At 69.8% G+C, this 48,681-nt stretch carries 37 protein-coding genes, 1 tRNA gene and 1 rRNA gene (1 of these 39 cut by a window edge); 25 read left to right on the top strand and 14 right to left on the bottom strand.

Going from position 1 to position 48,681, the window contains the following annotated elements:
* Together rrf and ACFYMC_RS17390 are read left to right on the top strand one after the other, a co-directional pair.
* Positions 1–93: ribosomal RNA gene (rrf, locus tag ACFYMC_RS17395) — 5S ribosomal RNA — on the top strand; the annotation flags it as partial.
* 5 nt (positions 94–98) lie between these two features.
* Positions 99–174: transfer RNA gene (locus ACFYMC_RS17390), tRNA-Thr, on the top strand.
* 171 nt (positions 175–345) lie between these two features.
* Here ACFYMC_RS17390 and ACFYMC_RS17385 read toward each other — a convergent pair.
* Positions 346–3,012: a SpoIIE family protein phosphatase gene (locus tag ACFYMC_RS17385; RefSeq protein WP_388525430.1), complete on the bottom strand. Its 2,667-nt coding sequence runs from the start codon at positions 3,010–3,012 to the stop codon at positions 346–348.
* Between the two features lie 292 nt (positions 3,013–3,304).
* On the opposite strand from ACFYMC_RS17385, the gene ACFYMC_RS17380 reads away from it, so the two are divergent.
* From ACFYMC_RS17380 to ACFYMC_RS17340, 9 genes are all read left to right on the top strand, one after another.
* The gene (locus ACFYMC_RS17380; RefSeq protein ID WP_388525427.1) at positions 3,305–8,815 is read left to right on the top strand and encodes a HAMP domain-containing protein; all 5,511 of its coding nucleotides are present in this window, start codon (positions 3,305–3,307) and stop codon (positions 8,813–8,815) included.
* Between the two features lie 181 nt (positions 8,816–8,996).
* Positions 8,997–9,680: a two-component system response regulator gene (locus ACFYMC_RS17375; protein WP_388525424.1), complete on the top strand. Its 684-nt coding sequence runs from the start codon at positions 8,997–8,999 to the stop codon at positions 9,678–9,680.
* A 111-nt stretch (positions 9,681–9,791) separates the two neighbouring features.
* Positions 9,792–12,536: a DNA translocase FtsK gene (locus ACFYMC_RS17370; RefSeq protein ID WP_388525422.1), complete on the top strand. Its 2,745-nt coding sequence runs from the start codon at positions 9,792–9,794 to the stop codon at positions 12,534–12,536.
* Between the two features lie 187 nt (positions 12,537–12,723).
* Positions 12,724–13,575 carry a helix-turn-helix domain-containing protein gene (locus tag ACFYMC_RS17365; protein WP_388525419.1) on the top strand — a complete coding sequence of 284 codons (852 nt, stop codon included), beginning with the start codon at positions 12,724–12,726 and terminating at the stop codon, positions 13,573–13,575.
* A 114-nt stretch (positions 13,576–13,689) separates the two neighbouring features.
* Positions 13,690–15,192 carry a 30S ribosomal protein S12 methylthiotransferase RimO gene (gene rimO, locus ACFYMC_RS17360; protein WP_388525416.1) on the top strand — a complete coding sequence of 501 codons (1,503 nt, stop codon included), beginning with the start codon at positions 13,690–13,692 and terminating at the stop codon, positions 15,190–15,192.
* Positions 15,189–15,857, top strand: a complete 669-nt coding sequence (gene pgsA, locus ACFYMC_RS17355; RefSeq protein ID WP_388525413.1) for a CDP-diacylglycerol--glycerol-3-phosphate 3-phosphatidyltransferase — start codon at positions 15,189–15,191, stop codon at positions 15,855–15,857. Before rimO ends, pgsA begins: the two co-directional genes overlap by 4 nt.
* 18 nt (positions 15,858–15,875) lie before the next feature.
* Positions 15,876–16,451, top strand: a complete 576-nt coding sequence (locus ACFYMC_RS17350) for a CinA family protein (protein WP_388525411.1) — start codon at positions 15,876–15,878, stop codon at positions 16,449–16,451.
* A 109-nt stretch (positions 16,452–16,560) separates the two neighbouring features.
* On the top strand, positions 16,561–16,944 hold the full coding sequence (locus ACFYMC_RS17345; protein WP_388525408.1) for a helix-turn-helix domain-containing protein: 384 nt from the start codon (positions 16,561–16,563) through the stop codon (positions 16,942–16,944).
* A 230-nt stretch (positions 16,945–17,174) separates the two neighbouring features.
* On the top strand, positions 17,175–17,420 hold the full coding sequence (locus ACFYMC_RS17340) for a hypothetical protein (protein ID WP_388525406.1): 246 nt from the start codon (positions 17,175–17,177) through the stop codon (positions 17,418–17,420).
* 24 nt (positions 17,421–17,444) lie between these two features.
* Here ACFYMC_RS17340 and ACFYMC_RS17335 read toward each other — a convergent pair whose 3' ends face one another.
* The 3 genes from ACFYMC_RS17335 to ACFYMC_RS17325 are packed head-to-tail and all read right to left on the bottom strand — an operon-like array spanning position 17,445 to position 23,696.
* Positions 17,445–18,221, bottom strand: a complete 777-nt coding sequence (locus tag ACFYMC_RS17335; protein ID WP_388525403.1) for an SDR family NAD(P)-dependent oxidoreductase — start codon at positions 18,219–18,221, stop codon at positions 17,445–17,447.
* Positions 18,222–18,256: 35 nt separating this feature from the next.
* Positions 18,257–19,048, bottom strand: coding sequence for an Fpg/Nei family DNA glycosylase (locus tag ACFYMC_RS17330; protein WP_388525400.1), 792 nt, complete (start codon positions 19,046–19,048; stop codon positions 18,257–18,259).
* Between the two features lie 22 nt (positions 19,049–19,070).
* Positions 19,071–23,696 carry an ATP-dependent helicase gene (locus ACFYMC_RS17325; RefSeq protein WP_388525397.1) on the bottom strand — a complete coding sequence of 1,542 codons (4,626 nt, stop codon included), beginning with the start codon at positions 23,694–23,696 and terminating at the stop codon, positions 19,071–19,073.
* A gap of 103 nt (positions 23,697–23,799) precedes the next feature.
* Between ACFYMC_RS17325 and ACFYMC_RS17320 the strand changes: the two genes are divergently transcribed.
* Genes ACFYMC_RS17320 through ACFYMC_RS17310 form a run of 3 tightly spaced genes read left to right on the top strand, consistent with a single transcriptional unit; the run spans position 23,800 to position 25,754 of the window.
* A complete protein-coding gene (locus ACFYMC_RS17320; RefSeq protein WP_388525394.1) occupies positions 23,800–24,675 on the top strand; it encodes an AraC family transcriptional regulator in 876 nt (291 codons plus the stop codon).
* A gap of 9 nt (positions 24,676–24,684) precedes the next feature.
* A complete protein-coding gene (locus ACFYMC_RS17315) occupies positions 24,685–25,449 on the top strand; it encodes an AzlC family ABC transporter permease (protein WP_388525391.1) in 765 nt (254 codons plus the stop codon).
* Positions 25,446–25,754 carry an AzlD domain-containing protein gene (locus ACFYMC_RS17310; RefSeq protein ID WP_388525388.1) on the top strand — a complete coding sequence of 103 codons (309 nt, stop codon included), beginning with the start codon at positions 25,446–25,448 and terminating at the stop codon, positions 25,752–25,754. Before ACFYMC_RS17315 ends, ACFYMC_RS17310 begins: the two co-directional genes overlap by 4 nt.
* A 24-nt stretch (positions 25,755–25,778) precedes the next feature.
* Here ACFYMC_RS17310 and ACFYMC_RS17305 read toward each other — a convergent pair whose 3' ends face one another.
* Positions 25,779–26,762, bottom strand: coding sequence for a hypothetical protein (locus tag ACFYMC_RS17305; RefSeq protein WP_388525385.1), 984 nt, complete (start codon positions 26,760–26,762; stop codon positions 25,779–25,781).
* A gap of 80 nt (positions 26,763–26,842) precedes the next feature.
* Between ACFYMC_RS17305 and ACFYMC_RS17300 the strand changes: the two genes are divergently transcribed.
* The 4 genes from ACFYMC_RS17300 to recX all read left to right on the top strand — a co-directional run bounded on the left by ACFYMC_RS17300 (position 26,843) and on the right by recX (position 30,334).
* On the top strand, positions 26,843–27,037 hold the full coding sequence (locus tag ACFYMC_RS17300) for a DUF3046 domain-containing protein (RefSeq protein ID WP_388525382.1): 195 nt from the start codon (positions 26,843–26,845) through the stop codon (positions 27,035–27,037).
* Positions 27,038–27,272: 235 nt separating this feature from the next.
* Positions 27,273–28,364 (top strand): AI-2E family transporter, encoded by a 1,092-nt coding sequence (locus ACFYMC_RS17295; protein WP_388525447.1) that lies wholly within the window; start codon positions 27,273–27,275, stop codon positions 28,362–28,364.
* Positions 28,365–28,527: 163 nt separating this feature from the next.
* Positions 28,528–29,649, top strand: coding sequence for a recombinase RecA (gene recA / locus ACFYMC_RS17290; protein WP_388525378.1), 1,122 nt, complete (start codon positions 28,528–28,530; stop codon positions 29,647–29,649).
* A 31-nt stretch (positions 29,650–29,680) separates the two neighbouring features.
* On the top strand, positions 29,681–30,334 hold the full coding sequence (recX, locus tag ACFYMC_RS17285; protein WP_388525444.1) for a recombination regulator RecX: 654 nt from the start codon (positions 29,681–29,683) through the stop codon (positions 30,332–30,334).
* Between the two features lie 40 nt (positions 30,335–30,374).
* Here the strand turns inward: recX and ACFYMC_RS17280 are convergent, their stop codons facing one another.
* The 5 genes from ACFYMC_RS17280 to ACFYMC_RS17260 form a co-directional block, all read right to left on the bottom strand.
* Positions 30,375–32,039, bottom strand: a complete 1,665-nt coding sequence (locus ACFYMC_RS17280) for an FAD-dependent monooxygenase (RefSeq protein ID WP_388525375.1) — start codon at positions 32,037–32,039, stop codon at positions 30,375–30,377.
* A 214-nt stretch (positions 32,040–32,253) separates the two neighbouring features.
* Positions 32,254–33,126, bottom strand: a complete 873-nt coding sequence (locus ACFYMC_RS17275; protein WP_388525372.1) for an amino acid ABC transporter permease — start codon at positions 33,124–33,126, stop codon at positions 32,254–32,256.
* Positions 33,123–33,797 carry an amino acid ABC transporter permease gene (locus ACFYMC_RS17270; RefSeq protein WP_388525369.1) on the bottom strand — a complete coding sequence of 225 codons (675 nt, stop codon included), beginning with the start codon at positions 33,795–33,797 and terminating at the stop codon, positions 33,123–33,125. The genes ACFYMC_RS17275 and ACFYMC_RS17270 overlap by 4 nt, the downstream gene beginning before the upstream one ends.
* A gap of 77 nt (positions 33,798–33,874) precedes the next feature.
* Positions 33,875–34,708, bottom strand: a complete 834-nt coding sequence (locus ACFYMC_RS17265) for a glutamate ABC transporter substrate-binding protein (protein ID WP_388525366.1) — start codon at positions 34,706–34,708, stop codon at positions 33,875–33,877.
* Positions 34,709–34,777: 69 nt separating this feature from the next.
* Entirely contained in the window at positions 34,778–35,563 is a 786-nt protein-coding gene (locus ACFYMC_RS17260; protein WP_388525363.1) for an amino acid ABC transporter ATP-binding protein, read from the bottom strand.
* Positions 35,564–35,796: 233 nt separating this feature from the next.
* On the opposite strand from ACFYMC_RS17260, the gene ACFYMC_RS17255 reads away from it, so the two are divergent.
* Together ACFYMC_RS17255 and ACFYMC_RS17250 are read left to right on the top strand one after the other, a co-directional pair.
* Positions 35,797–36,498 (top strand): response regulator transcription factor, encoded by a 702-nt coding sequence (locus ACFYMC_RS17255; protein WP_388525360.1) that lies wholly within the window; start codon positions 35,797–35,799, stop codon positions 36,496–36,498.
* A gap of 11 nt (positions 36,499–36,509) precedes the next feature.
* On the top strand, positions 36,510–37,928 hold the full coding sequence (locus ACFYMC_RS17250; protein ID WP_388525357.1) for an ATP-binding protein: 1,419 nt from the start codon (positions 36,510–36,512) through the stop codon (positions 37,926–37,928).
* A gap of 64 nt (positions 37,929–37,992) precedes the next feature.
* Here the strand turns inward: ACFYMC_RS17250 and ACFYMC_RS17245 are convergent, their stop codons facing one another.
* Complete coding sequence (locus ACFYMC_RS17245) at positions 37,993–40,071, bottom strand: endo-beta-N-acetylglucosaminidase (protein ID WP_388525354.1); 2,079 nt, start codon at positions 40,069–40,071, stop codon at positions 37,993–37,995.
* On the bottom strand, positions 40,068–41,375 hold the full coding sequence (locus ACFYMC_RS17240; RefSeq protein ID WP_388525351.1) for a glycosyl hydrolase: 1,308 nt from the start codon (positions 41,373–41,375) through the stop codon (positions 40,068–40,070). Before ACFYMC_RS17240 ends, ACFYMC_RS17245 begins: the two co-directional genes overlap by 4 nt.
* Positions 41,376–41,921: 546 nt before the next feature.
* Here ACFYMC_RS17240 and ACFYMC_RS17235 point away from each other — a divergent pair.
* On the top strand, positions 41,922–42,989 hold the full coding sequence (locus ACFYMC_RS17235; RefSeq protein WP_388525348.1) for a LacI family DNA-binding transcriptional regulator: 1,068 nt from the start codon (positions 41,922–41,924) through the stop codon (positions 42,987–42,989).
* Positions 42,990–43,049: 60 nt separating this feature from the next.
* Entirely contained in the window at positions 43,050–44,015 is a 966-nt protein-coding gene (locus ACFYMC_RS17230; RefSeq protein ID WP_388525441.1) for an ROK family protein, read from the top strand.
* A gap of 39 nt (positions 44,016–44,054) precedes the next feature.
* Here the strand turns inward: ACFYMC_RS17230 and ACFYMC_RS17225 are convergent, their stop codons facing one another.
* Positions 44,055–45,062 carry a TAXI family TRAP transporter solute-binding subunit gene (locus tag ACFYMC_RS17225; protein ID WP_388525345.1) on the bottom strand — a complete coding sequence of 336 codons (1,008 nt, stop codon included), beginning with the start codon at positions 45,060–45,062 and terminating at the stop codon, positions 44,055–44,057.
* Between the two features lie 53 nt (positions 45,063–45,115).
* Between ACFYMC_RS17225 and miaB the strand changes: the two genes are divergently transcribed.
* Together miaB and ACFYMC_RS17215 are read left to right on the top strand one after the other, a co-directional pair.
* On the top strand, positions 45,116–46,621 hold the full coding sequence (gene miaB / locus ACFYMC_RS17220; protein WP_388525342.1) for a tRNA (N6-isopentenyl adenosine(37)-C2)-methylthiotransferase MiaB: 1,506 nt from the start codon (positions 45,116–45,118) through the stop codon (positions 46,619–46,621).
* Positions 46,622–46,842: 221 nt separating this feature from the next.
* The gene (locus ACFYMC_RS17215) at positions 46,843–47,562 is read left to right on the top strand and encodes a class III extradiol dioxygenase subunit B-like domain-containing protein (protein WP_388525339.1); all 720 of its coding nucleotides are present in this window, start codon (positions 46,843–46,845) and stop codon (positions 47,560–47,562) included.
* Positions 47,563–47,648: 86 nt separating this feature from the next.
* Here the strand turns inward: ACFYMC_RS17215 and ACFYMC_RS17210 are convergent, their stop codons facing one another.
* Positions 47,649–47,906: an antitoxin gene (locus tag ACFYMC_RS17210; protein WP_388525336.1), complete on the bottom strand. Its 258-nt coding sequence runs from the start codon at positions 47,904–47,906 to the stop codon at positions 47,649–47,651.
* Positions 47,907–48,162: 256 nt separating this feature from the next.
* Between ACFYMC_RS17210 and miaA the strand changes: the two genes are divergently transcribed.
* Positions 48,163–48,681, top strand: the 5' portion of a protein-coding gene (gene miaA / locus ACFYMC_RS17205) for a tRNA (adenosine(37)-N6)-dimethylallyltransferase MiaA (RefSeq protein WP_388525334.1). Its footprint extends 420 nt past the window's final position; 519 of the gene's 939 nt are visible here — the first part of the coding sequence; its start codon is at positions 48,163–48,165; the stop codon falls past the right edge of the window.

The raw sequence follows: 48,681 nt of genomic DNA, 5'->3' as shown, positions 1-48,681 counted from the left end.
ACGCCCGGTTACATTCCGAACCCGGAAGCTAAGCCTTTCAGCGCCGATGGTACTGCAGGGGGGACCCTGTGGGAGAGTAGGACGCCGCCGAACAACCCGCCCTTTTAGCTCAGTCGGTAGAGCGTCTCCATGGTAAGGAGAAGGTCAACGGTTCGATTCCGTTAAAGGGCTCCAGAAAAGAAAAGGCCCCCGCCTTCAGGCGGGGGCCTTTTTGCGTTCGTGGGCGTGCACGCCGATCCGCTGGGACAGCTCTGCGCGCTGCCCGCCACGTGTCCCATGACTGGTGCGGGCCACGACTGGTGCGGGAGCCCTTCGAGAGCTCCCGCACCAGCACCACGGTGGTGGTCAGTCGCTCTCGTGGGGTTCCGGAATGCGCAGCACCAGGATGGCCATATCGTCCGAGGCGGGCTCGGCTGCGAACCGTTCCACGGCGCGCAGCACCCTCGCGGCGACGGCTCCTGCGGTCAGGCCCGTGCAGCCGGTCAGCACGTCGGAGAGGCCGTCGTCCCCCAACATGCGGGTACCCTCACGGCGCTCGGTCACCCCGTCGGTGACGCACAGCAGGACGTCACCCGCGTTCAGGGTCACCGTCTGCTCGTACAGTTCCAGGTCCTCCATGACGCCCAGCAGCGGCTGTGGTTCTGCTGCTGCTTCCACCCGGCCGTCCTGGCTCAGGCGCAGAGGCAGCGGATGACCGGCGCAGACCACCTTGAGGAGGGCGCCGCCGTCCTCCTGGGGCCACAATTCGCCGTAGAGCAGCGTCAGGAAGCGACTGCGGGCGCCTTCGTCGAGGATCGCGGCGTTCAGACGCTCCAGCACGGCCGGGCCGCCCAGGCCCTCACGGGCGAGGAGGCGCAGGGCATGCCGGGCGAGGCCGGTGACGGCCGCCGCCTCCGGACCGGTGCCGCAGACGTCTCCGATCGCGAAGCCGTAACCGCCTCCCCGGAGGGGGAAGACGTCGTAGAAGTCGCCGCCGACCTCGTTGCCCTCGCCTGCGGCCCGGTAGATGACCTCGACCTCGACCCCGGGGATATGAGGGGTGTTGGGGGGCAGCAGGCTGCGCTGGAGGGCCCGACTGATCGCAGTGCGCTCGGAGTAGAGCCGGGCGTTGTCCAGAGCAAGGGCGGCCCGACGGGAGAGGTCCTCGGCGAGCTCCAGGATCTCCTGGCGGAAGTGTTCTTCGGTCGGCTTGCCCAGGGTGAGCATGCCGATCACCCGGTTCCGGGCGACCAGTGGCAGTACTACCGTCTCTCCGCCGGTGACGGCGGCCGTGGACAGTGCCGTGCCGACGCCGGGGGCGTAGCCGCCGGCGGATCCGAGACCAACGCTCCGCATGGAGCTGCGCAGTGCCGAATGGTGGGCGGCTTCGGCCGGAGCCGCCCAGATCCGGGCGCCCGGGGTGGTGACCGGCTCCGGTGGGTTGATGCGTGACAGCAGGGCCTTCAGGCCGTCGATGCGTTCCTCGTCCTCGTGGAGCACGAAGGACAGGTAGGGCTCGGAGGACTGGTCGGCGATCGTGTAGACGGCGCACCAGGTGGCTAGTGTGGGGACGGTCATCTGAGCCATGAGCGCCAGGGTCTGGTCCCGGTCGAGGGTGCCGGCCAGCAGGTCGGAGGCCTCCACCAGGAAGGACAAGGAGCCACGGCGTAGGCGTTCCAGTTCTCCCAGGCGTGCTGATTCCACGGCCAGGGCGATACGGTCCGCGGCGAACTGCAGCCGCAGGGCTTCCTCGTTGGAATAGCGCCCAGGCGTCTCGGCGGCGACGCCGAGCGAGCCCGTCAGGCGACCCTCGACCTTCAGCGGCACCGTGACCGCCGAGCGCATTCCGGTTCCGGTCAGGAGCGGAACAGCCCCGGGCGCGGTGCCGAGATCCTCGTGCACGGCGGGCATGCGGGCCGAGCCGTAGCGGCTGGTGCCGGCCTCCACGGGGACGCGGGCGAACCGCTGGCGGGTGGAGGGTAGCCCGGTGGTGGCCCGCACCTCGAGCTCGGTTTCGTCGTCGGTCGCCAGGAGTAGGAAGGCGGAGTCCGCGTCCAGCATGTCGCGGGCCCGTTCCACCGTGCGCTGGAGCAGACCGTCGAGGTCATCGGGGGCGGGGGATCCGATGAAGACCTCGAAAGGGTCGGCGGCGCGGGTATCGGTCAGTTGGCCGCCCTCGGTGGCGGCGGCGACCCGGACGGGGGTCTGGATCACGGCCCGCTCGTCGTCGCGCACCAACAGGCAGACCGTGGAGGGCTCCCCCTCGGGGTCGCGTACGCGCAGGTGGGAGGCGTAGACGGGGATGACACGGCCGTGGACGCCGCGGATGCCGTAGCTGCCTTCCCAGCGCGAGAGGGTCAGTGCCTCGACGATGCCGGTGCCGGTGCCGGGGGTGTGCGGCCAGGCGGCGATGTCGGTGAGCGGTTTACCCGCGACCTGGTCGGCCGTGTAACCGAAGAGGTGCTCGGCGTCCTCGTTCCAGGAGGTGATGGCGCCCGTCCGGTCGATCTGCACGACAGCCACGCGGACCCTCGCCTCGGCGATCGGGAGCTGCTGCACGGGAACCGCTGGGCCGGCGGAACGGGTGCCGACGGAGCGGGCGGGCAGGGCGAGCTGGAACCAGACCTGTTTGCGGGTGGGGGTGTAGTCCACGCCCCAGCGGCTGGCCATCGCCCCGCAGAGCAGAAGACCGCGGCCACCCTCGTGATCAGGCGGGGCGATGGTGGGCCCGGTCTGCTGAAGGGGGATCTCCCGCTCGGGGTAGCGGTCGGCGACCTCGATCCGGACCGCGTCCTCGGAGCGCAGGCACAGGACCTCGGCATCGGTTCCGGCGTGCACGACGGCATTGGTGACCAGCTCGCTCGTCAGGACCACGGCGTCGTCAATGAGCTCGGTGTAGCCCCAGCCCTGCAGGGTGTCACGGACGAAGGCGCGTGCGGCGGCGACGGAGCGCCCCATGGGTTCGAAGCTGGCAGCCGCGCGGGCGGTGATCACAGCACTCCTCTGTCGCGTCGCGTTGCCCGGCTTCACCATGGACCGTCCCCTCGGCGCCCGGTGCTTCCCGTGCCCCCGCCCGAGCCGGGCGGACCGGGGCGGTTGGACAGTCGTATGCCAGGTTACTTACCTTCACAGTCGGTCCGGAGGCCGCTCGGCTGTGATTCCACCCCGAATGTAAGGGTGGGGGCGGGTGAAACCTCGAAGCGGTGAAGCTGGAAGTGCCGAAGTGTTATGGCCTGGTTCGGCTGGGGTGAAACACTGGGAAGGCTTCCGGAGCGAGCCCGGGCAGTTCAGCGGGAGTACGGTCAACCCTTTCGGGAGGGACACGGTGGAGTCTGGCGTGGCGGCAACGCGGAGGAGCAGTCCGCGTGCGAAAGGCGGACGGTCCCGGCGGAACGGGACGACCGAGGTCGACACGGCAGCGCTCAATCGGTTGCTGACGGCCTTGTTGTCCATGCGGGACGGCAACTTCCGCAAACGGTTGACGGTCTCCGGCGAAGGGGTGATGGCCGAGATCGCCGCCGTGTACAACGAGGTGGCGGATCGCAACCTGCACCTGACGGGTGAAATCGCCCGGGTGCGGCGGGTGGTGGGCCGCGAGGGCAAGCTGAGCGAGCGCCTGGAGACGGGGGCCTGCGAGGGTTCCTGGGCCTCTGCGATCGATGCTTCGAACGCCTTGGTGGACGATCTGGCGCGGCCGGTGTCCGAGGTCGGGCGGGTGTTGGCGGCGGTCGCCGAGGGCGATCTCGAACAGCGCATGGAACTACGGACGACGACGGCGACGGAGGGCCCCGGGCATCCGTTGCGCGGGGAGTTCCTGAAGGTCGGCCGGACCGTCAACAACCTCGTCGACCAGCTCTCGGCCTTCACTGACGAGGTCACCCGGGTGGCGTTGGAGGTCGGCACCGAGGGCAAACTGGGCGGCCAGGCCCAGGTGCGAGGAATGTCCGGTTCGTGGAAGGATCTCACGGATTCCGTCAACACCATGGCGTACCGACTCACCGCACAGGTACGTGACATTGCTCTCGTCACCACGGCGGTCGCCAAGGGAGACCTCTCGCGCAAGGTCACCGTGCACGTGGCCGGCGAGATGCTCCAGTTGAAGAACACCGTGAACACCATGGTGGACCAGCTGTCCTCCTTCTCCTCCGAGGTCACGCGGGTGGCCCGTGAGGTGGGCACGGAGGGCGAACTCGGTGGTCAAGCCAGAGTGCCCGGTGTCGCCGGGGTGTGGAAGGACCTCACGGACTCCGTCAACACCATGGCGGGCAACCTCACCGCGCAGGTGCGTGGGATCGCGCAGGTGACCACGGCGGTCGCGAACGGAGACCTGTCGCAGAAGGTCACGGTCAGCGCCCGCGGCGAGGTGGCCCAGCTGGCCGAAACGATCAACCAGATGACGGAGACGCTGCGCACCTTCGCCGACGAGGTGACCCGGGTCGCGAGCGAGGTCGGGGCGAAGGGCCTGCTGGGTGGTCAGGCGCAGGTGCCGGGAGCGGCGGGCACCTGGAAGGACCTCACCGACTCCGTCAACACGGTGTTCCGGAACCTCACGACGCAGGTGCGGGACATCGCCCAGGTGACGACGGCGGTCGCCAACGGCGACCTGTCTCAGAAGGTCACGGTCGACGTGGCTGGCGAGATGCTGGAGCTGAAGAACACCGTCAACACGATGGTGGACCAGCTCCAGTCCTTCGGTGCCGAAGTGACCCGGGTGGCCCGGGAGATCGGTGTCGAGGGCGAGCTCGGTGGTCAGGCGCAGGTGCCGGGAGCGGCGGGCACCTGGAAGGACCTCACCGACTCCGTCAACACCGCATTCCGCAACCTCACCGGCCAGGTACGCAACATCGCCCAGGTGACGACGGCGGTCGCCAACGGCGACCTGTCGCAGAAGGTCACGGTCGACGTCTCCGGCGAGATGCTCCAGTTGAAGAACACCGTGAACACCATGGTGGACCAGCTGTCCTCGTTCGCCGACCAGGTGACCCGGATGGCGAGGGACGTGGGTACCGAGGGCCGGCTCGGTGGCCAGGCCCGGGTGGACGGCGTGTCCGGAACCTGGCGGGAGTTGACGGACTCCGTCAACTTCATGGCCGGGAACTTGACCTCGCAGGTCCGCCAGATCGCTCAGGTGACCACGGCGGTGGCGCGTGGTGACCTGTCGCAGAAGATCGACGTGGACGCCCGGGGCGAGATCCTGGAGCTGAAGAACACCATCAACACGATGGTGGACCAGCTCTCCGCCTTCGCCGAGCAGGTGACGAGGGTGGCCCGCGAGGTGGGTACCGACGGCAGGCTGGGCGGTCAGGCGCAGGTACCGGGTGTGGCCGGCGTCTGGCGGGACCTCACCGACTCGGTGAACGGTATGGCGGGCAACCTCACCGCTCAGGTCCGCAACATCGCGCAGGTCGCCACGGCGGTGGCGCGTGGTGACCTGTCGCAGAAGATCGACGTGGACGCTCGGGGCGAGATCCTGGAGCTGAAGAACACCCTGAACACCATGGTGGACCAGCTCTCCTCGTTCGCCGAGCAGGTGACGAGGGTGGCCCGTGAAGTGGGCACGGAGGGTATCCTCGGCGGCCAGGCTGAGGTCAAGGGCGTGTCCGGCACCTGGAAGGACCTCACCCAGTCCGTCAACTTCATGGCGAACAACCTGACGATGCAGGTGCGCAACATCGCCGAGGTGACCACGGCGGTCGCCAAGGGCGATCTGTCGAAGAAGATCACTGTCGACGCGAAGGGCGAGATCCTCGAACTCGTCACGACCGTGAACACGATGGTGGACCAGCTCTCCTCGTTCGCCGAGCAGGTGACGAGGGTGGCTCGCGAGGTGGGCACCGAGGGCATCCTCGGCGGCCAGGCCCGGGTCCGTGGGGTCACCGGGATCTGGAAGGACCTCAGCGACAACGTCAACCTGATGGCCAACAACTTGACCATGCAGGTGCGCAACATCTCCCAGGTCTCCGCGGCCGTGGCCAACGGCGATCTCACCAAGAAGGTGACCGTGGAGGCGCGCGGCGAGGTCGCCGCGCTCGCGGACACCGTCAACACCATGGTGACTACCCTGTCCTCGTTCGCCGATGAGGTCACCCGGGTCGCCCGCGAGGTGGGCACCGAGGGCGAGCTGGGCGGCCAGGCGCACGTGCCGGGAGTCTCCGGGACCTGGAAGGACCTCACCGAGTCGGTGAACTCCATGGCCTCGAACCTGACCGGACAGGTCCGCCAGATCGCCATGGTCACCACCGCCATCGCCAAGGGCGATATGACCAAGAAGATCGACATCGACGCCCGGGGCGAGATCCTGGAGCTCAAGACGACGATCAACACGATGGTGGACCAGCTCTCCTCGTTCGCCGACCAGGTGACCCGGGTCGCGCGCGAGGTGGGCACGGAGGGCATCCTCGGCGGCCAGGCCCGAGTACGTGACGTGGACGGCACCTGGCGGGACCTGACGGAGTCCGTCAACGAGATGGCCGGTAACCTCACCCGTCAGGTCCGTGCCATCGCGGCGGTGGCGACCGCGGTGACCCGCGGAGACCTCAACCTGAAGATCGACGTGGATGCCTCGGGTGAGATCCAGGTACTCCAGGACAACATCAACACGATGATCGCGAACCTCCGCGACACCACCCTCGCCAACAAGGAACAGGACTGGCTCAAGGGCAACCTCGCCCGGATCTCCGGCCTGATGCAGGGCCGAAGGGACCTGGAGGACGTGGCGTCACTCATCATGAGCGAGCTGACTCCGGTGGTCTCCGCCCAGCACGGTGCGTTCTACCTCGCCGTTCCTTCGGGAGGTTCCACCGACATCGGCACCGAGGGCGGCACGGACGGCTCCTACGTGCTGCGGATGCGCGGGAGTTACGCCTACGCCGGCAGCGCGATGCCCACTTCCTTCCGACCGGGAGAGGGTCTGATCGGCACGGTCGCAGAGGAGAAGCGGTCCATCCTGGTGGAGAACACCCCGCCCGGGTATCTCAAGATCGCCTCAGGGCTCGGCGAGGCACCGCCGGCGCACGTGATCGTGTTGCCGGTGCTCTTCGAGGGCAAGACGCTCGGTGTGATCGAGCTCGCCTCCTTCCACCCCTTCACCCAGATCCAGAAGGACTTCCTCAGCCAGATCGCCGATCTGATCGCCACCAGCGTCAACACCATCAGCGTCAACTCCAAGACCGAGGTGCTCCTCAAGCAGTCCCAAGAGCTGACCGAGCAGCTGCGCGAGCGGTCGGCGGAGTTGGAGAACAGGCAGAGCGCCCTGGAGGCGTCCAACACCGAACTGGAGGAGAAGGCCGAGCTGTTGGCGCAACAGAACCGGGACATCGAGGTGAAGAACACCGAGATCGAGGAGGCCCGGCAGGTTCTGGAGGAGCGGGCCGAGCAGTTGGCGGTCTCGATGCGCTACAAGTCGGAGTTCCTTGCGAACATGTCGCACGAGCTGCGCACCCCGCTGAACTCGCTGCTGATCCTCGCCAAGCTGCTCGCTGACAACGCGGAGGGCAACCTCTCGCCGAAGCAGGTGGAGTTCGCCGACACCATCCACGGAGCTGGTTCGGACCTGCTCCAGTTGATCAACGACATCCTGGACCTATCCAAGGTCGAGGCCGGCAAGATGGACGTCAGCCCCACCAGGATCGCCCTGGTCCAGCTGGTGGACTACGTGGAGGCCACCTTCCGCCCGCTGACGGCGGAGAAGGGCCTGGACTTCTCCGTCCGGGTCTCGCCGGAGCTCCCGGCCACCCTGCACACGGACGAGCAGCGGTTGCTCCAGGTGCTGCGCAACCTGCTGTCGAACGCGGTGAAGTTCACCGACAGTGGTGCGGTGGAGCTCGTGATCCGGCTCGCCGGCGCCGATGTGCCCGGGGCGATCCGTGAGCAGTTGTTGGAGGCGGGTTCGCTGCGGGAGGCGGACGCCGACCTGATCGCCTTCTCGGTGACGGACACCGGCATCGGAATCGCCGCCAGCAAGATGTTGGTCATCTTCGAGGCGTTCAAGCAGGCGGACGGGACGACGAGCCGCAAGTACGGTGGCACCGGGCTGGGGCTGTCCATCAGCCGGGAGATCGCCAGGCTGTTGGGCGGTGAGATCCACGCCGCCAGCGAGCCCGGCCGTGGCTCCACGTTCACCTTGTACCTGCCGCTCCACCCCAGCGAACTGCCGCCGCAGGGCTACCCGCACCCGGTCGGGCCGGGCCGGGCGGAGGGTCTGCGTTCGCTGCGCGGCCCGCTACCACCGTCCGCGTCCACCCCGCTGCCGCAGATCGAGGTGTCGGCGCCAGTGGAGGAGCATTCCGGCCAGGGGCCGGCCTCCTTGATGCGACGCCGGCGCAAGGCGGTCGGGCGGCCACAGACGCCGCCGGCGCTGCCCGGCCAGCCCACGGCGGCGCAGCCCGGCCCCTCAGGTGAGGAGTTCTGGGCCGCGGGCGCCGAGCAGCCGCCCGCGGAGTCGCCGCGGTCGTACGGCTTCCACGGCGAGAAGGTACTGATCGTCGACGACGACATCCGTAACGTGTTCGCTCTCACCTCGGTGCTGGAGCAGCACGGCCTGGCGGTGTTGTACGCGGAGAACGGACGCGAGGGCATCGAAGTCCTTGAGCAGCACGACGATGTGACGGTCGTACTGATGGACATCATGATGCCCGAGATGGACGGGTACGCCACGACCACCGCGATCCGGCGGATGCCGCAGTTCACCGGGTTGCCGATCATTGCTCTGACGGCGAAGGCGATGAAGGGAGACCGAGAGAAGGCCATTGACTCGGGAGCTTCCGACTACGTGACCAAGCCGGTGGATCCTGATCACTTGCTGTCGGTGATGGAGCAGTGGATGCGCGCGCGCTGACCGTTCAGGGGAACCTTCTGGGTAGCGGCTCCGTTTCTGATATGTGCACAGTGACATCTCGGTGACAGGGTGTGGCGACCTCTGCGGTGCGGCTACGATGACCGGCACAAGGACGGGCGACGCAAGGGAGTCGTCCCCTGGGGCGGCGCCCGGTGTACTTCCGGGGCGAGGAGGACGGGCCATGGTGCAGAAGGCCAAGATCCTCCTGGTCGATGACCGGCCGGAGAATCTGCTGGCGCTGGAGGCCATCCTCTCTGCGCTGGATCAGACACTGGTTCGGGCATCGTCAGGGGAGGAAGCGCTCAAGGCGCTGCTCACGGACGATTTCGCAGTCATTCTGCTGGACGTCCAAATGCCGGGAATGGACGGCTTCGAGACCGCTGCGCACATCAAGCGGCGGGAGCGGACCCGCGATATCCCGATCATCTTCCTCACCGCGATCAACCACGGTCCGCACCACACCTTCCGGGGCTACGCGGCGGGGGCGGTCGACTACATCTCCAAGCCCTTCGATCCGTGGGTGCTTCGGGCGAAGGTCTCGGTCTTCGTCGACCTCTACATGAAGAACTGCCAACTGCGCGAACAAGCCGCACTGCTCCGGCTTCAGCTCGACGGTGGGCAGCACCACGGGGCCGGGGGGTCGAAGGAGCCCGCAGGGTTGCTGGCCGAGCTCTCGGCCCGACTCGCCGCGGTGGAGGAACAGGCCGAAGCGCTTTCCAAACAGCTCGACGACGACGCGGCCGACCCGGCGGCTGTCGCCACCGCGGCCCATCTGGAGCGCAAACTCACCGGCCTGCGCAGAGCACTGGACGCGTTGGAGCCCGGTACCGGCGGCGGTGCGCCCACCGTGCCTGCCCACGGATGACTCTGAGGCAGGGTCAGGCAGCACCCCGTCAGCCGTATTGTGCCGGCGACACGATCGGGTGAAGAGGTGGGCACACGTGTGCCTTGCGCCTCGCGCAGGTAACCTCGCTCCATGGCTTCCAGTACGTCCGGCAAGGGTTCCCAGGGCACGGCGGGCGCCGCGAAGCCCCGCGCCAGCCGTACCGCGGCGGTGGCCAAGAAGGCCGCGCCCGCACGAAAGCCGCCCGCCAAGAAGGCCGCAGCCAGTTCCCGCGGGCCCGCACGGAAGACCCCCGCCAAGAAGGCCGCGCCCGCCAGGCAAGCTCCGTCCCCCACCGGGGGAGTGGTCCGTCTGGTCCGCGCACTGTGGCTGGGGTTGGCCCATGCGGTGGGCGCCGGCTTCCGCGGCATCGGCCACAGCGCGAGGAACCTGGACCCGGCGCACCGGAAGGACGGGTTGGCCCTGCTGCTGCTCGGCCTCGCCCTGATCACCGCCGCCGGTACCTGGTCCAATCTCCGAGGCCCGGTCGGAGACCTGGTCACGATGCTGGTCACCGGGGCTTTCGGCCGCCTCGACCTGCTGGTGCCGATACTGCTAGGGGTCATGGCGGTGAGGATCATCCGCCACCCCGAGCAGACCGACGCCAACGGCCGGATCGGCATTGGGCTGTCCGCTCTCGTGGTCGGTGTGCTCGGACAGGTCCACATCGCTTGCGGTGCACCGGGCCGTGGTGAGGGAACCACCGCGATGCAGGACGCCGGCGGGCTGATCGGCTGGGCTGCCTCCAAGCCGCTCATCTTCACCATGGGCGCGGCCCTGGCGGTGCCGTTGCTGGTGCTGTTGACGGTCTTCGGTCTGCTCGTGGTCACCGCCACCCCCGTCAATGCCGTGCCGCAACGGCTGCGGGAGCTGGGAGTCCGCCTCGGCGTGCTCGCCCCGGCGGACCGGTACGCGGCCGAGGAGGGTGAGGAGCAGGACGCCCCGGAGTGGGGGGCCGCCCATGCCCCGGAGCACCGGCGGCCCGGCCCGCGCCGCCGCTCGGTCGCTGCCGAGCCCGGACAGGAACTGGCCGAGGAGGAGGCGCTCAACCGGCGGCGGGTCCGCCGGGCCCCCGTTCAGCCGGCGTCGAACCGCTCCATGGACGCGGTGGACGTCGCGGCGGCTGCCGCCGCCGCGCTGGACGGAGCAGTGCTCGGCGGGCTTCCACCGTCCCCGGTGGTCGCCGACCTCACCCATGGTGTTGAACGCACCGCGCAGGTGCCCACTCCACAGCCGCCAACGACGCCACTGCCCTCTGCACGGGGGGCGCAGCCCTCCACGGCGGTGCCGGACCTGACCAAGGCGGCGCCCGAGGCGCCGAACACACTGCCGCCGCGGGCCGAACAGCTGAAGCTGGCCGGCGACATCACCTACGCCCTGCCCTCCTTGGACCTGTTGGAGCGCGGTGGCCCGGGCAAGACCCGGAGCGCCGCCAACGACGCCGTGGTCGCCTCCCTCACCACGGTCTTCAGCGAGTTCAAGGTGGACGCGCGCGTCACCGGTTTCACCCGGGGGCCGACCGTCACCCGCTACGAGGTGGAACTCGGCCCGGCGGTGAAGGTCGAACGGATCACGGCCCTGACCAAGAACATCGCCTATGCGGTGGCCAGCCCGGACGTCCGGATCATCAGCCCGATCCCGGGCAAGTCCGCGGTCGGCATCGAGATCCCCAACACCGATCGCGAGATGGTCAACCTCGGTGACGTGCTCCGCCTCGCGGACGCGGCCGAGGACGACCACCCGATGCTGGTGGCGCTCGGCAAGGACGTGGAGGGCGGCTATGTGATGGCCAACCTCGCCAAGATGCCGCACGTCCTGGTGGCCGGCGCCACCGGATCCGGAAAGTCCTCCTGCATCAACTGCCTGATCACCTCGATCATGGTCCGGGCGACGCCCGAGGACGTGCGGATGGTGCTGGTCGACCCCAAGCGGGTCGAGCTCACCGCGTACGAAGGCATCCCGCACCTGATCACCCCCATCATCACCAACCCCAAACGGGCCGCCGAGGCGCTCCAATGGGTGGTGCGTGAGATGGACCTGCGCTACGACGATCTGGCGGCCTTCGGCTTCCGACACATCGACGACTTCAACGAGGCGATCCGGGCCGGCAAGGTGAAGCTGCCGGAGGGCAGTGAGCGCGAGCTCCAGCCCTACCCCTATCTGTTGGTCATCGTCGACGAGCTCGCTGACCTGATGATGGTGGCCCCGCGTGACGTGGAAGACGCCATCGTGCGCATCACACAGCTCGCCCGCGCCGCCGGCATCCACTTGGTGCTCGCCACCCAGCGGCCCTCCGTCGACGTGGTGACGGGTCTGATCAAGGCCAATGTTCCGTCGCGGCTGGCGTTCGCCACCTCCTCCCTCGCTGACAGCCGGGTCATCCTTGATCAGCCGGGTGCCGAGAAGCTCATCGGTAAGGGCGATGGCCTCTTCCTGCCCATGGGAGCCAACAAGCCTACCCGCATGCAGGGCGCCTTCGTCACCGAGGCCGAGGTCGCCGGCGTCGTCCAACACTGCAAGGACCAGATGGCTCCGGTCTTCCGTGAGGACGTCGTCCTCGGGCAGAAGCAGAAGAGGGAGGTCGACGAGGAGATCGGCGACGATCTCGACCTCCTGTGTCAGGCGGCCGAACTGGTCGTCACCACCCAGTTCGGGTCCACCTCGATGCTCCAGCGCAAGTTGAGGGTGGGTTTCGCCAAGGCCGGTCGTCTGATGGACCTGATGGAGTCTCGGGGAGTCGTGGGTCCGAGCGAGGGGTCGAAGGCACGGGACGTGCTTGTCAAGCCCGACGAGCTGGACGGCGTCCTGGCCGTGATCCGAGGCGAGACCGAGCCGTAACAGAACGGCGTACAACCGTTTCCGCTGGCCGTGCGTCAAGTTGGGGGGAGAGGGCGGTGTTGTCGGCATCGGGGCAACGAAGCCATACCGATGGCCTACAAAGACCACCCTCCCGGTTGCTCACCCCTTTCGTAACCCCCCTAGACTGGACATCCAGCAGGTGGCTACACGCTCGAAAGGCGCCCACGTGTCCATCGGCAACGCCAACTCCCCTGAAGAAGAACGGCCTTCGACAGACGACCGGCCGTCAATCGGCCACGTCCTGAAGCAGGCCCGGATCCGTGCCGGACTGACCGTCGACGAGGTCAGCGGCACGACTCGCGTGCGCATCCCCATCGTGCACGCGATCGAGCAGGACGACTTCTCGCGGTGCGGAGGCGATGTCTACGCCCGCGGGCACGTCCGGACGCTCGCCCGCGCCGTGGGCCTCGACCCCGAGGAGCTCGTCGAGCGGTTCGACGCGGACCACGGCGGTCGCCCCGCCCCCACCTCGGCTGCACCCATGTTCGAAGCGGAGCGGATTCGTCCCGAACGGCGAAATCCGAACTGGACCGCGGCCATGGTCGCGGCGATCGTCGCGGTCATCGGTTTCGTCGGCTTCACCCTCCTGGGCGGAACCGACGCGGACCGCGCGCAGCCGGTGGCCGAAGGCTCCGCCTCGCCGCAGCCTGCCGCCCCCAAGCCCAGCGCCAAGCCGGTCGCGCCAGCGGCCGAGAAGCCGGACCCCTCGGACAGCGCCATCGCTGCCGCACCGCGTGACCTGGTCACGGTCAAGCTCACCGCCGACGGCGGCGAGAGCTGGATCTCGGCGAAGGACCACAACGGTCGGCTGCTCTTCGACGGCACACTCCAAGAGGGCGACTCCAAGACGTTCACCGACAAGGAGTCCATCGACCTGGTTCTCGGCAATGCGGGAGCCGTTCAGCTGTTCGTGAACGGTCAGCAGATCAAGGACGAGTTCCAGCCCGGTCAGGTGGAACGCCTGACCTACACCAAGGACGATCCCCAGCCGGAAGAGGACGCAGCGCAGGCCGGCTGACCAGCACCACCCCGCTCCCCGGAAGGCGCCGTCGCCGACCGGGGAGCGTCGTCGTCTTCAGGGGCTGGGGACGCGCGGACAGGGCCCGCGTCGGAACGAAGTAGTCTTGAGTCCATGCCCGAACGCCGTACCGTCGCCCTTGTCACTCTTGGCTGCGCCCGCAACGAGGTGGACTCGGAGGAGCTCGCAGGCCGCTTGGCAGCGGACGGCTGGGAGCTCGTCCAAGACGCCTCCGATGCGGACGTGGCCGTCGTCAACACCTGTGGTTTCGTCGAAGCCGCCAAAAAGGACTCCGTAGACGCCCTGCTGGAGGCCAATGATCTCAAGGATCAGGGCCGCACCCAGGCCGTCGTCGCCGTCGGCTGCATGGCCGAGCGATACGGCAAGGAGCTGGCGCAAGCGCTGCCTGAGGCCGACGGCGTCCTCGGATTCGATGACTACGCGGACATCTCAGACCGCCTCCAGACCATCCTCAACGGTGGTATTCACGCCTCGCACACCCCGCGTGACCGCCGTAAGCTGCTGCCGATCAGCCCGGCCGAGCGCCAGGGCGCGCCCGAGGTGGCGCTGCCCGGCCACGCCCAGGACACCGAGCCCGCCGACCTGCCCGAGGGGATCGCCCCCGCGTCGGGTCCGCGTGCGCCGCTCCGGCGTCGCCTGGACACCAGCCCGGTGGCTTCGGTGAAGCTCGCCTCCGGGTGCGACCGCCGCTGCTCCTTCTGCGCTATCCCGTCCTTCCGTGGCTCCTTCATCTCGCGCCGTCCCAGCGACGTGCTGGGCGAGACCCGCTGGCTGGCCGAGCAGGGCGTCAAAGAGATCATGCTGGTCTCCGAGAACAACACCTCCTACGGCAAGGACCTCGGAGACATCCGGCTGCTGGAGACCCTGCTGCCGGAGCTCGCCGACGTCGACGGCATCGAGCGGATCCGCGTCAGCTACCTTCAGCCCGCGGAGATGCGGCCCGGGCTGATCGACGTGTTGACCGCCACCCCGAAGGTCGCGCCCTATTTCGACCTTTCCTTCCAGCACTCGGCTCCGGACGTCCTGCGCGCCATGCGCCGCTTCGGAGACACCGAACGCTTCCTGGAACTGCTTGCGACAATTCGCTCCAAAGCACCTCAGGCCGGCATCCGCTCCAATTTCATCGTGGGCTTCCCCGGTGAGCGGGAGTCGGACTTCGCCGAACTGGAGCGATTCCTCACCGGTGCCCGACTCGACGCGATCGGCGTCTTCGGCTATTCCGACGAGGAGGGCACCGAAGCGGTCACCTACGAGGACAAGCTCCACGAGGACGTGATCGCCGAGCGGCTGGCCCACATGCAGCGGCTGGCGGAGGAGCTCACCTCGCAGCGGGCGGAGGAACGGATCGGCGAGAGCGTGGAGGTCCTCGTCGAATCGGTGGAGGTCATCGACGAGGACGCCGATGGTGCCACCGGTCGCGCCGCTCACCAGGCCCCCGAGACCGACGGTCAGGTCCTGTTCACGACCAGCGAGGGGCTGGTTGCTGGCCGTATGGTCCTGGCGAAGGTCGTCGGGAGCTTGGGGGTCGACCTCGTCGCCGAGCCCCTGGACGCCGGCCTCGACGTCGACCGAGTCTCCGAGGAGGCGACCGGATGACCGGAGTCCCGGCATCAGCGGCGGGTGGTACCGGCGCGGCGCCGGCGCCCGGCGGCAAGCTGGGGGCTGCGGCCGTCAATCAGGCCAGCCTGTGGAACATCGCCAACATCTTGACCATGGTGCGGCTCGCACTCGTCCCGGGTTTCGTCCTGCTGCTCCTGGCTGACGGCGGGTACGACCCGGCCTGGCGGGCGCTTGCCTGGGCGGCTTTCGCGGTAGCCATGATCACCGATGTCTTCGACGGTCATCTTGCCCGGACCTACAACCTGGTGACGGACTTCGGGAAGATCGCCGACCCCATCGCAGACAAGGCGATCATGGGGGCGGCCCTCATCTGTCTCTCCTGGCTCGGTGATCTCCCCTGGTGGGTGACCGGTGTGATCTTGGGCCGTGAGCTCGGGATCACCCTCATGCGGTTCTGGGTGATCCGCTACGGAGTCATCCCGGCCAGCCGCGGCGGCAAGATGAAGACCTTGGCGCAGGGCACCGCGGTTGGCATGTATGTGCTGGCCCTGACCGGACCGCTGGCCACCTTCCGCTTCTGGGTGATGGCTGTGGCTGTGGCGCTCACCGTGGTGACAGCACTCGACTACGTGCGCCAGGCCGTTGTGCTGCGGCGTCAGGGGCTGGCGCGGGAACACGGCGAACAGCCCACTCGGGCTTGAAGGTGAGTCGAGACCGGCATGAGCGGTAACTCCACGGTAATTGGGGGTGAGGAGGCCGCGGCAGGGCGCACGGGCGCACGGACCGGCGTGGACCTGGCCGCGGACATCCTCTCGGTGCTTGCGGAGCGTGACGAGACGCTCGCGGTGGCGGAGTCCTTGACCGGCGGGCTGGTGGCCGCCGAGCTGACTTCGGTGGCCGGAGCCTCACGGGTCTTCCTGGGGTCCGTCACGGCGTACGCCACGGAGGTCAAACGGAACCTCCTACGCGTGAACGGAGAGCTGCTCACCCACCACGGTGCGGTGAACGCCGAGGTGGCAGCCGAGATGGCCGAGGGGGTGCGACGCCTGTTCGGCGCTCACTGGGCGCTCGCGACCACTGGAGTCGCCGGCCCGGAGCCCCAGGACGGGCAGCCCGTCGGCACCGTGTACATCGCCGTCGCGTGGCCTGGTGGCGGGAAAACGGCCCCCTTGAGATTGAACGGGAGCCGCGCGGACATCCGTATGGAGAGTGCACGCACGGTACTCGCACTCCTCCTCGGCGAACTCGCCGGGAATGCGCGGGCACAGGATACGGAACGGAACGGGGGGGTTTGATGTTTGCAGCCCTGAGTGAACACGACATCGCTCCCCGCACGGCCGCGGCGCAAGGCGGTACGGTGGGGCGTGAAGGATGCGGCTTTACGGACCGAGGAGGGAGCCACCGATGATTTTGCTCCGTCGCCTGCTTGGTGACGTGCTGCGTCGGCAGCGCCAGCGCCAGGGCCGTACTCTGCGCGAAGTCTCCTCCTCCGCCCGGGTTTCTCTCGGCTATCTCTCCGAGGTGGAGCGGGGGCAGAAGGAGGCTTCCTCCGAACTGCTCTCCGCGATCTGCGACGCGCTCGACGTACGGATGTCCGAGCTGATGCGCGAAGTCAGTGACGAGTTGTCGCTCGCCGAGCTGGCCCAGTCGGCTGCGGCAAGCGATCCGGTGCCGGCGCCGGTGCGCCCGATGCTCAATTCGGTGTCCGTGACTTCCGTCACGGGCGGCCCCACCGAGCGGGTGACCATCAAGACGCCACAGGAAGCGGTGAACGTCGTAGCCGCGTAACGGCTACTCATGCGGCGCACGGCCGCGCGAGGGAGTCATGCCCCGACCGGTGCGATGGGTGCCGGTGCGGGGCTTTCGGCTATTCGCCTCGGGGATGCGGCCATCGGACCGATGCGCCAGACTTGCCAAAGTGTCTGCCCCGGTGGCCAGGGTGATGCTGCGGGCGCCAGTAGGGGTGGCACATCGCAAGGCGGAGGGGCGTCTGGTGCCCCGGGCGAGGGAGGCCGAGCATGCCATGGAGTCGCTCGGTGGAACGGATGCACAGGCCCCTGCGGTGGGCGCTGGTGCTCTTCGGCGCTTCCTTGTGGTGGTGGGCGGCCCTACGCCTGGTGGCGGCGCCGGGCCGGGCGGGGACGTTCGAATGCGCCGTGGCTCTCGGTGGCTGGGGGATCAGCCTGCTTCCCGTGCACGCCGTACCCGCCGCGATGGCGGCGCGGGCCCGCGCTCGCGTCAGCCCCGGCAGCCCGGAGGGTTGAGCAGGCCCGTGCGGTGCTGGCGGTTCACCAAGGCATGGTGACACCTCCATTGGGGCGGAGTACCTGCCCCGTCATGAACGACGAGGCGTCGCTTGCCAGGTACAGCACTGCCTGGGCGACGTCCTCGACCTCTCCGACCCGGCGCAGTGGTGATCGCTGCGCCATGGAGGCCTCGGCCGCTCGCTGTGCCTCGCTCCCGTGGCGCTCGGTCATGGGGGTGCGTATCCATCCCGGAGCCACCGCGTTCACCCGTAGCCCTAGCGGGCCGGTCTCGGTGGCCAGGGTCTTGGTGAGCTGGACCACGGCGGCCTTGGCGGCGCCGTAACACAGCAACCCCGGGTGTGCCGTGTCGATCGCCCCGGATGCCATGGTGATGATGCTGCCGGGACGTTGGCTGGCGATCATGGCGCGCGCGGACTCCTGGCAGGTGAACAGCACGCCCTTGAAGTTCACGGACAGCACACGGTCCACGTCCTCCTCGCGGGTTTCCAGGACCGTTGCGGAATGCATGATCCCGGCGATAGCGGCGGCGATGTCCAACCCGCCGGAGAGACGGACCGCGGCCTTGACGGCGTCCCGTACCTGTCGGTGCTCGGTGACGTCGAGGCGATGTCCGTGGGCCGTGCCGCCGCCCTCGACGATATGGGCCACGGTGTCCTCAAGCCCCTTCCCGTGGAGGTCCGCACAGTGGACGGTGGCACCCGAACGGGCGAGGAGGGTCGCGCAGGCGCGCCCGATGCCGCTGGCGGCGCCGGTGACGAACGCGGCTCGGCCCGTGAGGTCGTACGGCTCGGGGAGCATGCGGGGACGGTAGGGCCACACTGACGGTACGTCAACTAGCGGGTGGGGCCGGACTGGCAACGGGGGCACCAATAGGCCGGACGATCCTGCTGCCGCCCGCTCCGGATCGTCGTCCCGCATCGCCAACACGCCTGGTTGGCACGCCCGTACACGAAGAGGCCACGTCCCGGACGGCGGCTGCCCGTGGTGGTACGGGCGGAAGGGCGAGTCCGGTTGGCTACCAGGAGGCGTTGGGCGGTCACCACCAGCCGGCGCACCGTCGACACGGGGAGGTCACCCACTGGACGCCAGGGCGTCACCCCTGCCATGAAACACAACTCCGCCTTGTACACGTTGCCAAGGCCCGCCAGCTTGCGCTGATCGAGTAGGGCTTCCCCCAGCGGACAGCTCGGATCGGCCAGAAGATGTGCTACCGCGAGGTCCGCGTCCCAGTCGGGCCCGAGGAGATCGGGACCGAGATGCCCGAGCACCCGCCCCTCTTCGGTGGTGCGCAACAGCTCCAACACCGGCAGACGGTAACCGACCGCTGTGTGCGCGGCGCAGCCCAGCACCGCCCGGATCTCGTGTGCGGGTCCACCACGCCACTTCTCGCCGGAGTCGAAGACGCGCCAGGCGCCGTCCATCCTCAGATGGCTGTGGAGAGTCAGCCCGCCCTCGATGCGGGCGAGGAGGTGCTTGCCGCGCGGAACGACCTCCCACACCCGTCGACCGGTGAGGTCGACCGTCGCCAGTCTGGGCACCCGCAGGTCGCTGCGGACGAGCACCGCTCCGGCGAGAGCGTGGTTGAGGCGAGTGGCCGCGTGCCAGACGGTGTCTCCTTCGGGCATACCACCATTGTCGCCGCCGAGGTCAGGGACGCAGCCTCAGCCCACGAGGGGTCGGATGGAAGCCCGCCGACTCCAGCACCCGGCCCAGGGGGGAGGTCAGTGCTGCCGTGCCATTGGTCCGCTCCACCGTGAGGGCTCCCACGGCACCGACGCGCGCCGCGGACGCGAGTGCCTCTGCCGCAGCCAACAGGCCCGGATCCTCGGCACCTGCCCAAGCCAGCAGGGTCTTGCCGCCCCGCTCCAGGTACAGGGACAACTCGCCGTCGACGAGGACGACCAAGGCCCCCGCCTTGCGGCCCGGTTTGTGGCCGGCGCCCGAAGGCGGCTCCGGCCACGCTAGGGCGGCCCCGTAGACGTTCGCCGGATCGGCTGCGGCCAGGACCACCGTCTCCGGACCGCCACGCAGCTGCGCCCGCTCGCGTGCCCCGGCCGCCGCCCGCAGCCGGTCCACCGCCCCGTCCATCGCGAACTGGGCGGCACCGAGGCCTTCGACGACGTAGCCACGCCTGGCCTGACCACTGTCCTCGAAGGCTGACAGAACGCGGTACACGGCCGAGAAGCCTCCCGCCACACCCTCTGCGGCCACCGCGCCACGGGTCACGACGCCGTGGCGGTCGAGGAGGGTGCGGGCCAGAGCGTGAGCCCGCGGGGTCGGGTCCGGCTCGATGGGCGGGAGCAGCGACCAACGGCCCGACACGGTGGGCGGCCCGGAACGGGAGGCCGGCCGTGCCGCAGCGTTGAGTGATCCGTAGCGACCACGGGGCACGGTGCGCTTGGCGCGGTGTGCGGTCGAGCCAGCAGTGCGACCGGAGCCGAGCAGGGAACGCAGGGGCGCAAGGGTGTCGTTGGTCAGGCGGCCGGACCAGGCCAAGTCCCAGATCGTGTCGGCGAGCTGAGGGTCAGTGGCCTCGGGGTGGGCCAAGCGCACTCGATCCGCGATCTGGCGGAAGAAGAGCCCGTAGCCGGGGGAGAGCGCCTCCACAACCGCCCGGTGCAGCGGGCCGAGCTCCAGCGGCTGCGGCGGCGGTAGCAGAAGCGGCGCCGAGTCCGCGAGGTGGAGCGAGATCCAGCCGTCCTTGCCAGGAAGGGCGCCGGCGCCCGCCCAGAGCACTTCGCCGGTGGTGGTGAGCTCTTCCAGGAGCGCGGGGGAGTAGTCAAGGACACGGCAGGGCAAGACGAGCCGCTCCAGTGCGGAGGCCGGCACGGGAGCCCCCTGGAGCTGCTCGATGGCGCGGGCCAGGCCGTCCACGCCGCGCAGCCCGGCACCGACGTGTTGCCACTGGGGGAGGAAGGAGGCGAGAGCCTGTGGGGGGACCGGTTCCAGCTCCTGGCGCAGCGCGGCCAGCGAACGCCGCCGCAGCCGGCGCAGCACGGTGGCGTCGCACCACTCCTGCCCGATGCCCGAAGGATGGAACTCGCCCTGCACGATCCGCCCGCTGACGGACAGCCGTTGCAGGGCTCCGTCGGTGACCGCCGACCCGAGACCGAACCGCTGCGCCACCGCGGCGGAGGTGAAGGGGCCGTGGGTGCGGGCATAGCGGGACAGCAGGTCGCTCAGCGGGTCCTTGACCGGCTCGGTGAAGGCCTCGGGGACACCGACGGGCAGGGCCGTGCCCAACGCGTCCCGCAGCCGGCCCGCGTCCTCGATCGCCGCCCAGTGGTCGGTGCCGGCGATGCGCACCGCGATCGCCCGGCGGGCAGTCGCCAACTCGGTGGCCCAGCCGGGGTCGGCGCCGCGCTCGGCGAGCTCCTCCGCGGTGAGCGGGCCCAGCACCCGCAGCAGGTCGGCGACGCCCTCGGAGTCCTTCACCCGGCGCTCCTCGGTCAGCCACTGGAGCTCGCTCTCCAGCTCGGTCAGCACCTCGACGTCGAGCAGCTCGCGCAGCTCCGCCTGCCCCAGGAGTTCGGCGAGCAGACGTGAGTCCAGGGAGAGCGCGGCGGCCCGCCGCTCGGCGAGCGGCGAGTCCCCTTCGTAGAGGAACTGGGCGACGTAGCCGAACAACAGGGAACGAGCGAAGGGTGAGGGCTCGGCGGTGGTGACCTCGACCAGCCGGACCCGGCGGGCCTCGATGTCGCCCATGAGCTCGGTGAGCCCCGGGACGTCGAACACGTCCTGGAGGCATTCACGGACGGCTTCGAGGACGATGGGGAAGGATCCGAACTCGGAAGCGACCTGGAGGAGCTGAGCCGCACGCTGTCGCTGTTGCCACAGCGGGGTGCGCTTTCCGGGGCTGCGCCGGGGAAGCAGCAGGGCACGTGCCGCGCACTCCCGGAAGCGGGAGGCGAACAGGGCCGATCCGCCCACCTGGTCGGTGACGATCTGGCTGACCTCACCCCGGTCGAAGAGCACGTCGGCTGCCCCCAGCGGGGCTTGGCCGTGGTCGAACTCGAAGGCTGCGGGAGCGGTCGGATCTTGATCGAGCAGGTCCAGTCCGAGCAGGTCGGCGTCGGGTAGCCGCAGCACGATGCCGTCATCCGCGTGCATCACCTGGGCGTCCATGCCGAACCGCTCGGCCAGGCGGGCCCCGAGCGCCAGCGCCCACGGGGCGTGCACCTGCGCCCCGAAGGGGGAGTGGATCACCACCCGCCAGTCGCCGAGCTCGTCGCGGAAGCGCTCCACCAACACCGTGCGGTCGTCGGGCACATGACCGCAGGCTTCCCGCTGCTCGGCCAGGTAGGACACGAGGTTGTCGGCCGCCCAGGAGTCCAGGCCGGCGGCGAGCAGCCGCAGTCGGGCTTCCTCCTCGGGCAGCGCCCCGACCTCCCGCAGGAAGGCTCCCAGCGCCCGCCCCAACTCCAGCGGCCGGCCCAGCTGGTCGCCCTTCCAGAACGGCAACCGGCCCGGCACTCCGGGTGCGGGAGAGACCAGAACCCGGTCCCGGGTGATGTCCTCGATCCGCCAGGAGGTGGTGCCCAGGGTGAACACGTCTCCCACCCGCGACTCGTACACCATCTCCTCGTCGAGCTCACCGACCCGGCCGCCGCCCTTCTTCGGGTCCGAGCCCACGAGGAACACCCCGAACAGACCGCGGTCGGGAATGGTGCCGCCAGAGGTGACGGCCAAGCGCTGGGCGCCCGGACGTCCGGTGACCGTGCCGGCGACGCGGTCCCACACCACCCGGGGGCGCAGTTCGGCGAAGGCGTCGGAGGGGTAGCGGCCCGCGAGCATGTCCAGGACGGACCAGAACGCCGAATCGGGCAGCGAGGCGAAGGGGGCGGCCCGGCGCACCAGCGCCAGTAGGTCGTCTACCTGCCAGCTGTCCAGCGCGACCATCGCCACCAGCTGCTGGGCCAGCACGTCCAGCGGATTGGCGGGGACTCGCAGCGACTCGATGGCGCCGGTGCGCATCCGTTCGGTGACCACCGCCGCCTGCACCAGGTCGCCGCGGTACTTGGGGAAGACCACCCCCCTCGACACCGCGCCCACCTGGTGGCCGGCGCGGCCGACGCGCTGGAGCCCGGAGGCCACCGACGGGGGTGACTCCACCTGGACGACGAGGTCCACCGCCCCCATGTCGATGCCGAGTTCCAAGCTCGACGTGGCGACGACCGCCGGCAGTCGGCCCGCCTTGAGGTCCTCCTCCACCAGGGCCCGCTGCTCCTTGGACACCGAGCCGTGGTGGGCCCGGGCCAGGAGCGGTGGAGCTCCCTGGGTGGCCCCCGACTGGGCCATGATCTCTGCTGGGGGCGCCCCGTCGGGGAGGGGGGAGCCGGTGGCCCGTTCGTACGCGATCTCGTTGAGCCGGTTACACAACCGCTCGGCGAGGCGGCGGGAGTTCGCGAAGACGATGGTCGAGCGGTGCTGCTGGACCAGGTCGGCGATCCGCTCCTCCACCTGGGGCCAGATCGACGGCCCGTCGCCGCTTTCCGTGCCGCCTGCGGCCTCGCTGGCGGGTGAGCCGCCCAACTCGCCCATGTCCGGGACGGGGACGACCACCGAGAGGTCGAACTCCTTTCCCGAGAGTGGTTGGACCACCTCGACCCGGCGACTGGGTGACAGGAAGCGGGCCACCTCGTCCACCGGACGGACGGTCGCGGAGAGCCCGATGCGCCGCGCGGGCCGTGGCAGCAGTTCGTCCAGCCGCTCCAAGGAGAGGGCCAGGTGGGCGCCGCGCTTGGTCCCGGCGACCGCGTGCACCTCATCGAGGATGACCGTTTCGACTCCGGCCAGCGCGTCCCGGGCGGCGGAGGTCAGTATCAGGAAGAGGGACTCCGGGGTGGTGATCAAGATGTCCGGGGGGCGGGTCGCCAGCGCCCGCCGCTCGGCGGGCGGAGTGTCGCCCGAGCGGATGCCCACCCTGATCTCGGGCTCCGGACGGCCCATCCGGACCGACTCCTGACGGATGCCGGTCAGGGGGCTGCGCAGATTGCGCTCCACATCGACCGCGAGGGCCTTGAGCGGTGAAACGTACAACACCCGGCAGCGCTTCTTGGCTTCCGCCGGCGGCGGGGAACTGGCCAGTGCGTCCAGGGCGGCCAAGAAGGCGGCCAGGGTCTTGCCCGAGCCGGTGGGCGCCACGACCAGCACGTCCGAGCCCTCCGTGATGGCCTGCCAGGCGCCTTCCTGCGCGGCAGTGGGTGCCCGAAACGCCCCGGTGAACCAGGAGCGGGTCGCGGGGGAGAAGGATTCGAGTGCGGTGCTGGCCATGCCTCCCATCGTGCACCCCGCCACCGACAATGCCCGGCCTACGCCCCGCGCCCACGGCAGAGCTGGGGGAACGACGGCTGACCGGCTGCCGCATGATGGGGGGATGAGCGACGGAGAGTGGGCGCGGCACTGGCGTCCCACCGGGCTGCCCGGTGTCGACCTGCTCCGGGCCCGCTACGTGCGGCACGCCTTCACCCGGCACGCCCACGCGGGCTACGTACTCGCGACCGTCACCGGCGGGGTCGAGGAGGTCGGCCTGCCCGGCGGCCCCCTTGCCGCCGGCCCGGGTGACGTGGTCCTGATCAACCCGGAGGTGCCGCACACCGCACGCCGGGGCGCACCCGAGGGTTGGGCGTACGCGACCCTCTACCCCTCCGGTGGCCTCGTCGCCGAGGTGGCCGCGGAGGTCACCGCCTTGCGCGGCACCCCCGGCTTCGCGGTCTCGGTGGTTGCCGACCCCTCGACCGGCCACCTGATCAGCGAGGTTCACCGGGCTGCCGAGGCCGGCAACGCGCTGGCCGCGGACACCCTGCTCCGACTGGCCCTCGCGCGGCTGTTGCGCCGGCATGGCGGCCCGCTGCCGACCCGTGAGGTGGCGAGCGCCGGTTTCGCCGACGCCGCCCGGGCGCGGGCGGCGCTGGAGGGAGGGCTGGTCGACCCGCCCTCCCTCGAACGGCTCGCGGCCGGCGTGGGGACCAGCCCGTTCGCGCTGCTGCGGGCCTTTCGCGAGGCCTACGGGATGCCCCCGCACGCCTGGCTCACGGATGCCCGGGTGCGTCGGGCACGCACCCTGTTGGAGGCAGGTACGCCACCGGCGGAAACCGCCACGCTGGTGGGCTTCACGGACCAGGCCCACCTGAACCGGCACTTCAAGCGGATCGTAGGCGTCCCCCCGGGCGCCTACCGACGTGAGCGGGCCGACGAGGCCCGGCGCCCGCCTGCAAGAACGTACAAGACCCCGGACCCGCCGTCCGCCTAGGTTCGCGGGGTGAACGAACAGCAACTGGTGGCAGCCGCAGAAGCGGCACGCGGTACGGGGGCGGACAAGGGCCGCCCGGAGGGTGAACGGGGGCGAGGTGCGGTCGTTCGGGACGCGCTCGGTGTTGGTGTCGCAGTGGGTCTCTCCGGGTTCGCCTTCGGAGTGACGGCGGCGGGAGCGGGACTGAGCGTCGCGCAGGCCTGCGCGCTGAGCCTGCTGGTGTTCACCGGCGCCTCGCAGTTCGCGCTGGTGGGTGCGTTGGCCGCGGGTGGCAACCCCTTCACGGCCGCCGCCGGGGCCTTCTTCCTGGGGGTCCGCAACGCCTTCTACGGACTGCGGCTCTCACAACTGCTGGCCTTGCCCCGTTTCGTGCGTCCTCTCGCCGCGCACTGGGTGATCGACGAGAGCACGGCGGTCGCACTGGCGCAGCGCAACAGGCGGGAGGCGCTCCTGGGCTTCACCGTCACCGGGCTGACGCTGTACGTGTTGTGGAACCTCACCACGCTCCTGGGCGCCCTCGGCGCGGAGGCGATCGGTGACACCGCTGCCTGGGGCCTGGACGCCGCGGGTCCGGCGGTCTTCCTCGCCCTGCTCGCGCCCATGCTGCGTACCCCGACGCAACGGGTCACTGCCGCCCTGGCCCTGCTGCTCGGCCTCGGCACGCTGCCGGTGCTGCCGTCCGGCGTTCCCGTGCTGGCCGCGGCACTGGCCGCGCCACTGGTGCTGTACATCGGCGGGCGTCCCGCTCGGGCGCACGGAAGGAACCCGCGATGACCGTGTGGATAGCGATCGGCCTCACCGCCGTGGGGTGTTACCTGGTCAAACTCCTCGGGCTGCTGGTGCCGGCCGGAGTGCTGGAGCGCCCTGTGGTCCAGCGGCTAGCCGCGCTGCTTCCGGTGGCGCTGCTGGCGGCACTGACCGCGCAGCAGACCTTCAGCGAGGGTGCGCGGCTGGTCCTCGACGCCCGGGCAGCCGGGCTGGCCGCTGCCGCACTCGCTCTGTTGTGGCGTGCGCCCTTCCTGGTGGTGATCGGCGCCGCTGTGCTGGTCACCGCCGGAGTGCGGGCCCTCGGAGGTTGAGGAACGCCGGTCGTGCCCGGGCACTCATCCCACCGGGCGCCCGTACGCGCGCAGGGTGCGCAGCGCCTCGATCGTCTCGATCGGACGGCTCTCCGGGGCGATTGCGGGAGTCCAGGGGTGGCGTCGGTTCGGCCACCCGCCGTCGGGCTCTTGTGCTGCTGCGAGGTGGTCCAGGCAGTGGCCCATCTCCTCGTCGGTGAACCATCCGCGGGCCAGGGACTCCGGGCGGGGCGCGAAATCGAGTGGCCGCAGCAGTCGGCCGGGCGGGCCGCCGGGCCCGGCGACGCACTGCTGCGGTCGGCGTGGGTCGAGCACCACCCATGGACGCTCGCGGACCAGGCGCCCCAACCGGTCGGCGGCGGCCAGGGCTCGGGAGCGGTCGGGTACTCCGTCGAGGAAGTCGACGGCGGCTCGGATCTCGTGAGGATCGGTGGGATGCAGGGACTCGATGTGTGCCCAACAGTGGTCGGTGGCCCGGAACAGCCAGGCGTGCCACACCTGATTGCGGTGCAGCAGTCCCACCACGGGGCCGGTGGTCCTGAGGTCGCCGGTCTTCGTCGCCCGGGTGGGCAGGTGGGGCGCGCTCGGGTGGGTGGCGGCCCCGGGCGGCATCGCGGGCAGGGCGCCGTCCGGCGTGGAGACCCGGCTGAGGTGGTGGCACAGTCGTTCGACGCGTCGGCCTGCGCACCGGCCGAGCGAGTCCAGCACACGGAGCGCATGGCAGGCGTGCAGGGGGTGGCTGAGCGGGCCGCGCACGTCGGGGTCGAGTGCATGGCCGTAGCCGCCGTCCGGGTTCTGATGGGAGTCGAGCGCCGTCTCGACGGGCTCGCGCTCCCCGGCCCGGAAGTGGAACGCGAACCGCCGTTGTTCCAGGACGCGGGCGGTCAGCCAGATGAACCGCTCAGCGCGGGACAGGGGCGTCTCGGGGGCGGGTCCGGTGCGGGACTGCGGGGGTGCCGGGTGGGGGCGCGGCGCGGCGGTGGGCTTCCGGGTCTTCTCTCCAGACATGGTCGAAACCGTAGGGCGCCCGTCCGCCGGGGGCCCGGCCGATCGGCAGGGTGCACTCCTGGGGGCGGGATACTGGACGCATGCGGTTGACGATTTTCTGGGAGCGGATGGCGGACCACTTCGGCGCCGGGTACGCGGAGTCCTTCGCCAAGGACCATGTGATGTCGCAGCTCGGTGGGCGGACGGTGCGTGAGGCGCTCGACGCGGGCTGGGAAGCCAAGGAGGTCTGGCGCGCGGTGTGTGCCGCCATGGACGTCCCGATGGACCGCCGCTGACCCTCTCGCATACTCGTTCGATTCGGTTGTGGGTCAGACTTGCGGGGTGGCAGCGACGAACGAGACCAACCGCGAGGACCAGCAGCCCGGAGGGCCGGCGGCGACCGGAAGCACGGTGGCGCCGGACGGTGACGTTGAGGACCGGCCCGCGGGTCCCCATCGCCCCCGGGTGCCCGCGCAGCAGCCTCCTGGGCGTCGCCCGCCCCGACGCACACCCGTGGGGGCCGCCGAGCGGATGCCGCGATGGCTTCCGCGCGCCCTTGTCCTTGCGCTCGCCCTTTACGGGTGTTTCCAACTGGGCAGTTGGGCCTTCCACCAGCTGGTGGGGCTGCTGGTCAACATCCTGATCGCCTTCTTCCTGGCGCTGGCGGTCGAACCGGCCGTCAGTCGCATGGAGCGTTCCGGGATGCGCCGCGGCCTGGCCACCTTCCTTGTCTTCCTGGGGGTGTTGGTCGCGGCGCTGGGCTTCGTGATCCTCCTCGGTTCGATGCTGGCCGGCCAGATCCTCGACATGGTCGAGGAGTTCCCCAAGTACCTGGACTCGGTGATCAACTGGATCAACCAGACCTTCCACACCGAGTTGTCCAGGCTCGCGATCCAGGACAGCCTCCTGCACTCGGACTGGCTCCAGAAGTACGTGCAGAACGGCGCGACCGGCGTGTTGGACGTGTCCACCACGGTGCTGGGCGGACTCTTCCGGCTGCTGACGATCGCACTGTTCTCCTTCTATTTCGCTGCCGATGGCCCGCGACTGCGCGGGGCCCTGTGCTCCGTGCTGCCGCCCGCTCGCCAGTTGGAGGTGCTGCGGGCCTGGGAGATCGCGGTGGCCAAGACCGGGGGCTACCTGTACTCCCGCGGACTGATGGCACTGATCTCCGGAGTGGCGCACTACGTCCTGCTGCTGGTCCTCAAGGTGCCGTACGCGCCGGCGCTCGCCGTGTGGGTGGGGCTGGTGTCGCAGTTCATTCCGACCATCGGCACGTACCTGGCGGGTGCCTTGCCGATGTTGATCGCCTTCACGGTCAACCCCTGGTACGCGCTGTACGTGCTGGTGTTCGTGGTGGTCTACCAGCAGTTCGAGAACTACATGCTGCAGCCGAAGCTGACGTCCCGGACCGTGGACATCCACCCCGCGGTCGCCTTCGGCTCCGTCATCGCGGGGACGGCGCTGCTGGGCGCCGTGGGGGCGCTCATCGCGATTCCCGCCGTGGCCACCCTGCAGGCCTTCCTGGGTGCCTACGTGCGGCGATACGAGGTCGCCGAGGACGCGCGCGTGGGGGGTCGGGACTCTGGCCGGGTGCGGCGTCGGTGGGCGCGGCATGCTTGACAGGTAAATCGAGCATCCATTCTGATGGAGGTTCCGGCCCAGTGTTCACAAGGAATCCATCCTCGTTATCCACAGGCTGGACGGGCGTGGAGGCGCATTGTCAGTGGCAGGCGTTAGCGTCATGGACGTGAAGCGATCGACTCAAGCAAATCGGGTGGAACCCATGGCAGGCACCGACCGCGAGAAGGCCCTGGATGCCGCGCTCGCGCAGATTGAACGGCAATTCGGCAAGGGCGCGGTGATGCGACTCGGCGATCGGCCGAACGAACCCATCGAGGTGATCCCCACCGGGTCGACCGCACTCGACGTCGCACTCGGCGTCGGCGGCCTGCCGCGTGGTCGCGTGGTCGAGGTGTACGGTCCGGAGTCCTCTGGTAAGACCACCCTGACCCTGCACGCGGTGGCCAACGCGCAGAAGGCCGGCGGCACCGTTGCTTTCGTGGACGCCGAGCACGCCCTCGACCCGGAGTACGCCAAGGCCCTCGGTGTGGACACGGACAACCTGATCCTGTCCCAGCCCGACACCGGCGAGCAGGCGCTGGAGATCGTGGACATGCTCGTCCGCTCCGGCGCGCTCGACCTCATCGTGATCGACTCAGTTGCCGCTCTGGTCCCGCGCGCGGAGATCGAAGGCGAGATGGGCGACTCCCACGTAGGCCTACAGGCTCGACTGATGAGCCAGGCGCTGCGAAAGATCACCAGCGCGCTCAACCAGTCCAAGACCACCGCGATCTTCATCAACCAGCTGCGCGAGAAGATCGGAGTGATGTTCGGCTCGCCCGAGACCACCACCGGTGGTCGCGCGCTGAAGTTCTACGCCTCGGTCCGCCTCGACATTCGCCGGATCGAAACCCTCAAGGACGGCACTGATGCGGTCGGCAACCGTACCCGGGTGAAGGTCGTCAAGAACAAGGTCGCGCCCCCCTTCAAGCAGGCCGAGTTCGACATCCTCTATGGGCAGGGCATCAGTCGCGAGGGCGGTCTGATCGACATGGGTGTGGAGCACGGGTTCGTCCGCAAGGCCGGTGCCTGGTACACCTACGAGGGCGATCAACTGGGCCAGGGCAAGGAGAACGCGCGTAACTTCCTGAAGGACAACCCCGACCTCGCCAACGAGATCGAGAAGAAGATCAAGGAGAAGCTGGGCGTCGGCGTCCGCAAGGAGGACCTCGCGGCCGAGCCTGGCCCGGACGCCGCGGGCAGCGCCGTGGAGGACTCGGTCAAGACCGCGCCCACCACGGCGAGCAGGTCCAAGGCGACCAAGGCCGCGGCGGCCAAGAGCTGAACCGGTGCGCGATCTAGAAGCCTTGCGCGCCATGGTCGCGGAACACCAGGGGGCGGAGTCTGTAGGGAAGACGACCTCTACGGACCCCGGGCGCCGCTGCGGTGCCCGGAGGACTCGGGGCGGGAGCGACGACCCGTCGAGGGCCGGCGGCTCCGATCCGACGAGGGCCGGACTGGAGTCGCCGCAGAGTCCGCACGAGCAGGCGCGGGGGATTTGTCTGCGCCTGCTCACCGGGACCCCGCGCACCCGCCGGCAGCTTGCAGACGCCCTCTCCCGACGAGGCATTCCCGCCGAGGTGTCCGAGGAGGTCCTCTCCCGGTTCGAGGAAGTGGGTCTGATCGACGACGCGGCCTTCGCCGACGCCTGGGTGGAGTCGCGCCACCACAGCCGTGGGCTCGCTCGCCGGGCGCTCGCCCGTGAGTTGCGGACTAAGGGCGTGGACTCAGGGCTGATCCAGCAAGCCGTCGAGCGCCTCGACTCCGCACAGGAGGAAGAGACCGCCGTCGAGCTGGTGGCCCGCAAGCTGCGTTCCACGCGGGGCCTCGATCGGGACAAGCGCATGCGTCGCCTCGCCGGGATGCTGGCCCGCAAGGGCTACCCGGAGGGCCTGGCCCTACGGGTGGTCCGGCGGGCCCTGGAAGAAGAGGGCGAGGACACCGAAGACCTCGGTTGGGCGCCGCACTAGAATCCGGGCCCGCGACGCGGGCCCGGTGAGCCAACCGAGTTCAATCCGAAGCGGGCACCGCACCGGCCCGTGCCTCAGCTTTCGAGGACACAGCGCTCTGCGGAGCGCCGCCGCGGACCGCGTCCGCCGCGCTGTACAGCTCCGCCGGCCGCACCCCCGAGAAGGCCGCGGCCAGATGACCGTCCGGGCGTACCAAGAGGACCGTATGGGCGGGCGCTCCCGGGTAGGTCTCGGCCACCAGCAACTCCGCCCGGGTCGGCAGGGCGCTCACCGCCGCGGCCAGGCGAGGCATCACCCCGGCCGTCAGCCAGTGCCTCCGGTCCCAGATGCCGGTGCCGGGTGCGATGAGCAACACCAGCAGCCGGCCCCGACCCAGCCGGTCACGTAGCGGCACAGTAGACCCGTCGGGCGCGGTCACCTGCACGTCCTCGACCGGCGCACCCGGTTCAGTGGCCACGAGCGTTGCCGAGGGGGCGCTCGGTGGTGCGAGCGGGGAGCGGGCGTACCCGGGGGGCGCACCCAACGGCCCCCGTCCCAGGTGCCCGTCCGTCAGCAGCGCCTCGTGGCTGCGGGCCGCACCAGGCAGCCGGACCCGTAGAGCCGTGTTGCCGCGGAGCACCGGAAGCGACTGGTCGGCCGCGCGCAGCCGGGCGGCCACCGCGCTGCGCCGTTCGGCCTGATAGCTGTCCAGCAAGGCTTCGGACGCCCCCTGGTGTACGGCCAGCGTCAGCTTCCAGGCCAGGTTCTCGGCGTCCCGCAGCCCCTCCTCGACCCCCTGGGTACCAATCGCGCCCAGCAGGTGGGCGGCGTCCCCGGCCAGGAACGCCCGACCCACCCGCCAGCGCAGGGCCAGGCGATGATGGGTGGTGTGCACCCCGGTGTCGAGGAGTTCATAGGGGGGAGTGGTTCCCTCACACCAACCCGCCAGCGTGTGTCGGACACGGGCAAGGAGCGAGTCCGGCGTTACCAGGTCACCCCGGGGCGGAAGGAGCCAGTCCAAACGCCACATCCCGTCCGGCAGGGGACGCGCGATGACTTCTTCGCCTGCTCCCGGCCACGGGGGTCGCCGGTGCAGCAACGCCTCGCCGGGCCAAGGCAGTTCAGTGCGCAACGCCGCTACGGCGTGCCGCTCCACCGCGGTGCGGCCGGGGAAGCGGATCTCCAGCAGCTTCCGTACGGTCGAGCGGGCCCCGTCGCAGCCAACCAGATAGCTGCCACGCCACCAGGTGCCCTCCGTCTCGCTCCCGGTCACCCCCTGGGAGTCGGCGTCGGCCGGCCGGGTGTGGACCTCCACCCCGTCCGTGTCCTGGCGCAGCGCATCGATCCTGCTGCCCGTGACCAGCCGTACCAACGGATGCAGGGCCGCAGCCTCGCGCAGGCCCCTGGTCAGTGCATGCTGGGGCAGGTGGAGCGGTGACGGGCCGGCCGCCCCCGGTTCGCTGCCGAAGACCAGCCGGTTGCCGTCCTGTCGACGACGCACGGTACGCCAGGCGGTCCACGGCGCACCCTCATCGCCCAGCGTCGTGCAGCCGAGCCGCCGGACCAGCGCGATGGTGTCGGTGCGCAGGACAACGGTCCGTGCCGGGCGGATCTCCCCCGTCCCGGAGCCTTCGTCCAAGACCACGCCGGGCACCCCCTGCCCGGCCAGGGCCAGGGCCAGGGCCAGGCCGGCCGGACCCGCGCCGGCGATGATCACTGGTTCCATGGCGCGGCTCCAGCGGGGGCGTTCGGGGCGAAGTGGTCGGAAGTATGGCTGGCGGGGCAGGTCCGGGGAACGATCACAGAACGTATGCAACCTATTGCGCGTGCCCGCGTCAAGCGACGTAGGGGAGCGCAACGACGCGTGGTGTGGCGGAAGAGTTCCGCCACACCACGCGTGGACCGTCCGGATCCTGACCACGGGTCAGGCGATCGAGGTGCTACTCCGCTGCGACTTCCTCGATCGGGGCTGCTGCTACCACGGCGCCGGTGCTCTTCTTCGACTGCCGCAGCCGGCGTTCCAACCAGGAGGCGACGGAGGTAAGTGCGAAGTTCACCGCGATGAAGATCAGTGCGATCACGGTCAGAGTGGCGATGGTGTTGGCACCGTAGTTCGCCGGGATGGTGCGGTAGGCGGACATCAGGTCCTGTACGGAGAGCAGCGCGCCGCCGAGAGCAGTGTCCTTGACGATCACGACGAGCTGGCTGACGAGCGCTGGCAACATCGCCGTGACGGCCTGCGGCAGCAGCACGTAGACCATGTTCTGTCCCTTGCGCATGCCGAGTGCCTTGGCAGCGTCCGTCTGTCCGGAAGGCAGCGAGAGGATGCCAGCACGGACGACCTCGGCGATCACCGAAGCGTTGTACAGCACCAGGCCGGTCACCACGGCGTAGAGCGGGCGGATCTCGGAGCCGATATCGGTGAACCGGATGAAGAGGGCGTTGCCGAAGACCATCAGCATCAGGACCGGGATCGCACGGAAGAACTCCACCCAGGCGCCGACCGCCGCCCGCACCCATGCGTGGTCGGACATTCGTCCGATGCCCAGCAGGGCGCCGAGCGGAAGGGCGATGATGATGGAGATCGCGGCGGCCTTGAGGGTCTCACCGAGCCCCGGGAGAAGGAACGTGGTCCAGACGTTGGCGTCCGTGACGAACGGGCTCCACTTGTCGGCGTCAAGCTGGTGTTTCTCGTCCATCTTCGCCAGGACCCACCAGGCGCCGAGGGCGAGGAGGATCACGAACCCGACGGCCATCAGCAGGTTTCGCCGCTTGGCCCTGGGGCCGGGGGTGTCGTACAGCACGGAGGTCATCGCTTCACCGCCATTCGCTTGGCCACCCAGCCCAGCAGCAACCCGGTCGGCAGGGTGAGGAGGAGGAATCCAAGAGCGAAGATTCCAAAGACGGCGAAGAGCGCTTGCGCTTCGTTCTCGATCATGTCCTTCATCAGCGCAGCTGCCTCGGCGACGCCGATCGTGGCTGCCACCGTGGTGTTCTTCGTCAGCGCGATGAGGACGCTGGCCAGCGGTGCGATGACGGCCCGGAAGGCCTGCGGGAGCACGATCAGGGTGAGGACCTGGAAGAAGTTCAGGCCCAAGGCCCGGGCCGCTTCCGCCTGCCCCGACGGGACGGTGTTGATCCCCGAGCGCAGCGCCTCACAGACGAAGGTGCCTGTGTAGGCGATCAGGCCGAGGACCGCGAGCCGAAAGCCGATCTCCTTGAAGGTTTCGCCACCTAGGGCGATGCCGAGGGTCTGCCCGAGACCCAAGGAGCAGGCGATGATCAACAGTGTTAGCGGCGTGTTGCGCACGAGGTTGACGTATGCGGTACCGAAGGCCCGCATCAGCGGCACGGGGCTCACCCGCATGCCGGCGAGGACGGTGCCCCAGATCAGGGATCCGACCGCTGAGTAGAGGGTGAGCTGCACCGTCACCCAGAAGGCGCCGAGCAGGTCGTACCGCCCGGAATCAAGAAAATCGAACACGATGCGTCCCGCGCTCTCCCCTGGTTGGCTAGCGGGGCGGGCCGTCGGCTTGTGGCCGTCGGCCCGCCCCCGTGGATTCAGCTGCCTTCGGTGATCTGCGGGGCCGGCTCGTTCTTGTAGTTCGCGGGACCGAAGTTGGCCTGCACGGCCTTGTCCCAGTCACCGCTGGAGACCATCTTCTTGAGGGCGGCGTTGATCTTGGTCTGGAGCTCGGTGTCACCCTTCTTCAGACCGATGCCGTAGTTCTCGTCGCTGAGGTTCAGGCCCGCGAGCTTGAACTTGCCCTGGTGCTCCTTCTGCGAGGCGAAACCAGCGAGGATGGAGTCGTCCGTGGTGATCGCGTCAACGGCCTTGTTCTCCAGGCCGGTCAGGCACTCGGAGTAGCCGCCCAGGGTCTGGAGGTCTGCCTTGGGGGCCAGCTTCTCCTTGACGTTCTGCGCCGAGGTGGAGCCGGTGACCGAGCACAGCTTCTTGTTGTTGAGGTCCTCGGCCTTGGTGATGGAGTTGTCATCGGCGCGGACCAGCAGGTCCTGGTGGGCCAGGAGGTACGGGCCGGCGAAGTCGACCTTCTCCTTGCGCTTGTCGTTGATCGAGTAGCTCGCGACGACGAACTTCACGTCGCCGGCCTGGATCAGGTTCTCCCGCTCAGCCGAGATGGCCTGCTTGAACTCCACCTGGTCCGCGTCGTAGCCGAGCTCCTTGGCAACGTACTTGGCCACGTCCACGTCGAAGCCGGTGAACGTGCCGTCAGAGGTCTTCAGGCCGATGCCCGGCTGGTCGAACTTGATGCCGACGACGATCTTGCCCTTGCCGTCGCCGGAGTCGTTGTCGCTGTCTCCGCCGCAGGCGGTCGCGGTCAGGGCGAGTGCGATGACGGCGGCGGTGGCCGCGCCGACCTTGGTTACCTTCATGGTGAACTTCCCTCGGGTGGGTGGGTGTTGGCGAATGCTGCCGACCGGATCAGTACCAGACGGGGCTGATCAGTGGTGCAGGATCTTCGACAGGAAGTCCTTGGCACGGTCGCTGCGCGGATTGCTGAAGAACTGGTCGGGCGTCGCCTCTTCGACGATCCGCCCGTCTGCCATGAACACGACCCGGTTGGCGGCGGAGCGGGCAAAGCCCATCTCGTGGGTCACCACCACCATCGTCATGCCCTCCCGGGCGAGCTGCTGCATAACCTCCAGCACCTCGTTGATCATCTCCGGGTCGAGCGCCGACGTCGGCTCGTCGAACAGCATCACCTTCGGGTCCATGGCCAGGGCGCGGGCGATCGCCACGCGCTGTTGCTGACCGCCGGAGAGCTGCGCCGGGTACTTGTCCGCCTGGGATCCGACACCGACCCGGTCCAACAGGGTGCGGGCCTTCGCCTCGGCCGTCGCCTTGTCCGTCTTGCGGACCTTCAACTGGCCGAGCGTGACGTTCTCCAGCACGGTCTTGTGCGCGAAGAGGTTGAACGACTGGAACACCATGCCGACGTCGGCACGCAGCCGGGCCAGCGCGCGGCCCTCGGAGGGCAGCTCCTTGCCGTCGATCGTGATCGTCCCGGAGTCGATCGTCTCCAGACGGTTGATCGTGCGGCACAGCGTGGACTTGCCGGACCCGGAGGGGCCGATCACCACCACGACCTCGCCACTGGCAATGCTGAGATTGACGTCCTGGAGCACATGCAGCGCGCCGAAGTGCTTGTTGACGTCGCTCAGCACGACCAGGTCACCGGCGCCCTGCGGGCTGTCCTCGGAACCCTTGGTCACTGATACTCCGCTCATCGGGCTCTTGCTCCGTCCTCCTCGGTTGGGAGGACACTAATGAGCCTGTGAGCACAACGTCATCACATCTGAGCGGAAATTGAGGATAACGATCCGGCCTCGCTCGGACACGCTGGGTGAAGCCGCAGCGGCCAGTCGTACCGGCTCCGTAACGGAAGTAACGTAAAGCCGCGGCCTCCGCATACGATCGTCGACTCGTTCACCGGACGATGAGACCGAAGAGGAGGGACCCCATGAGACTGCTGCTCGTCGAGGATGACGACCACGTGGCCGCGGCCCTCTCCGCGATCCTGGCGCGGCACGGATTCCAGGTGGTGCACGCACGGAGCGGGGAAGAGGCGCTCCAGGCACTGTTGCCCGCGGACGCCGCTCCCTTCGGAGTCGTCCTGCTGGACCTGGGCCTTCCCGATCAGGACGGCTACGAGGTGTGTGGAAAGATCCGCAAGCGCACCTCCATCCCCGTCATCATGGTCACCGCCCGCTCCGACGTCCGCTCCCGCATCCACGGGCTCAACCTGGGAGCCGATGACTACGTGGTCAAGCCCTACGACACGGGTGAACTGCTCGCCCGCATCCATGCGGTCGCCCGGCGCAAGCCCTCAGAGCAGGAATCGAGCGCGCCGGAACAGGCCGCGGTGGTGCGGCTGGGCTCGCTCAGCATCGAACTGTCCACCAGGCGCGTCCTCGTGGACGGAGTCGAGGTTCCGCTCACCCGCAAGGAGTTCGACCTCCTCGCGCTGCTCGCCCAGCGCCCCGGGGTCGTCTTCCGCCGCGAGCAGATCATCAGCGAGGTCTGGCGCACCAGCTGGGAGGGCACCGGCCGCACGCTCGAGGTGCACGTGGCGTCGCTCCGTTCCAAGCTGAGGATGCCCGCTCTGGTCGAGACGGTCCGCGGAGTCGGATACCGGCTCGTCGCACCGGTTGACGGTCTCTAGCGGTCATTGCCGTGCGCACCCGTCTGCTCCCTCTGCTCTTCGTGCTGATGGCCGGTGTCCTGCTGGCGCTCGGGCTTCCGCTGGGGATCAGTCTGGCCGCCGCGAAGCAGCAGCGCGTGGTCGTCGACCGCATCGACGACACGGCACGTTTCGCCGCACTGGCGCAGTTCGTCATCGACAGCACGGCGGCCGGATCAGCCGGCGCGGACGAGCGGCGCGAGCGGCTCCAGATGGAACTCGCCCGCTACTACCAGCTCTACGGCATCCGAGCCGGGGTCTTCTACCGGGATGACACCGCGATGGGGCGCGCCCCGATCGAATGGAACCTGCCGGAGGACGGAGAGGGCCGGCGGGCCTTCAACGAGGCGCTCGCCGGGCGGCGCAGTCACGACCCGCCGCAGGTGTGGCCCTGGCAGGTGGGCGGCCGGATCGTGGTCGCCTCGCCGGTGGTCCTCGACGGTGACGTCGTCGCCGTCGTCGTCACTGATTCCCCCACCGACCAGATGCGCGCGCGGATCCTGCACGGATGGTTGTTGATCGTCGCCGGACTGTCCGCGGCCATGCTGGTGGCCTTCGGAGCAGCCCTCCGGCTCACCAGCTGGGTACTGCGACCGGTCCGGATCCTCGATGCGGCCACCCACGACATCGCCACCGGGCGACTCAACTCGCGGGTCGCGGCCGCCGGGGGTCCACCGGAACTCCGCCGACTGGCACGTTCGTTCAACGAGATGGCCGACAACGTGGAGGAGGTCCTCGAACAGCAGCGGGCCTTCGTCGCCGACGCCTCGCACCAGTTGCGCAATCCGCTCGCGGCCCTTCTGCTGCGGATCGAGCTGCTCGCCCTGGAACTGCCCGAGGGAAACGCCGAGATCGCCTCCGTGCGCACCGAGGGCAAACGCCTGAGCCAGGTACTCGACGACCTGTTGGACCTGGCGCTGGCCGAACACGCCTCAGCCGAACTCCAACTGACCGACATCGGAGAGCTGGCCGCGGAGCGGGTGGGCGCCTGGCGCCCTCTCGCGCAGGAGAAGGGCGTGCGGTTGAACGCGATCGGGCGTGCCGCCGTCACCGGTTGGGTAGACCCCGTGGCCGTGTCCAGCGCTCTTGACGCGGTGATCGACAACGCCTTGAAGTTCACTCCGTCCGGCGAGGAAGTACAGGTCGAGGTACGGACGGACGGTGACCGGGTGCTGGTGGTGGTGGACGACCGTGGACCCGGCCTCAACCAGGAGGAACTTGCCCGGATCGGAGATCGCTTCTGGCGCAGCAACCGTCACCAGAACGTGAAGGGATCGGGCCTCGGCCTTTCCATCGCGCGCTCGCTGCTCGCCGCCGGCGGCGGGTCGCTCACCTTCGCCGCCCATCCACCCCACGGTCTGCGCGTCACGATCGCCCTTCCCCGCAACGCCTCACGGAGGGCTGAGGTGTAGGGGCCGTGCCATCCGGGTGGGCGGTCGACGGCGCCGACCGTCTCGGTGGGCGCCGCCGTCGGTTTCACCAGTGGTATCGCGTGCGGGCGGCGGCAGAAAGGGCGTAGAGCTCGCTCACGGCACGGACCTCCAGGTGGACGGAGCGTTCCCGGCCCAACCGCACCAGGTGGGGCACGTACAGAGCGTCGCCGCAGGTCCCGCCCAGGAACTCGCCCTCGCCGCTCGGTGTCCTGCGGAACACTTCGTAGTGGCGCACCTGCCCGGCGGCCCGCTCCCAGGCCAGCCGCAGATCGACCTCAGGACCCCGGCGCGCCGCTCGCACCACGTGCAGTCCGGCCGGTGCGGGCGGACCGTCCGCGGCGTCCCGTACCGCCACCAGGCCCAGCCGCCACTGTTGGGGGGCCGCTGAAGTCCCGGACAGGCGGACGCCCAGGGCGTGTGCTGTGCCGCCGGCCAGTGGAGCGAGGCGCACGACGTGGGACTTCCAGCCGTCCCCGGCCCCGAGGGTGCTCACCGGTAGCCAGGTGTACGGCACCCGCTCTCCCCCGGCGGCAGGCTCCCGCAGAGCGACCCCCACCTCCACGGTGACCGGTCCGCCCTGCGCGCGGTGGACGATCTCCATGACGGTGCACGGGCCGATGGGCAACCGGGTGGAGTGCAGGCCCACGGTGGTGGGAGCGTCCAGCACGCCACTGACCAGCAGGCTGCTGCCGCCTCGCCAGGCATCCTCGAAGTCGAAGTTGACGGAGGGGCGGCGCCCTTCGGTCTCCACCACCCAGCGACGGCCCGGTAGCCGGTCCTGGAGTCCCAGGTGACTCCACGGGCGTTCTGAGCGCACCCGCCCGCCCTGGTACCAGCGCAGCCCGTGCCCGGTGTTGAAGGCGCAGGCGAAGGGTGCCGCGGTGATGGTGCTCCGGTCGGCCACCACGGTCGCGGGCGCCCTCCAACGGCTGGGTGACGGCCGTGCGGGGTCCAGGGACTCGCCGGTCCAGAGGTGGTCGTCGGCACGGTGGAATTCGCCCGGGGTACGGTTGTCGCCGGTGAGCTGGTGCAGTGTCCACTCGGGCCGGTAGAAGCCGAAGCTGACGACCTGCTCGCGGTCCGTAGGGAGGATCTCCTCCCAGCGCGCGTCGGTGTTCCAGCCATGGGCCTCCACGTCGATGCCGGCCCACAACGCGTAGCGGCTGCGGCCCAGCCGTTCGGCGAGGGAGCCCGATTCGGTGAGTCGGCGACCGGTCCAGCGGAAGTCCAGGAACACCGAGTCGCTGACGGTGCCCCGCCGGTCTTCGAAGAAGTCCTGGTTGAGGGAGTTCAGCGCGCCCTGCCAGCCCACCCGACCGGTCGTGTTCATCGCGTCGTACCAGGTGGTCCTGAGGCCGTGAGCTGCTCCGGCCGCCCGCAGAGCGCGTAGGAACCCGACCATGCGCGAGGCCAGTTCCCCGTCCCCACCATCGGTCTCCGCGTTGACGAACCAGCCGTCAAAGCCGTACCGGCGCGCCACCTCGGCCAGCTTCTCGGCGATCGGGAAGCGGCCGAGGGCATCGGTCTCGACCAAGTCGCGGGTCCACTGGAGGTCCCCGCCGTAGGCGACCGGTGGCAGGAAGACGTTGCCCAGCACCCGTACGCCGTTGCGGTGGGCGGCGTCGACGATCGGCGCGTTGGGCGCGAGGACGATTCCCTCGCCGGCGGAGCCGCCCCAGAAGACCAGCTCGTCGAGATAGGCCCAATGGGTCAGCGCGTAGCTGTGGGCGCTGACCGAACCCTGCGAGGGATTGCCGGCGGTGGGCGCGAAGGAGACGAGGGAGGAGATCCTGGCCTGACCGGCGCGTGCCGTGGTGTTCGGCGGTACGGGCGTGAAGCGTGCGGCCAGGGGCACGCTCGCGGTGTTGTGGGCGAGGTCCTGATCGGTTGCGGGGCTCCAGTCCCGCAACGAACGCCACTGGACGCCCGGACCGGGCGTGCCGGTCGGGATGGAACCTGGGAACCAGTACGAGGCGAAGGGCTGGATCGGGGGTTGTGTCTCCGTGAACGAGTGGGTCGACGCTGCGGCCTCGGGACCGGTCGGCAGCGCCAGCGCGGCGGCGACCGCGGGGGCCGCGGCCAGTAAGTGACGGCGGGTGGGGGACGTCGAAGATCTGATCACGGGTGTGCCTCTCCGGTAGCGTTGCGACGGCCGGATGCCCCGGCCGCCCTGATGGGTCGGACCTGGCCCACGGTCACCAGCTCGGCGATACCGCGTTCCGTCAAGTAGTCGTGGTCCGTACTGCGTTCGGCCAGCACGACGGCCGGGCGGGCACCGTCCTCGGTCAGCGCCATCCAGGATTCGAAGAACGTGCCGCCGGGCGCGCAGGTCAACCGCCCCTCCACCCTCCGGTTCTGGTCGAGGACCAGTGCGGTCCTGCGGGGTTGTGGTTGATCAGGACGTTCTCGCCAGCCCACGGCCGCCCGGGCCAGAGCGACCCCCGCGGGTTTCGGTCGCCGATCGCAGGTGAGCAGCCCGAGGTCGTACTCCAGCTCCGGGAAGTCGGCCAGTGCGCGTGAGACATCGTGTGAACACCACCAGGTGATGCCCCAGAGGTCCGTGCAGTCGGCGGCGTTGGCGACGGTCGCCTCGGCGAAGGCGGCTGCGTGGCCGGCCGGCACCTGGGGTGCGGGGGCGCCGACCTCCTGGAGCCACACCGGTCGGTGCGGTTCCCGGGCCCACGCCTTCGACAACTCGATCAGGTAAGCGGCGTGGTGTTCGGTGGCGGTCCCCGTCGGTCCGTAGCGCTGAGCGGTCCCGTTGAAGACCCAGGAGTGCAAGACGGTGGCGGCTCCCAACCGGGCGGCCTGCGCGGGGGTAAAGGGGTGGTCCTCCTGGTACCAGGTCGCGTCGTACCCGGCGTGCACGTGGAGTCCGTTCGGTGCCCCTGAGGCGCAGGCCGCCAGCATCCGGCGCAGCCAGCGGTCGGCCAGGCCCGGGGTGATCGGGTCGGGGTCGGGGTGTGGCGCGGACGCGAACTGGCTCATCTCGTTGCCCACCGTCATTCCGAGGAACCCCTCGTGGCCGGCGAGCGCTGATGCCAGGACGTGCAGGTACTCCTCCTGAGCTGCGACTACCTCGGGGTGGGTGAACAGGCTCCGCCGGTGCCAGGTCTGCGTCCAGGCGGGGAGGAAATCGAAGCTCGACAGGTGGCCCTGGAGGCCGTCCACCTGCACGGACAAATCACGCTCGGAAGCCGCGTCCACCAACGAGACCAGTTGCTCGATGGCCCGTGGTCGGATCAGGGTGCGGTTGGGCTGGAAGATCGGCCACAGGGGAAACACCCGGAGGTGGTCCAATCCCAGGGCGGCGATGGAATCGAAGTCGGCTCGGACTTCGTCCAGATCGAAGTCCAGCCAGTGGTGGAACCAGCCTCGGGACGGTGTGTAGTTGACGCCGAAGCGCAGTTTAGTTGGCTCGTTCATCTGAAATGCGACCCCATGGAATGGGTGGGCAAGTGGACCCGAGGGTTGGAGGTCGTCTCCGGCGTGCAGTCCGCTCGGGTATCGCATCAGGCAGGACGAACCGCGACCCTGCTGGATGCTCGAACAGAATCGCTCAGGTCGGCTGATTTCGAGAACGCAGTGGTGAGGCACTCAACCTGCCGATTCCAACTGGGAAAGTCAACAGGTTCACATGAATTTGCTGGCTGGAATACGGCTTGTCGGCTAAAACGGTTCAGCTGTCTAGGGTTCTGGTGTCGAGCAAGGGAGTGGGCGCTGTCTTGGGTGCGAACACATCTCGCCAGTCCGCTACATCGCAGGATTCCCTCAGGTCACTAATGCGCTTTAGTGGATCGGGGTTCGAAGGGTTGGTGAGCCCCCTCCCTCCGCCGGGTGCGCAGCGCCAGGCGGCGGGCGGCCGGCCCCCGTCCACCCCGCACGGCCATCGGGGTCACGAAGAGCGTCCGGATCGCGTACGGTCCGGCCATCACCTACACGTGACACCCGAAGACCACCAGGGATGGAGCCATGGCCCGTAGAGCCACCATCAAGGACATCGCCAGGCGGGCGGGTGTGTCCGAGAGCGCGGTGTCCTTCGCGCTCAACGACCGGCCCGGGGTGTCCGACCAGACCAGGGCGAGAGTCCGTCGGGTCGCCGCGGAACTGGGCTGGCAGCCGAGCGTCGCGGCCCGAGCGCTGTCCGGCGAGGGTTCCGGAGCCGTCGGACTCGTCCTGGCCCGTCCCGCACGCACCCTGGGCCTCGAATCCTTCTTCCTCCAACTGGTCTCCGGAATGCAGGAAGTGCTCGCCGACCAGCGCATCGCCCTACTCTTCCAAGTCGTCGACGGCCTTGACGACGAGTGCGCGCTGTACCGACGCTGGTGGGCCGAACGGCGTGTGGACGGCGTCCTGATCGTGGACCCCCGCACCGATGACCCCCGTCCGGGGCTGCTGGCCTCGATCGGGATGCCCGCTGTGGCCGTCGGGGAGATCCAGCCGTCGCCCCGGCTGGCCCAGGTGCGGGCCGACGACGCGAAGGCCATGGCGGACATCGTCGACCACCTGTACGCACTCGGGCACCGCCGCATCGCCCACGTGGCTGGAATGCCTGAGTTCGCCCACACCCAACGCCGTATCCGATCACTGGGCGTCGAAGCTGCCCGGCGCGATCTCGCACCCCACGAGGTCCGTTCCGTGACCACCGACTACTCCGACGCGCAGGGTGCGGCGGTCACCCGTGGGCTGCTCGACGGACCCGAGCCCCCGACCGCGCTCGTCTACGACAACGACGTCATGGCGGTGGCCGGGCTGGGTGTGGCGACCGAACGGGGCCTTGCCGTGCCCGCCGAGTTGTCGGTGGTCGCCTGGGACGACTCGCCGCTGTGCCGGGTCACCCACCCCGCGCTGACCGCGTTGGTGCGTGACACCCCCGCCTTCGGCCGGCTCGCCGCACAGTCCCTGCTGGACCTCCTCGCCGGGGCTCCCGCCCATGCAGTGGCAGGGGAGCCGCCGCGCCTTGAGGTCCGCGCCAGCACCGCCGCGCCGCCACCGGCCACGGCCCCCCAGCCGCCTCCCAAACGGTGTAGCGCACACTGAAACCGATCGATCCGAGACCGAGGAGCCGAAGTGGCCACCGTCGAAGCCCGTACCGCCGTCCTGCAGGCCCGTGTCGACGAGGGCGCGGGGGCCACCGTCGCCGTGGACATCGGCGGTACCAAGATCGCCGGTGCTGTGGTTCACCCGGACGGCTCGCTGTCGGGGTCCACCAGGCGTCCCACGCCCCGTACCCCGGACCCCGAGGAGGTCATGAACGCGGTCGAGGAGGTCGTCGCCGAACTCGCCTCGGATGCCTCGTGGGCGGAGGTCCGCCGCTGCGGCATCGGTAGCGCGGGTCCGGTGGACGCCCGGCTCGGCACCGTCAGCCCCGTCAACATCGGCGCGTGGCGGGGGTTCCCGATCCGGTCGCGGATCAAAGAGGCCCTCGCCCGTCACGGTGCGGACGTTCCGACGGCGCTGGTCGGCGACGGTGTGGCGATGGCCGCCGCGGAGCACTGGCTGGGCGCGGCCCGTGGGCGCGACAGCGCGCTGTGCATGGTCGTCTCGACCGGAGTGGGCGGCGGCCTGGTGCTGGACGGTCGCTTGCATCCCGGGCCTACCGGCAACGCGGGGCACATCGGTCACATCAGTGTGGACGTGGACGGCGTGCCCTGCGCCTGCGGCGGCCGAGGTTGTGTGGAAGCCATCGCCTCGGGCACCTCCATCGCACGCTGGGCCGCCGAACAGGGCTGGCGGGCGCCGGGGACAGACCGTTCGGCTGTGGCCGTCGCGGCCTCGGCGGCGGCCGGTGACGCCGTTGCCCTAGCTGCCTTCGACCGGGCCGGCCGCGCCCTGGCCGCCGCCATAGCGGCCACCGCCACCCTGGTCGAAACGGAGGTGGCCGTCATCGGTGGTGGAGTCGCCGCCTCGGGTGAGGTCCTGTTCGCACCGCTGCGCAAGCACCTGCGCACCTACGCCACCCTCAGTTTCGTACGCGAGCTCGAAGTCCATCCGGCGGAGTTGGGCACCGACGCCGGACTGGTCGGTGCGGCTGCTGCCGCCCGTCAGGTGCTGGCACCCGTCTGAAGCCGCACCGCGGTCCGCGGTGCCGGCGGACAGCGGGTCTCAGGGTTTGACGGACCTGTAGTACCGCCCCGCCCCCTCGTGCAGCGGCAGCGGGTCGGTGTAGATCGCGGTGCGCAGGTCCACCCGCTGCGCGGCGTGGACCCGGCGGGCGATCAGATCCCGGCTGTCGATCACGGTCCGGGTGAAACGTTCCGTGAGCACCGGGTCCGCGCGTTCGGTCGTCACCAACAGGTTGGGCACCGCGATGGTGGCCACCGCAGCCCCGTTCCTGGCCCGCGGATAGGCGTCGGCCGGCATCACCGCCGCCCGGTAGTGCCGGGTCGGGCTGCCCGCGCGCTGGAGTTCCGCCATCAGGTCGTCCAACGGAACCAGTCGGATCGGGGTCCGCTCGGAAAGGTCCCGCACGGCGGTGGTGGGCAGCCCTCCGGACCAGAAGAAGGCGTCGATCGTGCCGTTCTCCAATGCCCTCGGCATGGCGTCGATGCCTATCGAAACCGCTGTGACGTCCCGAGCGGGATCCAACTTCGCGGCGGTCAACAACCGGTCGGCGATCAGCCGCACACCCGAGCCGGGGGTCCCGACGGCCACCCTCATCCCGCGCAGGTCGGAGGTGCGCTGTACGTCCGCCCGGTCCAGCACCACAAGCTGCACGTAGTCGTCGTACAGGCGGGCGCAGCCGCGCAGCAGGTCCGCGCCCGGTTTCGCGTCCCGCTGGTACTTGGCGACCGCGTCGGCCGCGGCGATGGTGAAGTCAGCGGAGCCCTGGGTCAGCCGATCCAGGTTCTGCTGGGAGCCCTCGCTCGTCACCAGCCCGACCCTCACCTCAGGCAGATCCCGTCCCAGCGCCTGGCGCAACAGCTCTCCGTAGCGCTGGTAGACGCCCGTACGGGCCCCCGTGCTGAACGTCAGCTCTCCGCGGGGCGTGGCGCCCCCCAGCGGGAGCAGCCACCACAGGAGCAGGCCGCACACCAACGCCGCAGCAACCGTCCCCTGCAGGGCGCGGCTCCTGCGGATCCGGCGCAGCCGCTGGGGAAGTGCGAGGGGCATGTGCGTGATCCTGCCAGCTCGGTCGGCACCCGACCACCCCTTACCCTGGACGGGTGAGCGTGAGCGAGGAAGCCGGTTTGAAGACGTACGAGGTGCGCACCTACGGGTGCCAGATGAACGTGCACGACTCGGAGCGTCTCTCCGGTCTGCTGGAGGACGCCGGATACGTGCGTGCTCCCGAGGGTACGACGGAGGGCGAGGCCGACGTCGTCGTCTTCAACACCTGCGCGGTGCGGGAGAACGCCGACAACCGTCTTTACGGGAACCTCGGCCGCCTGGCCCCGATGAAGGCCGCGCGCCCCGGGATGCAGATCGCCGTCGGCGGATGCCTCGCGCAGAAGGACCGTGATTCGATCGTGGAGCGCGCACCCTGGGTGGACGTCGTGTTCGGCACGCACAACATCGGCAAGCTGCCGGTGCTGCTGGAGCGGGCCCGCATCCAGGAAGAGGCGCAGGTCGAGATCGCGGAGTCGCTGGAAGCCTTCCCCTCGACACTCCCCACGCGACGGGAGTCGGCGTACGCGGCCTGGGTCTCCATCTCCGTCGGCTGCAACAACACCTGCACCTTCTGCATCGTCCCGGCCCTGCGCGGCAAGGAGAAGGACCGCCGCCCCGGCGACATCCTCGCCGAGGTGGAGGCGCTGGTGTCCGAAGGCGTCTCGGAGATCACCCTGCTCGGCCAGAACGTCAACGCCTACGGCTCCGACATCGGTGACCGCGAGGCCTTCAGCAAGCTGCTGCGGGCCTGTGGCCGTGTCGAGGGTCTGGAGCGGGTGCGCTTCACCTCGCCCCACCCGCGGGACTTCACCGACGACGTGATCGCCGCGATGGCCGAGACCCCGAACGTCATGCCGCAACTGCACATGCCGCTCCAGTCCGGCTCGGACACGATCTTGAAGGCCATGCGTCGCTCCTACCGGCAGGAGCGCTTCCTCGGCATCATCGAGAAGGTGCGCGCCGCTATCCCGCACGCCGCCATCTCCACCGACATCATCGTGGGCTTCCCCGGCGAAACCGAGGAGGACTTCGAGCAGACGATGCACACGGTGCGCCGAGCCCGCTTCGCGAACGCGTTCACCTTCCAGTACTCCAAGCGCCCCGGCACCCCGGCTGCCGAGATGGACGGGCAGATCCCCAAGGCGGTCGTGCAGGAGCGCTACATGCGGCTCGTCGCACTGCAGGAGGAGATCTCCTGGGAGGAGAACAAGAAGCAGGTCGGCCGCACCCTCGAAGTCATGGTCGCCGAGGGCGAGGGCCGCAAGGACGGCGCCACCCACCGCCTGTCCGGCCGGGCGCCCGACAACCGTCTGGTGCACTTCACCAAGCCGGAGGCCGCAGTACGCCCCGGTGACCTGGTGACCGTCGAGATCACCTACGCGGCACCGCACCACCTACTTGCCGAGGGCCCCACGACGTCCGTGCGTCGTACGCGGGCGGGTGACGCCTGGGAGAAGCGCAACGCCGCGCCGGCCCAACCCACGGGGGTGCTCCTGGGGATCCCCACGCTGGGGGTGCCGGCCCCGCTGCCGGTGGCCACCAGCGGATGTGCGATCGACTAGCTCTGGTCCGGGTGCGCTCCGAGGAGGTGCCTGCGGCGGGTCGTGATCGCACCCCCGGTCCGCCGGCGGCTGTGGAGCGGTGGTAGGACCGGGCTGACGCTCGACGAACCGTACTCGGTCCCCGGCGGAACTTCCCGGCTGAGCTGTCATCGCGGGGCCGCGGGCCTCCGGGCCGGCGAAGGGCTGACTGCGCTCCTGCCGCGGGTACTAGGCTGCCGATCATGCTCGTAGCCGCTGCCGTATGTCCGTGCCCCCCGCTGCTGGTTCCGCAGCTCGCCGCGGGCGCCGCCGCCGAACTCGACGCCCTGCGGGTCGCGTGTTCGGACGCCGTTGCGGTCCTGGCCGCATCCCGGCCCGATCTACTGGTCGTGCTCGGTCCCGCGCGGGGACCGGAGCGGCCGGGTGTGTACCCGGAGGGAACCGGGGGTTCCTTCCAGGGCTTCGGCGTGGACCTCTCGGTGCGGCTGGGACAGCCCTTCGCGGCGAGGGCGGAGCCGGCGCAGGAACTGCCCGCGTCCCTGGCCGTCGCGGCCTGGCTACTGGGGCGCTGCGCGTGGACCGCCGCGCCGGTAGAGGGGCTGGCCCTGGGGGAAGAACTCGCCGAGGACTGCTTTCGCGCGGGCCGTGATCTCGCAGCTCGCGCCGGTCGGGTCGCCCTCCTGGTGATGGGGGACGGCAGCGCCTGTCGCACCCTGAAGGCACCCGGCTACCTGGACGTGCGTGCCGCGCAGTTCGACGAGGGCCTCGCCCGCGCACTGGGCACGGCCGACGTCCGTGCCCTGGCGGAGATCGACGTGGCGACGGCGCGGGAACTCCAGGTGGCCGGACGCGCGCCCTGGCAGGCCCTTGCCGGCGCCGCGGAGGGGGCGGGGCTGGACGGTCGGCTGCTGCGCGCGGAGGCGCCCTATGGCGTCGGATACTTCGTGGGCACCTGGTCCTGACGGGCACCCTCGCCCGAGGCATACCCGCGCCTGCGGCCCCGGGCGGAGGTCAGGTGCTCTGCCCGGGGTGCTGTCACGGTGCCGTCTCAGGATGCCGGGGGTGAAGGCGGGGTCGGGTCGGCGCCGGGAGCGCCGTCCTTGTGGGCGATCCGGCCCACGGCGCCCTTGGCCTTGTCCGTACCGCTAGCGATCTTGTCGCTGTACTTGCCCTTGGTCCTGGCGTCCACAGCCTTCGCTGCCTTGTCCAGGTTCTCCCCGATCCTGCCCTCGTGCTGCTGCGCGAGATCGCTGACCTTCTCCTTGGCGGGGGAGAGCTTCGCCTTCAACGTGTCCAGCAGGCTCATGGGTGACCTTCTCCTGACGTCCTGGGGGCTCCACCGGCCGGCGCCCGCCGGCTGCGCCCCGGTGCTGCGACCGGTGGCGAAGACTGGCGAAAACGCCCATTACTCCTTCTTGAACGTTAGCCGCAGGGCGGAAGTTCCGCGTGGTGGGAACGGGTGCCTCTGCTGCCCGAGCGCCGTGGCGCCGTGGTGTCCACCGCCAACAGCGCTCCGGACCCGGTGGGTCGGAAGCGCGCGCACGGTTTGCGAGACTGGGGCGGTGAGAAGTGCAGCCCCCGCACCGCGGGTCATCGCCGTCGTCGGACCCACCGCGGCCGGAAAGTCCGACCTGGGTGTGGCCCTCGCCCACCATTTCGACGGCGAGGTGATCAACGCCGACTCCATGCAGCTGTACCGGGGCATGGACATCGGCACCGCGAAGCTGACCCTTGAGGAACGCGACGGGGTACCGCACCATCTCCTCGACATCTGGGAGGTGACCCGGACGGCGAACGTCGCCGAGTACCAGCGCCTCGCCCGCGCCGAGATCGACCGTCTCCTGGCCGAGGGGCGCACCCCCGTGCTGGTGGGCGGTTCCGGGTTGTACGTGCGCGGTGCCATCGACGCGCTGGAGTTCCCGGGCACAGATCCCGAGGTTCGGGCCCGACTGGAGGAGGAGCTCACCCTCCGGGGCCCCGGCGCCCTGCACGCCCGACTCGCCGCCGCGGACCCGGCCGCCGGGAAGGCGATCCTGCCCAGCAACGGCCGGCGCATCGTGCGGGCGCTGGAGGTGATCGAG

This window comes from Streptomyces sp. NPDC006879, from assembly GCF_042869595.1.
In the GTDB taxonomy this organism is placed as follows: domain Bacteria; phylum Actinomycetota; class Actinomycetes; order Streptomycetales; family Streptomycetaceae; genus Streptomyces.
Note: the sequence above shows the minus strand (reverse complement) of the source record. Positions and strands in the feature narration are given on the sequence as shown.

Excerpts from the sequence above, each read along its gene's own strand:
- ACFYMC_RS17345 (WP_388525408.1), top strand. The coding sequence starts at position 16,561 with ATGATTTTGCTCCGTCGCCTGCTTGGTGACGTGCTGCGTCGGCAGCGC.
- recX (WP_388525444.1), top strand. The coding sequence starts at position 29,681 with ATGGTCGCGGAACACCAGGGGGCGGAGTCTGTAGGGAAGACGACCTCT.
- ACFYMC_RS17340 (WP_388525406.1), top strand. The coding sequence starts at position 17,175 with ATGCCATGGAGTCGCTCGGTGGAACGGATGCACAGGCCCCTGCGGTGG.
- ACFYMC_RS17265 (WP_388525366.1), bottom strand. The coding sequence starts at position 34,708 with ATGAAGGTAACCAAGGTCGGCGCGGCCACCGCCGCCGTCATCGCACTC.
- ACFYMC_RS17260 (WP_388525363.1), bottom strand. The coding sequence starts at position 35,563 with ATGAGCGGAGTATCAGTGACCAAGGGTTCCGAGGACAGCCCGCAGGGC.
- ACFYMC_RS17300 (WP_388525382.1), top strand. The coding sequence starts at position 26,843 with ATGCGGTTGACGATTTTCTGGGAGCGGATGGCGGACCACTTCGGCGCC.
- ACFYMC_RS17320 (WP_388525394.1), top strand. The coding sequence starts at position 23,800 with ATGAGCGACGGAGAGTGGGCGCGGCACTGGCGTCCCACCGGGCTGCCC.
- ACFYMC_RS17335 (WP_388525403.1), bottom strand. The coding sequence starts at position 18,221 with ATGCTCCCCGAGCCGTACGACCTCACGGGCCGAGCCGCGTTCGTCACC.
- ACFYMC_RS17350 (WP_388525411.1), top strand. The coding sequence starts at position 15,876 with ATGAGCGGTAACTCCACGGTAATTGGGGGTGAGGAGGCCGCGGCAGGG.
- ACFYMC_RS17255 (WP_388525360.1), top strand. The coding sequence starts at position 35,797 with ATGAGACTGCTGCTCGTCGAGGATGACGACCACGTGGCCGCGGCCCTC.
- ACFYMC_RS17240 (WP_388525351.1), bottom strand. The coding sequence starts at position 41,375 with ATGAACGAGCCAACTAAACTGCGCTTCGGCGTCAACTACACACCGTCC.
- ACFYMC_RS17210 (WP_388525336.1), bottom strand. The coding sequence starts at position 47,906 with ATGAGCCTGCTGGACACGTTGAAGGCGAAGCTCTCCCCCGCCAAGGAG.
- ACFYMC_RS17330 (WP_388525400.1), bottom strand. The coding sequence starts at position 19,048 with ATGCCCGAAGGAGACACCGTCTGGCACGCGGCCACTCGCCTCAACCAC.
- rimO (WP_388525416.1), top strand. The coding sequence starts at position 13,690 with ATGCCCGAACGCCGTACCGTCGCCCTTGTCACTCTTGGCTGCGCCCGC.
- ACFYMC_RS17325 (WP_388525397.1), bottom strand. The coding sequence starts at position 23,696 with ATGGCCAGCACCGCACTCGAATCCTTCTCCCCCGCGACCCGCTCCTGG.
- ACFYMC_RS17305 (WP_388525385.1), bottom strand. The coding sequence starts at position 26,762 with ATGTCTGGAGAGAAGACCCGGAAGCCCACCGCCGCGCCGCGCCCCCAC.
- ACFYMC_RS17375 (WP_388525424.1), top strand. The coding sequence starts at position 8,997 with ATGGTGCAGAAGGCCAAGATCCTCCTGGTCGATGACCGGCCGGAGAAT.
- ACFYMC_RS17235 (WP_388525348.1), top strand. The coding sequence starts at position 41,922 with ATGGCCCGTAGAGCCACCATCAAGGACATCGCCAGGCGGGCGGGTGTG.
- ACFYMC_RS17215 (WP_388525339.1), top strand. The coding sequence starts at position 46,843 with ATGCTCGTAGCCGCTGCCGTATGTCCGTGCCCCCCGCTGCTGGTTCCG.
- ACFYMC_RS17385 (WP_388525430.1), bottom strand. The coding sequence starts at position 3,012 with ATGGTGAAGCCGGGCAACGCGACGCGACAGAGGAGTGCTGTGATCACC.
- recA (WP_388525378.1), top strand. The coding sequence starts at position 28,528 with ATGGCAGGCACCGACCGCGAGAAGGCCCTGGATGCCGCGCTCGCGCAG.
- ACFYMC_RS17295 (WP_388525447.1), top strand. The coding sequence starts at position 27,273 with ATGCCGCGATGGCTTCCGCGCGCCCTTGTCCTTGCGCTCGCCCTTTAC.
- ACFYMC_RS17275 (WP_388525372.1), bottom strand. The coding sequence starts at position 33,126 with ATGACCTCCGTGCTGTACGACACCCCCGGCCCCAGGGCCAAGCGGCGA.
- ACFYMC_RS17310 (WP_388525388.1), top strand. The coding sequence starts at position 25,446 with ATGACCGTGTGGATAGCGATCGGCCTCACCGCCGTGGGGTGTTACCTG.
- pgsA (WP_388525413.1), top strand. The coding sequence starts at position 15,189 with ATGACCGGAGTCCCGGCATCAGCGGCGGGTGGTACCGGCGCGGCGCCG.
- ACFYMC_RS17370 (WP_388525422.1), top strand. The coding sequence starts at position 9,792 with ATGGCTTCCAGTACGTCCGGCAAGGGTTCCCAGGGCACGGCGGGCGCC.
- ACFYMC_RS17280 (WP_388525375.1), bottom strand. The coding sequence starts at position 32,039 with ATGGAACCAGTGATCATCGCCGGCGCGGGTCCGGCCGGCCTGGCCCTG.
- ACFYMC_RS17225 (WP_388525345.1), bottom strand. The coding sequence starts at position 45,062 with ATGCCCCTCGCACTTCCCCAGCGGCTGCGCCGGATCCGCAGGAGCCGC.